The following is a 54,968-nucleotide window of genomic DNA, read 5'->3' on the forward strand; positions in this document are numbered from 1 at the left end:
GCGCGGCGCCGGGCGCTCAACGAGCGCACCTTGGCGGAAGACCGCGCCCGCGTTCGCCATCCCGCCGACCAGCGCCTCGCCCTCAGCCCTCATGACGATCACACTATCGCCGGATCGACCCCCTGCGGGCCGATCCGCGAACCCGGTGCGACGCGGTCCCTCTTCTCGCTGCCCAAGTGGTCCCTCAGACCGTATCGGAAACAGGCCGAGGCACTGGTGTGGAACGCACGACGCGAAATCCCACGTCGTCGATCCGGAAGGTCGGGTGGCTGCGCCGCCGTACCGACGCCCGGCAGCTCCAGTGCTCGTCGGCCCATCCACCGCCACGGAGCACCCGGTAGGCCCCGTACACCTCGGCGTCGTAGACGTCCCAGCACCAGTCCCACACATTGCCCAGCATGTCGTACAGGCCCCATGCGTTGGGCTGCTTGCCGCCGACGGAGTGGATCCGCCCAGCGGAATTCCCCTGGTACCAGGCGACGTCGTCGAGCCGGCCGTACCGCGGGCCCGTGGTGCCCGCACGGCAGGCGTGCTCCCATTCGGCCTCGGTCGGCAAGCGGTACCCGTCCGCGGAGGTGTCCCACTCGGCCGTCTCGGCGTCGACGCACAGGTGATAGGCGGGCGTCAGCCCCTCATGCCGGGACAAGGCGTTACAGAACTGGACCGCGTCCCACCACGAAACGCCCTCGACCGGCAGCCGCTCACCCTGGGCGGTACTCGGCCGCCGGCCCGTGACGCGCGCGTACCAGGACTGCGTGACCGGGAACGCCGACATGTGAAACGGCGCGACCTCGACCGGCCAACTGCTCTGCGTCCGCCGGTCCGACAGCGTCACCCGTCCCGACGGGACCGCAACCATCTCGTTTCCTGCCCCCGTGTCCACAGCAGGCCACCCTACCGGCACCTGCCCACCGGCGACGCTGGGCATCAGGATCGAGGGCGGCGATAGCGGCTCAGGTGTGGAGGAGTACGGCCGGCAGCCGCCGCGTTGTCGCCTCGGTGTCCGCGGCCTGTCCCGGGCTACGGGTCAGCAAGTGGTGAGTCGTACCGACGAGCGCTAGTGCTCTGGCCGGGAACGTTCGCCGGGTTGTGGCAGGCAGCGCAGGGTTCACGGAAATCCGTTTCGAGCGTTGCCCTGGCGCCTCTACGGTGGCGTGGTGATGACTCAGGTGATCGTTGTCAACGGTGGTTCCAGCTCGGGGAAATCCGGAATCGTTCGGTGTCTGCAGGCAGTCCTGCCGGATCCGTGGCTGGCCCTCGGGACAGACACGCTGGTCGGGGCAATGCCGGCGTCCATGCAGGCCTCGGATGGCGGGATCGCGTTCGCTCCGGACGGAGAGGTGATCGTCGGTCCTGAGTTCCGGACGCTGGAAGCCGCATGGATCGCAGGAGTCGCCGCGATGGCCCGTGCAGGCGCCCGGGTCATCGTCGACGAGGTCTTCCTCGGCGGGGCGTACTCACAGCAGCGATGGCAGAAAGCCTTGGGCGAACTGCACGTGCTGTGGGTCGGCGTCAGGTGTGACGCGGAGGTGGCCGCAGGCCGTGAAGTCGCACGAGGCGATCGGACCATCGGGATGGCTGCATCCCAGGCGGAAGTGGTCCACCAGGGCGTGGCCTATGACCTGGAGGTGGACACCACACACGCAGAGGCGATGGAGTGCGCACGGACCATCGCCGGGCATGTCAAGTGATCGAGGGGCGATCACCGGCACGCGGTTTCCGCCGGCGGACGCCAGCAGCATCGTCGCCCGCCGGTAGCGCACCGAGCTGGTACGGCCCCGACGCACGATCGGCCCTTCCTGGTCGGTCAGTCGGCGCACCCGCACAGGCCCGGCCACCACACCCCCAGCGATCGGTACGAACATCACCGCCCATCCAACCGCTCCAACCACCAGCCCGGCGAACCTATGCGGTCAGAGCACGAGCGCGATGGCCGCGGGACGGGTCATCGCCAGGCCCACCACTGCGGGAGGCAGGAAGTCCAGCAGGCCCATGACGACCTCTTGAAGATTCTCCGCGACCGGCACGATCAAGACCGGCAAGAACGTCGTGAGTCGTCGTTCAGCACCGTGCGCGCATCAGGTGACGGATGCTCAGCGACGGCTGGGCCGCCGGTCATCCGACGCCTTCGACGATGCGGAAGTCGCGCTCGACGCCGTCGGGGAGGGCCACCAGCGCCTTCTGGTACGCCTCGCTGTCGTATGCCGCGACGGCCTGTTCAAGGCTGTCGAACTCGATCAGAACGGCGCGTTGCGTGATCCCGGCCTCGCGGGCGACGACCCGACCGCCACGGGACAGTAGACGCCCACCCCCAGCCTGGACAGCCAGACGAGCCAGCTTGTCGTAGGCAGTCAGACTCTCCGGGTCGGAAATGGCGGGGTAGACACTGACCCAGTAACCCTTAGCCATGGAAACCTCCTGTGTTCGGCCGTTCACGTCCGACTTCGAAGTGGCACTCGGATCGATCGATCCCGGCGACGGGTACTGCGCTCAGTGGAGTCGCCATATGCGCAGGTTAGGGCTTGATGTGCGCTCGAGGGAAAGACCGGTACGGGATAGGCTCAGAGCGGATCGTTATCAATCGGCAGGGAGGGTGCGTGGCGCCGGATACGGTGAGCTTGCGGTACTTCCTGGTGCTGGCGCAGGAGTTGAACTTCACCCGCGCGGCCGCACGGATCGGTATCGCACAGCCCGCCCTCAGCGCCCGGATACGCCGATTGGAGGCGGAACTCGGTACGGCCCTGCTGATCCGCAACACGCGCAGCGTCGTACTGACCACGGCCGGTGCGGCTTTGGCGGAGTCCGCGCCGCCCGCACTGGCGGCGCTGGACCGGGCATGGGACACCGCCCGGAGCGCGGCGGCCGGCGAACTGGGCACGCTGCGCATCGGATACAGCCTCAGCACCGGGGCCGAGACGACACCGGCCCTGGTGGACAGACTGCTGCGCGGCAACAGCGGACTCGAGGTCGGCGCGGTCCCGATGGCGACACCGGAGATCTCCCCCGCGGTCGCCGACGGCCGCATCGATGTCGGGATCACCCGCGGTGAACAGCCGGGCCGTGGCGTGCGCCGGTTCCTGCTGCGGCGTGCGCGCATCGGGGTCCAGATGGCCCAGGACCATCCGCTCGCCGAACACCCGGAGATCGAAATTGCCGACGCGGCCGCGTATCCGCTGCGCCTCCCGGACCGTACGGCCAACCCCGTGATTCACGATCAGCTGTCCGCACTGTTCCGAGACACCCGACCACACCCCCGATTCCACACGCCCGCAGTCTCTTTCGACATGTCCCAGCGCGACCTGCGCGACGGGGTCACCCTCGCCCCGGCCGGAGAAGCCGCAGCCACGGCACAACCGGCCGGGCTCACCTGGCGTCCGCTGCGGGGCGCGCCCAGCCTGACGATCCACCTGGTCCTCCCCCGCGAGCAGTCGCCGCTGCACCGCCGTATCCGTGCCGTCGCCAAAACCCTGGCGCACGAGCTGCACTGGCTGCCGGACTGACGTGCAAGAAGTCAAGCGAGACGGACGGCTGCGGTGGCGAGGCCGAAGACCCTGCACCGGCGGACTTCACGGTGATGACGACGACGGCGGTCTCGTTGCATGTCCGACACGACCTGGCTACGCCGCCCGATCACCATCCGATGATGGCCTCCTCAACCGCGCAGAACGGGAGCTATCTTGTCGTGCCAGCGATGATGAGTGAATTGGAAACGGCCATGGCCAAGGCATCGTCTCCGGCATGGACGCAACGTGTCCGTGCCGGGCGTGACCTTGCTTCCTACGTTGATGTTCCTGAGGCTGCGAAAGCTCTGGTGGAGCTGCTGCTGGACGTCGAGGACACGGCAGTGACCCGACGTACGGCAGAGGCCCTCGCACGGGTGGGGACGGTGGCCGCGGTAAGACTCATCGCTCTCGCCGTTGCCGAAGCTGACGACAACCACGCCGACTGGCTCCAGACCGGGGTGCATGATGCGCTCGTGGGACCGGAGGATGTGCCGGACGTCGCAGCGGCCTGCGGGAAGCTCGCCCAAGACCCGGAAGAGGCTGTCCGTCGGGGTGTCGCAGCCATCTCGGTGTGGACAGAGGGCACAAGGTGTTGACCTCGATCGGTGACCAGCAGCACGGCGGCGGCCCTGACCGCGTCCTCCGCCATCGAACGCCATCGAAGTCAGGAGTCGGGGAAGAAAGTACTCCTCCGGCAGGGCTTCGCTCCGGGCCTCCAGAACTCGGCAATCCTGTTCTCCGGAGACAGAAGTACAGCCACGGTCCTTGCAATCGCCCAGCTCGGCTTGATGTCTTCTCCTGGTGACCACCACCTCGCCGAGCCCGGAACCGCCGCCCTGGCCGCACTGCGCCATCGGGGTGAGCCCGGACGATCCCGTGGGTTGTCGTGGCCTCATCGTCGGCCCCTACGACGCCTGCCTGGCCCACCTGCCGGAAGCCTCCCGCGCAACGTACCTGGCCGGCCTGGCCCCCGACACTGAGATCAATCACTCCGGCACCACCTTCACCGGTGATCTGCTGCGTCGGCTGCTCCACGCGCTCCGGGACCCGGACAGCGGGCACCTACTGGTCCGCCACGCCCGTTTCGAAGCCGCTACGTTCTCCGAAGCAGCCGACTTCGGCGGAGTGGACTTCGTAGACGTCTGCTTCGACGGAGCGGTGTTCTGCGGCGATGCTGTCTTCCGCGGGGCTACGTTCGCGGGGATCGCCGAATTCAGGAGGGCGACGTTCACGGGGAGCGCCGGGTTCAGCAGGACGGCGTTCTCCCTTGCGGCGGACTTCGGCGGGGCGGAGTTCGCCCTTGACGCCCGCTTCGACAACGCGAGGTTTGCCGACGCCGCGTTCGTCGGAGCAGCCTTCCGCGGTGACGCCTGGTTCGGTACGGCGGCGTTCCTTCATGACGCCCATTTCGACCGTGCCACATTCGCCGAAGCCGACTTCCGCGGTGCGGTGTTCTCCGGAAACGCGGGATTCAGCAGGGTGGCGTTCTCCGGCAGGGCTCTCTTCGAGGGGGCGGTGTTCTCCGGCGGTACGAGTATGCGCGGGGCGGTGTTCTCCGGTGATGCCGGTTTCGGTGGAGCCCGGTTCGTCGGTGACGCCCGATTCGGCGCGGCGCAGTTCTCCCGAAGTGCCGACTTCCATGATGTGGCATTCGCCCGCGACGCCTGGTTCGGTGCGGTCGAGTTCGCCGGCGGCGCCCGCTTCAGCTCGGCGACATTCGCCGGAAGCGCCCGCTTCGACGCTACGACGTTCTCCGGTGAGGCCACCTTCCAGAAGACGGCGTTCTCCGGTGGCGCCCGCTTCATCCGGGCGGTGTTCTCCGACAACGCCGACTTCAGCGAGGCAGTGTTCTCCGGGGAGGCGGTCTTCCGCAGGGCGGCCTTCGCCGGCAGTGCCGCCTTCGGCGGGGCGACGTTCTCCACCGGCGCCTTCTTCAGCGGCGCGATCTTCGAGACCGTGTCCCAACTGGGCCCGATGGCCTGCGAGGGAGAGCTGGATCTCTCTGGCGCACGCTTCGGCAGCCCGGTGACCATCGAGGCGGCAGCGGCCTTCTTCGCATGCGTAAGGACCCGCTGGGACTCCACGGCCACGCTCCGTCTGCGCTACGCGGCAGTGGATCTCACGAACGCCGTCATCGAGTACCCGCTGAGCGTGAGCACCTGCCCGTCTGCCTTCGGTTACGACCGGCGAGCCGTGGACGAGTCCGCTCTGGCCGGCCTGGACCCGGTTGCCCGGATCACTTCGTTGAGCGGGGTGGACGCGGCGCACGTGGCGCTGACCGACGTGGACTTGTCCGGCTGCCGGCTCACTGGCACCTTCCACCTGGACCAGCTCCGCCTCGAAGGCCGCTGCACCTTCGCGGCGGCGCCCACCGGCCTGCACCGGAACGGCGCCCTCCCGACCCGCTGGACACAGCGTCGTACGCTCGCCGAAGAACACCACTGGCGCGCCGGCACCGGCTCGACCGGCTGGACACCCGCGCCGCGTGGGACGTCCCCCCAGCCGCCTGCCGCCCTCGCTCCCGTATACCGCCAGCTGCGCAAGTCCTTCGAGGACGCCAAGAACGAACCGGACGCAGCAGACTTCTACTACGGCGAGATGGAGATGCGCCGGCACGACGGCGACCGGCCTCCCTCCGAGCGTGCGCTGCTCACTCTGTACTGGGCCCTGTCCGGCTATGGTCTACGCGCTTCCCGGGCCCTTGTCTGGCTCCTGGGAGCCATGGCCGCGACCGTCCTGATCATGGTCCTGTGGGGCATCCCCAAGGATGGCCCGCAGGCCGTGACAACCGGGCACCTGGCCGGACAGCACATCTCACTCACCACGGACGACGCCACTCCCGTGAACCCTTCCGGTCCGCTGCGATCCCGACTGACGTCCGAGCGCTGGGAGAAGTCGCTGAGGGTCGTCGTGAACTCGGTCGTCTTCCGGTCCTCCGGCCAGAACCTCACGACGACCGGCACCTATACCGAGATGGCTTCTCGCCTGACGGAGCCCGCGTTGTTGGGTCTTGCGGTGCTTGCCGTTCGCGGACGAGTCAAGCGGTAGCGAGGGTCGGCGGAGGCTCGAGGCGGTGTCCGGGGCAGGTGCGCTGGCCGGGCGGCAGGGGGACCATGGCTCACGCCAGGGTGACGCGCATGCCACCCTCGGCCAGGAGATCGAGGACCACGCCGAACAGGTCGTAGGGCCGGCCATCCGGTGACAGGGCCTGGGACAACTACGCGCGTGCGATCGAGGCGTCCCGCCAGAGCAGAGTTGCCGGGGCGGTGTAGCCGAAGGTGCCACGCAGGCAGTCGTCGAGGGCGGCGAGGCAGCCGCCGAAGTAGCCGCCCGGCCCGTTCACCGCCTCGCCGAGCGCGCGAGGTAGAGGCCCGGTTCGTCGGTGACATGCCGACCATCGAGTTCGTAGGCATGACCGGCCGGCCGGTCACGGTGACTGCGCGGGCCGGGCCGTTCTCGGACGAGATCGTGCCAGGCCCAGCGGCGCCGGGTGTCAAGGGCCGCCCAGGCAGCGACCGTGTCCGGCGGCCCGGCGAGCCACCGCTCCCAAATGGACCGTGCGTGCTCGGGAACGGGCGTGACGAGCTCTCCATCAAGCTCCAGGTCGATCAGATCCTTCCTCGCGCCCAGCAGCACGTTCCGCCCCACCGGCCAGGCATGATGCGCCCTGCGGACGCGGGAAAGGAACGCCACGGCCGACCCGCCGAAGCTCGCTTCGAGTTGAGGAGCCCTCGCGTGCGGCACGATGACCGCGAACGCGTCGACGGAAAGTCGGCCGCAGATGTCGAGAACAGGGTGGCGCCTCCGTCCCAGGAACAGGGCGGCCACGAGCGGCCGTACGACAGTAGAGGACGACGATCATGGACCCCAAGCAGATCGCACAGGAACTTGCCGACGCTCACGAGCTGTTGAACCAAGCCTCGATGGCGCGGCTGGCATACAACGGACTCGACGGGCGGCCCCGTGTCATTCCGATCGGGATCTTCTGGACCGGTGACGAAATCGTCATGTCCACAGCGGCCACGGCGCCCAAGGTAAAAGCGCTGACCGCCCGCCCGGAGGTGGCCCTGACCATCGACGCCGGCGACAGCCCCGGCTCGGCCAGGACACTGTCGGTGCGCGGCATCGTGCACCTGACCATCGTCGACGGGGTGGTTCCGGAGTACCTCGCCGCCGCACGGAAGAACTTCGACGCCGAGTACGCGGCCGAGTTCGAGCGGAACTGCCGGGCCATGTACGACAAGATGGCTCGCATCGCGGTCGAGCCTCAGTGGGCGCGGTACTACGACTTCGGCGCCGGCCGGGTACCGCAGTTCCTCGCGGAACTCGCCAAGAAGCTGGGCTGACCACGACGCCCGGTGATCGTGCGGAGGCGCGGCTCAACGCCTCCGCCGCGTCCACTCCCCCACCCGGCTGGGGTCCGGGCTCCCCGGTCTCCCGGGGAATGCGCGTCGGGTGGGGGGTCCTGGGAACTCTCGGCCGTCGGCCGGAACCCTCGATGCCGCGGCCTTCGACGCGAGTCACGCACGGGTCACCGCCCCTCGCGCCGCTCTGCCCTGACGGGGCATCACGGAGGCGGGCACCTCGCACCCCTTCATCTTCTGAACGCAATCTGTGCCCTACGAGGCCCCGTTGAGCGCGCTCTGTTCAAAGTCTTGACGCGTACGCGTCGACGCCGCACCATCGGTCCGTCCGGAGAGCGCTCTCTCATTCGGCGACCAACCCGCAGGAGACGCCGTGAGTAGCAGACCCCCGCACCGCTCGCAACGCCGCTCAACGCGAAGGACGCCCCGCGCCCCTCTGTTCGCCCTCGTCACCGCACTGCTGACGACGTGCCTGCTGGCCCTGGTCCAGCCACCCGCCCAGGCCACGGGCACACTGCTGTCACAGGGAAAGCCCGCGACCGCGTCGTCCACCGAGAACGACAGCACACCCGCGTCCGCCGCTGTCGACGGCGACACCTCGACCCGCTGGTCCAGCGCCGCGTCCGACCCGCAATGGCTCCAGGTCGACCTCGGCTCCCACGTCACCGTCAGCCAGGTGGTCCTCAACTGGGAAGCCGCCTACGCCAGGGCGTACAAGATCCAGACCTCGGCCGATGGCACCACGTGGACGGACATCTACTCCACGACCACGGCCACCGGCGGCAGCCAGACGCTGACCGTCAACGGCACCGGCCGCTATGTGCGCCTCTACGGCACCACCCGCGCCACCCAGTACGGCTACTCGCTGTGGGAGTTCCAGGTCTACGGCACCGCGGGCAGCGGCGGCACCGGCTGCTCGACCACGAACGCCGCACTGAACAAGCCGACCACCGCCTCCTCCACCGAGAACGCCGGCACCCCGGCATCGGCCGCAGTGGACGGGAACAACGGGACCCGCTGGTCCAGCGCCGCGTCCGACCCGCAGTGGCTCCAGATCGACCTCGGCACGCAGCAGAGCATCTGCGGTGTTCAGCTCAGCTGGGAGGCGGCGTACGGGAAGGCGTACCAGATCCAGGTCTCGGACGACGGCACCACCTGGACCACCGTCTACCAGACGTCAACCGGCGCGGGCGCGACCGAACTCCTCACCCTGACCGGCTCCGGCCGCTACGTGCGCATGTACGGGACCACTCGCGCCACGCAGTACGGCTACTCGCTGTGGGAGTTCCAGGTCTTCACCACCGGGACGACTCCGCCGGACGGCGGCAACGCGGTGCTGCTCTCCTACAAGAAGCCCGCCACCGCTTCCAGCCAGCAGGACGACGCCCAGTGCGGCGGCTGCACCCCGGACAAGGCCGTCGACCACGACCCGGCGACCCGCTGGGCCACCGCGGCGGGCAGCGGCTGGAGCGACCCCCAGTGGATCACCGTCGACCTCGGCGCGACCGCCCACGTCACCCAGGTCGTCCTCCAGTGGGACCCGGCCTACGCCAGCGCGTTCGAGATCCAGGTGTCGCCCGACAACGCCAACTGGACCGACATCTACTCGACCACCACCGGCAAGGGTTTCAAGCAGACCCTGGACGTGAACGGCACCGGACGGTACGTGCGGATGTACGGCACGGCGCGCGGCACCGCATACGGATACTCCCTGTGGACCTTCGACGTCTTCGGCACCGGAGGCGCCCCGACCGCCCCGCCGGCCGACCCTCCGAACCCTGGCAACCCTGAACACATCGTGTTCCAGGACGAGTTCAACACCGCGGCAGGCACCACCCCGGACACCGCCAAGTGGACGCAGGACACCGGCCCCGGCGTCAACGGCGAGCTTGAGTACTACACGAACGGCAGGAACACCACGATGGACGGCGCGGGCAACCTCGTCATCGAGGCCCGCAAGGAGGCGACGCCGGGCTCCAGTTGCCCCACGGACCCGCTGACCGGCTCCACCACCTGCCAGTACGCCTCCGGCCGCATCAACACCTCCGACCACTTCAACTTCACGTACGGACACGTCGAGTCCCGGATCAAGGTGACCGGCACCCAGGGCCTGTGGCCCGCGTTCTGGCTTCTCGGCTCCAACTTCAAGACCGGCACTCCGTGGCCCGCCTGCGGCGAGATCGACATCATGGAGCACATCGGCAAGGTCCCCGACACCGTCTACTCGACGATCCATGCCCCCGCGTACAACGGTGCGGGCGGCTACGGCGCGCCGTACCAGGTCGCGGGCAGCGACTTCTCGTCCGGGTTCCACACCTACGCCCTGGACTGGGACTCCAGCCATATGACCTTCACGGTCGACGGCAACGCCTTCTTCACCGTCGCCCGCTCCACCCTGGAGACCACGAAGGGGCCGTGGGTCTACGACCACCCCTTCTACATCATCCTCAACAACGCGGTGGGCGGCGACTGGCCGGGCGCGCCCGACGCCTCGACCGTCTTCCCGCAGAAGATGCTGGTCGACTACGTGCGCGTCTGGCAGTAGCCACCTGCACCTCGGTTCGGCGGGACCCCTCGGATGTCCCGCCGAACTACGTTGCGTCCGTGGACGGCTCGCACATCCGGGTGAGAGCGTACCTATTCCACGGCACGGTCACCCTCACCGCTATCCGGCTATGGGTGCGCCGGTGGCCCGCCGGACAGTCCCTAGCCGGGCAATACGGACTTCACCGACCGGAAGGTGACACCATCCGGCTCCGGGAGGCTGTTACGGCAGGGTCGCGCTTACTGTGCCCCCGGTTGCGGTGTTGATGTACTTGTAGTTGAGCCCGATTTCGTCCTGTGCGTGTGCGGCGGTGGCGGATGGGAGGGCCAGGGCGCAGGCGCTCGGGATGGCGAGCAGCGCAGAGCACGGACGCATGGTGGGTCCCCTTCGGCGGACAGGTGTGGGTGGGTTGCCCCCATGATGCTGGCATCCGAACGGTGAATACGCCGATGGGGCTGTCCCTGGGAGCAATCCACTCGCGGGTGTGAATCAACGGGCGTCTAGCGGTCGTTGCCATGGCAGAGGGAATCTGATCTGACAAACGAGGCCGGAGAATCAGGCAGGCCCCCTCGTCGCCAACCGTCCAGGCATCGCAGCCTGGCATACGGCACCGGACCCACCGCACATGCCTTGGGTCATGTCCGTAAGGTGCTGTGGCCGTTGGACTGTGGGGCAGGCACACTCGATGAACTCACTGACCCGTCACAGGGACACGCGCGAGGCGTCCTGACGGCCGTAGCGTGCTCTGTGCCATGCCACTTGCTCCGCAGTCAGTGGTGAAGAGATCTTGTGAACGTCACCGATAAGGTCGTTGCCACGCCGCCGAAGCCGTCCCCACTCGCGTTGCCGGAAGGCCATGACGGACGTATGGGAAGCCGGGTTCCAGTGCAGGGTGAAGGCGGGGGCGTTGGCGTCCGGGACGTCCTCCAGACGCACACCTCGGTTCGACAACAGCCGTTGCAGTTTGTCGAAGCGGAGGTGACGGTCAAAGCGGCCGTACCGCTCGCGAATCACCTTGTTGACGATGCTGCTGCCCCCGAGCGAAAGCCGGTGCACCTGCAAGGTGAAGTGGTGCCCCTCCCACGGGTGGTCGGGCGATTCCCGGCTCCAGAAGAACTCGGCCAATCCGTAGTCGCGCCACATGCTGTAGTCGTCAAGGGAGTTCTCGGCGAAGTCGGAACCCAGGATCGCGCTGACCTTGTCGGGACTGTCCGTCGGCTTGGCGCCGAGGACTGTTCCAGATGTGATCACGTCCACGTAGAACGCGAGGGAGTGCGGAGTCAGTTGCTTTCTCCTTGACTGGGGCGAGGCGGCCGGGAGCGGCCGTCTCAGCCTGGGTGGCAGGGGCATCGCGAAGGCCCAGCGGACAGACCCCTGGTCGGGGCCTCGCCCGCACGGGTTCGGGAACAACGGACAGTAGACGACTCCATCACCAAGGGCGCACTTTTAGAGGTGATCTCAGTTGGCGTTGTGCGGCGACCGGGGCCGCCAGGCTGGGGCTACCGGATGAGTCCGGTAGCCCCAGCGGGATGTGGTCAGCGAGGGTCGTTCAGGCGGCTGCTGATGTGTTCGTGGAGTTCGTGCGGCAGGTGAATGGCCCAGCGGTCAGCGGCCTCGGAGGCGAGGTCGCGGCTCCAGCGCCAGCTGTTGCGTGCCGCCGTGCGCACGTCCTGGTCGCGGGCGACAGCTGTGGTGGCGACGTAGCGATGACGGTCGGTGTCGGGCAGGTCCTGTTCGAGCGCGCGGCTGGGGGTGAGCCAGTGGGCTGTGCTGTTGCGCAAGAGGCGGCAGAGCTGCAGTTGCTGGGGTGCGATGACGGTGTGCAGCAGGGCGTGGGCGCGGGCGATCTCGCCGCGGGCCAGTACATGGGCGAGCATGAGGGTCCAGTTGGTCAGCTCGTCGGTGAGCTGCTGGGCGGTGGTCACCGGCTCGGGCGGCTGGAAGGTGGCCAGCTGCCGGGCGGCCTGGGTGAGCCGGCCACGGCGGTCGAGCAGGACGGCGTCGTCGGGGCGGGGCAGGTGCACCATGCCTCGCCAGGTGGGCACCTCGTCGATGCCGGGACCGGCGGGGGTGAGATGGAACTCGCCGCGCATCAGGTCGTCGAAGACGACGGAGAGGATGCCGTACATGTTGGTGTAGGAGAGCTGGAGCGGTGCGAGCTGTGCCAGGAAGGCGGGGCCGTCGAAGTCGGCGAGGCGGTCGTCCTGGATGTAGAGGTATGCCTCGATGTCGGAATGGGCGTCGGCCTCGCCCAGGGTCCACGAGCCGTAGAGCAGCACGCCCTCCAGCCGGGTGTCGGCGTGGGCGAGCTGTCGCAGGCGTGCGATGCGGGCGTCCAGGGCGGAACAGGCAGAGTGAACGGACATGGTGTGGTCGTGTCTCCCGAGGTGAGCGTGCGGGCACGCTGACGGAGCCCGGCACTTGCCGGCGAATGTCTGGGGACCGTCGCGGCCCGCTCAGGAGAAGTTGCCCATGATCGAGATCATAGGGGACGGCTCAGCTGCCAGGCCGGCGGAAGCAGATCAGGATGGCCGCGATACCGGCGAAGGCCAGAAAATGCTCGGCCTTACGCTCGTAGCGGGGGTGCAGTCGACGGCACCCAGACAGCCACGCCACCGAGGTATGCCCAGTGCCAGGGGTTCAAGCCCCTGACCGTCGTGCGTGTTCGCGGCGGAGACACCGATCGAGAGGGGCAGTCCGGTCCGCTCGGAGATCAAATGCCACCGGGTTCTGCGAGAAGGTCGTCCACCACATGACATCGAATGGTGGGGAGGTGCTCAGCGATCGCCTCACTCATCATGGCTTCCCCTTCCGGGTCCACATCTGGGCACCCCTCGCGAGTGGCGGCATCCGGCCACCGCGCGTACGCCACCCAGGTGCCGTCATCGGCCTGATGCAGACGTGATCCGTAGCTGCCGCAGTGCTTGTGCATCGCACGTGTCACGCGGTGCCAACCAGCTGCGAACTGCTGCTCCTTGCCTTCGTGCAACCGCCATCGGTAGATCACCGCAAACATGACGCGACCTCCCCCACACTCCAGACCGGAACTGTACATGTCAGCCTATTGGGTTGGGGGGCAGTCTATGACGATCGCAACAAGGCCACCGCCGCAGCTGGCGGATCCGGCTCTGGACATGATCGGCCGGACAAGTCCTAGCCGCCTACCTGCGGAAAGTACACGGCCGTGCCATCCACATCGGCCGTGAAGCCTTACGGTGCCTGCTCCTGCGCCGCAGCATCACCTTCCAGCGCACCAAGACCTGGAAGGAGTCGCGCGACCCTGATCGCGACCACTCACGGCGTCACCTCATCGTGGACAACCCATCCGCCCACACCGGCGCGGACATGCTCCGCTGGAGCGGACGCCCCCTGAACACCGCAGTGCGACCAGCCGCGAACCGCACCCCCCTAGCGCCGAAGGGGGCCCGTTCAGGTGGACGGTTCGATCTCCCCGGCAAAGACGATGACCTGGTCGATGAGGCTCCGCCGCAGATGGACGACGTCCGTTCCCGCCAGGCGGGGACCTCCGTTCGGCGTGGTGAAGACCCATTGATACCGGGCCCACTCGTCAGGCATGTCCACCGCCGAGCAGCGCACCATCGTGCCGGTCCCCGCCGGGTGGCGCCGGATGTCCAGCACGAACCGCTCGACCGCCGCGATTCCTTCGCTGCGGCCCAACGGCCCCCAGAAGACCACGTCCGAGGTCAGAGCCTGGGAGAGCAGAGCAGTCACGTAGCTGTCGTCCGAGGCGTTGAACGCGGAGATGAATGTGTCGATCGCGGAGCGTGCAATCTCTTCCTGCATGCCCCAGTAATACCAGCCGTTTCGCCTGCACTCGTCCCGCGAGCCGGTTTCCGATCACGGTGGACCATCCCGGTCACGGCACTAGCGGTGCAGGACGGTCCTGCCGTCGATGCCCCAGAGGCTGGGTGGAACCGCGCCGCACCTGACGACTTCGGTGTGTGTCCGGGCGTTGGTCCGGTTCCAGCCGACCCGGCGCTGGTGCTGCTTGTGGGCCGCGTAGAAGGTGAGGCCGGCCTCCGGGCGCTGGCCCTCGTCGAAGAGGTACGGCTCACCGTCGACGGGAGTGATCACGATCTGCGAGATGGGCCCGGTCACGGTGATGGCACCGTGACCGTCGACGGCCAGGCAGTCGACGTCGAACTCCGCCCGGACGGTGCCGCTTCTACTGGCGTCTGCTGGACGCCTTGGCCTCGGTCACTGCACGTCGCCGTCCCTGTCCGCCAAGGCGGGGGGCTCCTGCCAGGTCAGCGTCTCAAGCGGGGACCGCAGGCAGTTCGCCGGACCGGACAGCGGCCGCATCACGGCAGACGCCTCGTCGCTGAAAAGGGCCAAGGGCTTGTCCGGGCTTCGGACGGTCACGGATGCTGCCGTACTCGATGACTTCCTCGTGCTGGTCATCTCTTCCCCCTGTGTCGTTGCAGGTCATGCTCGGTCGAAGGCCGGCACACGGACCGGCTGCGAAAGGGTATCCGGATCGGGATGCGAGGCTCGACGCGATTTCCCCGGGCCCCTCCCAGGGGCTTCCTCCACTCCCGGCCGGCGACCAGAGGGAGTTCAGAGGGCGTCGAAGCGGACTCGGCCGGGCCACGGTCAGCTCGCTCCTCTCGCTGGGGTGACCAGGACGAGAGGAAGCTCGCGGGTCGTCGCGGTGCGGTGGGTCGCATACGAGGGCACGGCGGCCGCCACCGCCGGCCGGCCTGCGCGTGGACGCGGGAGCACTGGGACGAGCTCATCGACGCCGGTAGGCAAGCCTTTCGGGGGGTGATCAATGATCTGTCTCCCCAGCAGCGGCCCCTGCCCCGAGGGTACGGAGGCCTGGGCAGCGCGTCCTGCCGGACGAACGCTCACCGTCCCTACCTCGCACGGTTGATGCGGGATGAACCCTGAGGTGGATGTGACCAGCGCGGGTGAGGGGCAGCCTTGGGGCCTCGGCAATCCGGAGATCTGGGGGTCACAGTGGCTGTTCCTGCACACTCGGAGGTAAGCGAGGTGTCCAGGCCGCCGGCCGCAGGCTGGGAACCGAAGTTATGGTGGCGGCGGTGGCCCAAGTGGGTACCGACGGCCGCTGCTGTGTGGGGCGTGTCGTACGCCGCTGTCGAGGTCACCTGGGCGGCGGGGGACATCACCGTTCCATGGAAGGCACACGCCTCCTATGCGCCGGCGGTCCAGCTTTTCCTGGCGGTCCTTGCACTCCTGGCCGGCGGCGCCTGCCTGGCCAGCACCCGAAATCTCGCCAGGCCTGGCCGGGTTGTGGTGGCGACGGCGCTGATCACGGCGCTCACCGTGTTCGTGGTGGGGACGAATGGACTGCCGATCTACTTCGTCTCCATTGCGACGCTCTCGGGGATCGAGAGCGCCACCGGTTTGGCTCAGGTGCTGTTGAACACGGTCGGAGCCGCGCTTCTGCTCCTCGTCGGCTTGTCATACCGCCGACGGCTGCGTGGGGACTGCCCGCGATGCGGGCGGCCGCACGCCGGCGCCAGCGACGGCCCGCTTGCCCACCCAGTTGCATCCCGAGCCCCGAGGCGGACCCGCCTCGCGGTGTACCTGCTCATGTGCGGTCTTCTGCCGTGGGCGGGAGCCAAGAGCATCTGGACCCTGGGCGGCAACGCACTCGGCGTCTCGGGCGATGACTGGCAGAAGACGACGAGCGCCAGCGCGTCGGGGCCGTCAAAGGCGGCCGCTTCGGTGGGGATCGACGTGACCGTGCTGGCCGCGACGGTCGGGATCTTCCTGTTGCTGGGGCTGCTGTACACGTGGGGGCAGGTGTTCCCCCGCTGGACGCTGTTGCTGTCCGGACGACGGGTCCCCCGCTTGCTGCCCTTGATTCCGGCATGGCTGACAGGTGTCCCGCTGGCAATGTACGGGGCGGTCCTGATCATCATGGCCCCGCTCATCGCCGTCGGCGTGCTGCCCGGGATCAAACCGTCTCCCCCGTTCACCAGCAGCTCGGGGATCACCTGGATGGTCGAGTTCGGCGGCCTGGCGTTCGCCGGTCTGGGGATGGGCCTCATCGTGGCCGCTCGATCCTACGCTGCCCGCACCCGCCCTCTCTGTGCCAGCGCCGTGGCCACGCAACGGCCCGAACAGGCGGGGACCGAGAACACCCACATGATGTGACGCCGTGGCCCGGATGGCTGTTCGGGAACCACCCCGCACCAGCGGGGATGGGCCCCGGACGGATCCGGAGCCACCGCGTGATGCGGCTTGAAGCAGCGGTCGGTCGTCCACAACGCTGTCACCATGCGTTCCCCGAGCTTCACCGCGCCGACGACCGATTCCGAACCTCCCGCCGTCGACGCCTTCCTCTCGGCCGTCGACCATGCGATGAACAGCAACACCTTGCTCCTCACGGCGGAGAGCGACGTACCTCTCTCAGCCGGGAATCGCCAGGACGTCCTGCACGCGTTCCTGCGCAGCGCGCTCTTCACGCAGCTGATGCGTGCCGCAGACGTGCGCCGCACCTGGTACAACCTGTCGGACGAGTACGACACCGATGCCTTCGCGCTCCCGCTCCTGCGCGAGGGCTTCCGCGCCACGGTCAGCCCACTGGACCATGCAGGCTTCCTGGCACGGCTGCGCTGGATGCTCTGCGAGGCGTTCAGCCCGTACGGCCACCACTACCCGGCGGCGGATGCCGAGCGGCTGGTGCGGGGCTTCCTCCGCGAACTGCTCGGCGCAGACGGTCCGGCGTGGTCCTTCGCCGCTGTCAGCCCCGATTTCATGCGTTCCACCGGCTACTACAGCGGTGAGGAGCCGCAGCTCCCGGTGTACTTCGATGGCAGCGGTTCCGACACCGCCACGCTCGTCCACCGGGACCACACCTTCCACCTGCTGCTGACGAACGGCTCGCCCTGAGGGGCGCGGCCGGCACGACTGCTTCAGCGAGCCTCACGAGTCGCTGTTGCACATATGTGCCGAAGAGGGTGTTTACTCCGACCTGTGATCCGGAACGGCGACAGTGATCACCCGCCTCACCCCCTGGACGGAGTTCTGACACCGTGAGCAAGGTCGCTCTCATCATCATCGACATGATCAACACGTACGACCACGAGGACGCGGAACTGCTGCTGCCGTCGGCCGAGTCGGTCGTACCGGTCGTAGCCGACCTTGCCGAGCGCGCTCGGCGCCGTGCCGTACCGGTCGTCTACGTCAACGACAACTTCGGTGAATGGCGATCCCACCACGGTGAGCTGCTCAACCGTGCTCTCGCGGGGCCTCATGCCGATCTCGTGGAGCCTCTGCGGCCCGATGAGGAGTCGCTGTTCGTTCTCAAGACCCGGCACTCGATCTTCTTCGACACCCCGCTTCAGTACCTGCTGCAACAGCAGGGCATCGAGCAGTTGGTGCTCTGCGGCCAGGTCACCGAGCAGTGCGTGCTCTATTCGGCTCTGGACGCCCACATCCGTCATTTCCAGGTGACCGTACCCGAGGACGCTGTTGCGCACATCCACGAAGATCTCGCTCGGGCGGCACTGCGGATGATGGAGCGGAACATGGGCGCGCGCGTGTGCACAAGCCACGACCTGTGGAAGTGACAGCCCCTGCGGTGCGGGCCGATACGGAGCCGGTGTGCGGGCTTCCGGTGGGGGTAGTACGGCCCGGCGTCGCCGCTGACGGCTGCGGACTGCTCGTTCCGGGGCATGCGTAGATCACTGATCTTCACTCGCTGCCCAGGAGGAAGCCGGGATGGCCATACCGACACGCCCTGTTCGCCGTGCGGGTCGTGAACGGCGGTTCGATCTGCGCGTCACCGCTCTGTTCTTCATACTGCTGGCGATCATCTTCTGCGTTCTGGTGTTCTTGGTGCGCACCGCGGCGGGCATCGTCGAGCGCCGTCCCCTGTGGGCCGTTGCCCTGGCCCTGCTCGGCGTCGGGGCCGTTCTGACGTCCCGGTCCCGGTGGCGCAAGGCGTCCGTCACCCGCTACGCCGGCCGCGCCGCCCGGGCGCTGGAGGAAGCAGCCGAGTTGGCGTCCGATGACCTGCGCGACACGAGGGTGGTGGAAGCCGGCCGGCCGGCGGCGCCGGCGGAGGAACCGGCAGAGGACGTCGCTGACCCAGTGCCGGCAGCCACTGACGTCTGCTTGGCCGACTACGCCGGACTGGAACCCGAAGCTTTCGAGCGAGCCATAGCCGACCTGTGCGCCGGCAACGGCTGTCACGAGGTGGAAGTGGTCGGGGGCGCGGGCGATTTGGGGGCGGACGTCGTCGCGGTCACGCCGGACGGGCGGCGCGTGGTCATCCAGTGCAAACAGTACGGCGGCACCCACAAAGTCGGCTCACAGGACGTGCAGCGCTTCGGGGGTACCTGTTTCGCCATTCACGAGGCCGATGTCGCAGCGCTCGTCACGACGAGCGAGTTCACGGAGCCCGCCCTGGAGTACGCCCGGCAGTGCGGAATCGTGTGCGTGGACGGCTCCGGCCTGGTGGCCTGGTGCCACGGCACCGGCCCGAGCCCATGGCAACAGACCGGCACCGGGTCCTGAGCCGGCCGCACCCCGCCACGCGGCGGTGACGTCCTGCCGAACAAAGGGCGACGGCGGTCACATGGAAGGCGCCGATGCGGGCACCAGTGATCACACTCCCACTTCCGGAGAGGAGATCGTCGTGCACAAGGCAGCGAGCAAGGGTAAGTGGATCACCGGTGGCGCACGCGAGAAGCTGGCGGAAGTCTTCGCCGGGGAGTACAAGGAGGGCCGGTCGATCAGGGCCATAGCCGAGGCACACGGCCGGTCCTACGGGTTCGTGCATCGCGTGCTCACCGAAGCGGACGTACCGCTCAGGAGCCGCGGGGGCGACGTGCGTTCCGGCACCTCCCGGCAGCCGCGGTGACGAACCGCCCCGGTCCCGCGGGGTCGGCACCCGACGGCGGCAGGAGAGTGCATACGGTGACCGCGCGGGGGCAGACGGAAGTCGCCGGGCCCGGTGAAACGGCCTGTGTTTCGAGAAAGGTTGTCGCTGTGCTGCTGCCTGCCGAGAGGGAACTGCGTGCCGTACTGGCCCACTTCGCCGAGGCCCGTTTCCGCCATGACCTACGGCCCACAGGCCGGTCGAGCCGGGACCTGGAGGACACCTCCCGCAGGCTGTGCGCCATGACCGGCACCGAGTCGGTGGACGAGGCCCTGGCTGCCGCCGACGCCCTCCTGGAACAGCTTCGAGCTGAGCGCCAGGGGTCCGGCAAAGCCAGCCGGGCTCTGGCCGCCTGACGCGCCGACGCGCCACCGGTGGGCGGGACGGCGAGCGGCCCGGCTCCCGTGGCGGCCGGCTGCACGGCCTGCCCGCCCCGCCACGTCCCCCCTCCAGATGCCCCCGCGTAGGCTCGTCCGAGTCGCTTGGCGAAGTCCCGTTTCCCCCACCGATCCACACACCCCGCTCCTAGACTCGGGCTGTCAGGGGGACGGCATCGCACAGCGGGGGGCATTGTGGGCGAGCAGTGGAAAGGCATGCCTGATCCAGGCAAGGCCGTTGATCTGGCCGAGTTCATCGGTTTGCTGGGTGAACTGCGTGCATGGGCGGGGACGCCGTCCTATCGCTCGCTGGCCAAGCGGGTCGGGCCGCTGATGCGTCCCGCTCGGGTCGTCTCGCCGTACACGGTCGTGGATGCCTTCAAGGTCGGGCGGCGGCGGCTGGATCTGGACCTGGTGGTCGCGATCGTCCGGGCGCTCGGGGTGGACGAGGCCGGCACGGGTCACTGGCGGAATGCCTGCATCAGGGTGCATGCGCTGGCCAAGAGCGGCGGCCCTGTGGGGGTGTTCGGTCAGCTGCCCGCGGATCTCGCGACGTTCACCGGGCGCCAGGAGGAGCTGGCGCGTCTGATCGAAGCCGCGACGCACCCGGACGGTGGCGGCGCGAACACGGTCGTCGTCTCCGCGATCGAGGGCATGGCCGGGGTGGGCAAGACCCAGCTGGCCATCCACGCCGCACACGAACTGGTACGCGCAGGCCGCTTCGCGGAGGTCCAGCTGCACGTGAACCTCAGGGGCTTCGACCCCGAGCTGCCGCCCGCAGACCCCTCCGCGGTGCTGGAGGCGTTCCTGCGGCAACTGGGCGTGGCTGCCCAGCAGATCCCCGCGGACCGCGCCGAACGGGCAGCGATGTACCGTGACCGCTTACGTGAGCGCAGCGCGGTGGTCCTGCTGGACAATGCCGCCGACGAGGAACAGGTCCGCGACCTGATCCCCTCCAGTCCCACCTGCCTGGTCCTGATCACCAGCCGGCGCAGCCTGGCCGGCCTCGACGGCGTCGAGCCTCATCTGATCGGTCTCTTCTCCGAGACCGAATCACTGGAGCTGCTGGGGCGCATCGCGGGAGCGGACCGCGTCAAGGCCGAGCCCGAGGCCGCCGCCAGGGTCGTCGAGTACTGCAACCGTCTGCCGTTGGCCCTCGCCCTGGCCGCGGCGCGGCTACGCTCCCGCCCTGCCTGGAGTCTCGCGGAACTCGCCGACCGGTTGCAGGCCGGTCGGCTGGAGGCGATCCGCGCCGGCGGGCGCGCCATACGCCCGGTCTTCGATCTCTCCTACCGCAGCCTGCCCGAACCGCTGAAGGCGTTGTTCCGCTGTCTCGGGCTGCATCCGTGCGCCCATTTCACCGCAGCCTCCGTGGCGGCCCTGCAAGGCGTGGGTCTCGTACAGGCGCAGGAGATGCTGGAAACGCTGGTGGACGAGAACCTGCTCCAGCAAAGGAGCGCCGACCGGTACGCGCTGCACGACCTGCTCCGGGTCTTCGCAGCCGAACTCAGCAGCGAGGACCGGTCCGACGTGCGCCAGGAGGCACGACGACGGCTCGCGGACTGGTACCTCCACACGACATACCGTGCGGCCGTCGCGATCAGGACCGTGGAACTGCCGGAGGCCGGGCCGTGCGAGGCCGATGTGTCCCCGCTCGCGTTCGACTCGTACGACAAGGGCCTGAGCTGGCTCGACGAGGAGGGGGCGAACCTCGGCTCCGTGGTGCGTTGGGCGGCGGACAACGCGCTGCCCGAGCACGTGTGGCGGATCGCGCTCCACCAAAAGGGCCACTTCCTGCTTCGGTGGCGGCTGGAGGAGTACTTTGAAAGTCATGCCCTCGCGCTGGCCGCGGGCGGCGAGCTGGGCGACCGGTACGCCCAAGCCCGAGCCCACCACGGCATGGGTGTCGCCTACAGCCAGCTGAATCAGCTCGATGAAGCCGAAACCCACCTGAAGTCGGCGGTGGCACTCTTCCACTCCATCGGTGAACGCAGACTTGAAGCGAGCGCCCTCGCCGACATCGGCCTGATCCACGAGGCGCGCCAGGACTACCATGCCGCTGCCGCCGCCTACGACGAGGCGCTGACGGTGCTCGAGGATCTGGACGGCAGCCAGCGGCACCGGGGCGTGATCCGCCTGAACGCCGGATGGTTCCGCTACCTGATGGGCGACCACGCCGGGGCGCTGGATCAGTACACCGAAGCGATGGCGGACCTCCGGGCAGCGGGCGAAGCACGCGGTGAGGCCATCTGCCTCGGGAACATAGCGATCCTCCATCGCGGCACCGGGGACCACGAGAAGGCCCTGCACCACTTCCAGGAACAGCACAGGGCCAGCCTGACGATCGGCGACGAGTACTTCCAGGCCCAGAGCCTGATGGGAAGTGCTGTCAGCCTTGATGCACTGGGCAGGCCGGCCGAGGCACTCGAGCACCGCGACGCCTCGCTGGCCCTGGCCCAGACGGTCGGCGTCAGCGAGGAGGCCATCCTGGCGCACATCAACGGCTCACCGTGACCCCTGGACCGGAGGCGGACGTTCCCGGATCCGGCTGCCGACGCCGAATAGCCGTACGACCGGGCTCTGTTCACGCGGAGGCTCGCTGGAGCAGGGCGAGTGGACGTGGTGCTCGGGCATCAGCGGGCGGCCGTCGGCACGCCGTCCCTGCGTCGACGCCGCCAGTACGCCACTGTCAGCACCGCCAGCAGCGGCCCCCACAGCACCAGCGGCGCATAGCAGGAGTAGAACCATGCGCTGGCGAGCCCAGTACCCTGCCCGGGTGCGTCGGGCGGGAGTTCGTCGCCGCGGATGGTCTTCCCCATGACCGTCGTGATGGGGGACAACAGCGAGAACACCGCTGTCAGCACCGTCGCCCCGATGGCCGCGGGCACGGCCGCGAGCCTCACCGGCACCCGGTGCCCACGCAGCCCCGGCAACCAGCCGGGGAACACCTCGCCCCACCGTGCGACCAGCCCGATCGCCGTGAACGCCAGCAGTTCGGACACCACCGACAGCATCGGAACGTACAACCGCTCGCCCAGGCTCAACCCGCTGTCGAACGCCGCCGGCAACCGCCAGATGCTGGACGGGAGGACGACCAGCGGAACGGTGTACGCGAGCCGCCGCGTCCACCGCGAGACCCCGGGCACCGGCTCGTGCGCCGCCTTCCATGCCGTGCGGAGCCGTCTTATGACCATGGGCGCGCCCATGACGCTGCGGGACATGTGTGCCTCCTCGATCCGGCGGGACCAACGTCCCGTTCGGCATCGAAGATCGCAGCTCGCGGGCTGCGGGCGGATCGCTCCACCGGCGTATCTCGTCTCCGTCTCCGGGCGGAGCGCCGCCCACCCGCGTCAGACCTGCGAGTGGGCGCACACGCCACCCGGAGTGTCAGAATTCCTGGATTCGGTCCGCGATCCTTGAGGCATGCGTGCCGCCCGCCTGATCCGCATGGCTCTCCTGCTCCAGTCGAGCCCCGGTCTGACCGCCGAAGCCCTTGCCCGTGAGCTGGACGTCTCCAGACGCACCGTGATACGCGACGCCCAGGCCTTGCAGGAGGCGGGTGTTCCCGTCCGGTCCGAACGCGGCCGCGCCGGCGGATACCACCTCGCGCCGGGCCACCGGACCCGGCTCACCACACTCCGACCCACCGAGGCGGAGACGCTCTACCTCTCCGGTCTGCCCACGGCCCTGCGCGATCTCGGGCTGTCGAACGCGGCGGACACGGCCCGGCTGAAGTTGTCGGCCACCCTGCTCCCGTCGCTGCGTGCGGCCGCCGAGTCGTCGGTGCGCCGCTTCCACCTGGACGCCCCGGCCTGGTTCCGGGAGCCGTCGGCACCGGAGCTGCTGCCCGAGCTGGCCCGCGCGGTGTGGTCCGACCGCACCGTCGAACTGACCTACGCCCGGCCGGGACGCGACGGCACCCCGCCCCGCACGGTGACCCGCCTGCTGGAACCGTACGGGCTCGTCCTGAAAGCAGGGGTCTGGTACGTGGTGGGCCGCGTCCCCGGTGAGCCGACGGAGCCGGCGGGCCGGGACGGCACCTGGCGCACCTACCGCGTCGACCGCGTCACCGCGCTCACCCCTGCTCCCGGCGCCGACGAACCCTTCGTACGCGACCCGTCCTTCGACCTGGCCGGCCACTGGGAGGCGCACGCAGCCGCATTCGCCCGGGCCCTGCTGCGTACGACCGTCACCGTGCGCCTGACCGAGCAAGGTCTGCGGCGCCTGCCCACCGTGGTGGACCCGGCCGGCGTGGACGAGGCGCTGGCGTCCGCGACCGCGCCGGACGCCGCCGGGCGCGTCACGCTCGGCCTGCCGGCGGAGTCGGAGGACGTCGCCTTCGCCCAGCTGGCCGGGCTGGGCGCGGACGTGGAGGTGCTGGCCCCCGAGGGCCTGCGCGCTCGCTTTCGCGAGCATGCGCGGGCCCTCGCCGCCTTGTACGGTGCGGAGCCGGAGGATCGTCGGTAGTCGTCCGCCGTGCCGTATCGGCAGTGGTCGTCCGCCGTGCCGTATCAGCGGTAGTCGTCCGCCGTGTCGTCCTTCCCGCCGTACCTGACGTCCTCGAAGTACGCCCAGGCGTCGGGCTGGCTGCCGTCCACATCGCGCACGCCGTAGGTCCTGGCGAGTTCCGCGCTGGAGGCGGACTTGCCGTTCCAGCGGGCCGCCCGGTCCGGGTCGGCGGCGAGCGCGGCGACCGCGCGGGCGAGGTAGTGCGGCGACTCGGCGATGGCGAAGCCCGGTTCCTGGGCGACGGCGTCCCGCCAGTTCCCCTCCGTCACGCCGAAGTGGGCGAGCATCTGCTCCGAGCGCAGGAAGCCCGGCGTGACGGCGACCGCCGTGCCCCCGTACTCCGCCAGTTCCTCTCCCAGCCCGAAGGCGATCCGGATCGGTGCGTTCTTCGCCAGGTCGTAGTAGAGGTTCTCGCGGTACCGACGGTTGGAGGCCGCCGTGCCGTCGGTGACCTCGACGTGCAGCGGCGCGTCCGAGCGGACCAGGAGCGGCAGGGCGAGTGCCGCGGTGATCACGTGGGAGCGTACCCCCAGCTCCAGGATGCGCAGGCCGTCGGCGAGCGGCGTCTGCCAGCTCTTCTTGCCGAAGACGGAGCCGACGAGCAGGTGCTCGCCGCCCCACAGGTCGTTGACCAGGATGTCGAGCCGCCCGTGATCGCGGTCGATCGTCTCGACGAGAGCCCGTACCTGCTCCTCGTCCAGATGATCGGTGGGTACGGCGATGCCGGTGCCGCCGGCCTGCGTGACCAGCTCCGCGGTCTCCTCGATGGTCTCCGTAGGCCGGCCGACCTCACTGACGTGGGCGCGGGTGGTACGGCCGGTGACATAGACGGTGGCGCCGGCACGGCCGAGTTCGACGGCGAGAGCACGCCCGGCGCCGCGTGTTGCCCCGGCGACGAGCGCGATCCGGCCGGCGAGCGGACCCTGCTGGCTGCCGACCTCGCTGTTGGTGTCCTTGTTCTTCTCCATGCCACCACGGTGCACGCTCAAGGTGACAGTTCCTGTCACCCTTACCGAGCGTCGGGGGCCTGGGCACACAGTGCGTGGTCGATCAGGGCGCTGGCCGCGTTCTCCTGCGCCACTATGTGCTGGGCGGTGTCGCCGCGGGCCTCGGACATGGAGACCACCGCGCTTCGACTGCCGTCGTCGGTGACGCCGTTGAGGGTGATGTAGCCGCCGTCCCCGCCCTCATGGCCCCAGTAGGTTCCTCCGCAGCCGAGGGGGCGTTCGACCAGGCCGAGCCCGTATCGGCCGCCGGGCCACAGCCGTTGGACCTCCGCGCTCACGGGGACGGTCTGCTTCATCTTCGCCAGCTGCCGTGCCGGGAGCAGACGGCCGCCGAGCAGCGCGCGGAAGAAGCGGTTCTCGTCCCGCGTGGTCGTCACCCACGAAAGGTTCTCGTCATCCACCGGGATCTGGTCGGTGACATCCACCCGGGAGCCGGGGCCGAAGAACTGGTAGGCCTGGGCATGGGGCCGGGGCAGGCTGGGCGAGGTCCCCATCCACCGGGTCTGGTCCAGGCCCAGCGGGCGCAGGATGCGGAGGTCGATCTCCTGGTGGGCGGGGCGACCGGTGACCTTCTGGATGATCATGCCGAGCAGGACGTAGTTGGTGTTGGAGTACGCCCATCCCTGGCCGGGCGGGAAGTCCGGCGCGTGGGCCATGGCGAGTTCGATCAGCTGCTCGGGCTCGTGGACGCGGTGGCGCTGCTGGTAGTACTCCTTCGGTGTGGTGTACCCGGGCAGGGCGTCGTGGATACCGCTGGTGTGCTGGAGCAGTCGCCGGATGGTGACCCGGCTGCCCTCGTTGCCGTGGCCCCGCACCACCCCGGGCAGCCAGTGGTCGACCGTGTCGTTCAGGGACAGCCTGCCCTCGGCCTCCAGTTGCAGGACCACCGTGGCAACCAGCGTCTTGGAGGTGCTGGCCATGCGGAAGTAGCCGTCGGACGGGACCGGGCGGCCGGTGTTCACGTCGGCGGTGCCGCTGGTGGCGACGGACTGCCGGCCGTCGGGCGCAACGACGCGGGCCTGTACACCGCTGACACCGAGGTGGTGAATCGTTGCGGTGTCCTTGCGCAGCTGCTCCGCAGCGGAGCGAGGGGCAGGCTGGGCACCGGTGGTACCCGAGCAGGCGGTGAGCAGCGTAGCGACACCGAGGGCAGTGGCGGTGGCGGTGGCGATGCGCTTTCGCAGAATCGAACCCATGGACGAACGCTAATGTCGCCCCGGCGAAGGCCACGATCCGGCGCACCCCAAGATCACAACGGGGGGTATCCCCCGGAGCGGCCTGTTACCGCTCTGACGCTGGCCTGCCACCCGCGGCGCGCCGGTGAGCAGCTCGGAATCGAGCAGCACAGTCGCAGGCCTCCGGCGTGTGTGGGCGGGCGCCGGGGCCCTCGGGGCGCGAAGCTAAGAGGGTGACGATCAAAAGCGAGCATCCGGCGAGTGCTGAGCAGATCCACGCAGCATTGGTCGCTCTCGGGGCCGAACCGGCGACGGATCCCAAGGCACGGCCCGAGGGAGCACAGCAATCGGACCGTCTGCGGCTGCTGGGCAATCTGCTGGCCAAGACAGAGGCGGAGATCACCACCGCCACCCGCCTGACCGAGGAAGGAGAGATCGAGGACGTCCTCGACACCATGCTCGGCTGGACGGACCAGCTCGGCTCCGACCCCAGCCTTGCGGTCAACGTCCTGAGCAACAGACTGCAACGCACCGCCATGCAAGTCTCGGAATCCGACGCAGACGAAACGCCTCCGGGCCAGGAGGCGTCCTTCGCCGCCGCCATGACGGCGCTGTACACCCTCAGCGCCCAAGTCCACGCCGACCAAGGTGACGTGGAGGGAACCCGCCGGGCTCTGAGCGGAGCGGAAGAAGCCCTCATCGACATCATCCAAGGCATGCACGACCTGCGCGTCGCCATCGGCGACGCGCCCGGACCCGAGCACGAGACCGACGTCTGACCTGCGTGACTCCTCTCCCCCACGAACCGGCCTGTCTGCGCTGAGGTGGTCACCGCGGGCCACGTCCTTCGGCAGCCGAGCGCACACGGTCGCTCCGGCGACGAGGCCGGCCGGGCCATCCAGGACCGGGGAGGACGGCGCGGGCGCGGGCGGCCGCGTGCGGCCGGCTGCTGCCGTACGGCGACACGGTCGATGTCGATGCCGTACCACCGCGCGGTCCCGTTCCGTCCCCGGAGCGCCCCAGACCGCCGACAGCGTGCCACGCTTCGGCGGCACCGCCCCACCGCTCAGGGCTACTCGCGCACCTCGGCGTTCACTGCGCGGGGCACGTCACCGCTGTCCGCGTCGAGGCTCGCGAGCAGGCGCAGTCCGTCCTCGGCGGGGCTGCCGGGAGCGGCGGACAGGACCAGTAGCTCCATGCCCGATTCGTCGGGCAGCGCGAAGTTCTCCTGGTGCAGTTCGAGGAGTCCGACCAGGGGGTGCCGGTAGGCCTTGCGTCCATGGGTGCGGGCGCGTACGTCGGCGCGGGCCCACAGCCGGCGGAAGCGCTCGCTGCCCATCGCCAGCTCGCCGACGAGCGAGGTCAGGCGGGGGTCGTCGGGGTATGTGCCGGCGGCCAGGCGCAGGTGCCCGACCACGTCGAGGGTGCATGTCTCCCAGTCGGCGTACAGACCGCGCTCGGCCTCCTCGAGGAAGATGTGCCGGGCGATGTTCAGGCCCGGTATCGGCTTGCCGAACAGGAGCCCGGCGAGGCGGTTGCCCGCGAGCACGTCCAGGCGGTGGTCCATGATCAGCGCGGGTGCGTCGGTGACCAGACCGAGGACGCGCAGCAGCTCCGGCCGGACCCGGCCGCTCGGCGCCTTCGTGCGGCGGCGGCGCTGCCGGGCGAGCCGCTCGAGGTGCCCGCGTTCGGTCTCGTCCAGACCGAGGACGCGGGCGAGCGCGTCGAGGACCTGTTCGGATGGCTGGGTCGCGCGGCCCTGTTCCAGGCGTATGTAGTAGTCGACGCTGACTCCGGACAGGTGTGCGACCTCTTCACGGCGCAGCCCCTGGACCCGGCGGCGGCTGCCGGCTGGGATGCCGGCGGCGGCCGGGTCGACTCGGGCGCGCCGTGTCCGGAGGAAGCCCGCAAGATCGTCCATGCCTCCAGTATGGCCTCGGCGCTGCCCGTGAAGGTGGCCCTGCCAGTACCAGGAAGTCCCGTCCGATGGACGAAGCGTCCCTGAACGGCGGGCGCCACCGCGTCCAGGATCGAAGGCATCCGATCCGAAGGAGCCCGTCATGAAGACGCTGATCGTCCACGCCCACCCGGAGCCGAAGTCGCTCAACAGCTCACTGAAGAATCTCGCGGTGTCCACGCTGGAGAGCGCCGGGCACGAGGTACGGGTGAGCGATCTCTACGCGATGAACTGGAAGGCGATCGTGGACGCCACGGACTACGGCCCCAACGCCTCGACCCCGCTCAGGGTCGCCGTGGACTCCGGTCGGGCCTTCCAGGCCGGGACACTCACCCCGGACGTCGTCGCCGAGCAGGAGAAGCTGCTGTGGGCCGACATGATCATCTTCCAGTTCCCGCTGTGGTGGTACAGCATGCCCGCGATCCTCAAGGGCTGGGTGGACCGGGTCTTCACCTACCGCTTCGCGTACGGCGTCGGCGAGCACAGCGACACCAAGTACGGCGAGCGCTTCGGCGAAGGCACCCTCGCCGGCAGGAAGGCCCTGCTGTCGGTGACCGTCGGCGGCCCCGAATCGCACTACGCCGCCCGCGGGATCAACGGCCCCATCGACGATCTGCTCTTCCCGATCCAGCACGGCATCCTCTACTACCCGGGCATCGAAGTGCTGCCACCGTTCGTGCTGTTCGGCACCGACCGGATAGGCGAGGAGGACTACCCGGACATCGCCAAGGCCTGGGAAGAGCGCCTGCTCACCCTGGAGTCGACCGAGCCGATCGCCTTCCGGCGGCAGAACTTCGGCGACTACGAGATCCCCTCGCTGCACCTGAAGGAGGGGCTGGAGCCCGCGGGCCGCACAGGTTTCGGGCTGCATGTGCGCGGCTGAGCCGCGCATCGGATGTGCCCGTCGGGTGAGTGATCACTGACGCGATGTGGGACCGGATCGAGCCGCCGATGCCGGCCGATCCGGTCCGCGGTCCCTGTGGGCCGATCACCATCGGACTCAGGAGGCCATCGCAAGCGTGCTTTTGCCCGCTGTCGCGGGCGCAGAGTGCCTGACGGCATCGGGCCATCTCTTACGGGCACCCTGCCGCGCGATGCCTCGGACGGCTCCCAGCTGCCGGTCGAATCCTGGAGGTCTGGTCGGGTTTGCAGCGTGGTCGGCCCAGGCCGGTGCGGGGAACTCGGATGCGTTCGAGTAGCGGGCGGGCGCAGATGCTGTCGTGGAGTTGGCCGGGCGTCAGCAGGATCGTGAGCGGGCGTCCTTTGCCGTCGCAGGCACGGTGGATTTCGCTGGTCGGTCCGCCACGGGATCGACCGAGGGCGTGCTCGACCGGTTCGTCCTGGGGGTGGTCACCCCCTCCTGGCGTCAGCTCGGCACGGTGGTCTCGTTCTGCCCCGGACGTACCGGGGGTTGCCCCCACCCCAGCACTCCCGGCAGCCCCATCGTTCGCGGCTCGCCCCGCTGGAAGCGTAGGGGGCACCGGAAAACCCCCTCAGCGCAACCGAACGAAGGGAAGACTTCGATGACCGACCCGCTACCGAAGCAGCAGTCGCGCCGCCGCACCGCCCTGCGGCTGTCCGCAGGCGCCGCCGTCCTCTGCCTGACCGCCGGGGCCGGCAGCGCCACCGCGACGGCGGCCGACCCAGGCGCCGGCCGGGCGCACCGCGGCACCGTGGTCTCGGTCACCCCGCTCGCCTTGCTGGACAGCCGGCAGGCCACCAACAGTGTCCGGGACGCCGGCTTCGTCACCCCGGCCGAACGGGGCGGGGTCGAGCTGGAGCGCGTGGTCTACCGGACCGTCACCCCTGCGGGGCTGCCCACCACCGCGAGCGGGCTCGTGGCACTCCCGCGTGATCCGGGGCCGCGCGCACTGACCACCGTCGAGTACGCGCACGGCACCATGGCCTACCGAGGTGAGGCTCCGTCAGTGGCGGACGGGCCCAACCGCGCGGCGGCTGTGATGTTCGCCGGGGACGGCTTCGCCGCGGTGGCACCGGACTACCTCGGGCTGGGAGTCGGGCCCGGCACCCACCCGTACCTGGACGCGCCCTCGGAGACCACGGCCTCGACCGACCTGCTGGTCGCCGCCCGGGAGGTCGAGGCCCGGCACGGCATGCGCGCCGACGGCAGGGTGCTGGTGACCGGCTTCTCCGAGGGTGGGGCGGCCGCAATGAGCATCGGGCGGGCGTTGCAGCACGGGCAGGTCCCCGGGTACCGGCTGACCGCACTGGCCCCGGTGAGCGGACCGTACGACCTGACGGGCAGCGAGCTGCCGGCCGCCCTCGACGGCCGACTTCTCGGCGCACATGCCACGTTCTACGCCTCGGACATGGTGGTCGCGTGGAACCGGCTGCACCGGCTCTACGGCTCGCCCTCCGAGGCCTTCCAGGCGCCCTACGACCGCACCGTGACCGACCTGTTCGACGGCGAGCACACCGACCCGCAGGTGGCCGCCGCCCTCCCGGACAGCCTGCGGCAGCTGTTCACCCCCGCCTTCCTGCGGCAACTCCGTCATCCGACCGGCAAGTTGGCGCAGATGTTCCGGGTGGCGGACAGCGTCTGCCAGTGGGCCCCGCATGTACCGGTCCGGCTCTACGACGCGGACGGCGACCGGGATGTGACACCCACCAACACCCTCAGCTGCAAAGCCCAGTTGGCGGCTGCCGGGGTCGACGCGCCGGTGATGGACGCGGGCGCCGCCGACCACAACGGCTCGGCGTTGGTCTCCTACCCCCTCATCCGCACCTGGTTCGACACCCTCGCCGGACACTGAGGCCCGGCTGTCGCCAGGCGGACTGAGCTCCAGCAGGTGGCCGCTGTTCATCGAGCACCGGCAACCGGTCATCTCAGCCTGGAAATGCCGTGACGGCGGATCGTCGTCATGCCTGCCGGAGAGGTGCCGGCAGCAGATGAGTGCCCGCCCGGAAGCCGCCCCCTGCCCGGGGCTGTCGTCAGACGGTGGTGACCGTGGTGCCTGCCGCTTCGAGGGCGGTGAGTTGCTCGGCGGAGGCGCCGGTGTCGGTGACGAGGGTGTGCAGGAGTCGTACGGGGCCGACGTGAGCGAAGGCGGTGCGGCCGAGTTTGCCGCTGTCGGCGGCCACGATCGTACGGCGGGCGGCGGCCATGGCGGCCTTCTTGATGGTGGCGTCGTCGAGGTCGTAGGCGGTCAGACCGTCGGTGGCGCCGAGGCCGCAGCAGCCGAGGACGGCGGTGTCGAAGCGCAGGGCGGAGATCGAGGCGAGGGCCAGGGGGCCGGTGAGAGCGCCTTCGGCGGCGCGAGGGCGGCCACCGGGGACGAGGAGGGTGGCCGGTCCGGGGGTGTCCCCGAAGACGTGCACGGCGGGCAGGGACAGCGGCATCACGGTCACGGGGCGTTCGCGCAGCAGACGGGCCACCTCCAGGCAGGTCGTTCCGCTGTCGAGGAGCACGGTTTCGCCGTCGGTGATCAGCGCGGAGACGGCGGCGGCGATTCGGCGCTTGGCGTCGACGGCCTCGCGGGCGCGCAGCGCGAACGGCGGCTCCTCGCCACGCAGGAGCAGGGTGCGGGCACCGCCGCGGAAGCGTTCCAGGATGCCCTGGGCTGCCAGGGTGTCGAGGTCCCGCCGGATGGTCATCTCGGAGGCGGCGGTGAGTTCGGCGAGTTCGAGGACGGTCGCGCTGCCGGCGTCCCGGACGGTCTCGGCGATCAGGGTGTGACGCTCCGCGGTGTTCATACCGAGATTGAACCCCATCCAGTAAACGCACAACAACGATGTTCGTTAGCCGAGTTTCGAACATTGAATATGTTCGTTATGGTCGAGGGTATGAAGCCCTCCCTCCGGGCCGCCCGCGTGGCGACCTACGTCTACTTCGTCCTGTGCGGCACCCTCATGGGCGCATGGGTCGTCCACATCCCCGCCATCGAGGCCCGCGTAGGCATCAGTCACGCCACCCTCGGCGCCCTGCTCGTGCTGCTCGGCCTCGGTGCCTTCGCCGGCATGCAGGCTGCCGGCCGCATCACCGACCGCCTCGGCGCCCGCGTCGTCGTCCCCGCGTCCGGGGCCCTGTGCGCCGGGTCGCTGGTGCTGCCCGGTCTCGCGCCGAACCCGTGGACGCTGGCCGTCGCGCTGGTGGTCTTCGGGTTCACCAACGGCTGCCTGGACGTGAGCATGAACGCCCACGCCGTCCACGTGGAGAAGGCCTACGGGCGGCCGGTCATGTCCGGCTTCCACGCCACCTTCTCCGTCGGCGGAGTGATCGCCGCCCTGGCCGCCGCCGCGGCCACCGCTGCCGGCCTCGGCCCGGCCGCCACCCTCGCTCTCCTCGGCACCGCGGGCCTCGCCACCGCCCTGCTGTCCGCCCGCAGCCTGCTGCCCGCCACCACACCGCCCGCCGAAACGGACAACGCCGGAAGCGGCACCGCCAAAGCCCCTGCGGCCGGCGGCACCGGCAACGTCCGCCGCCGGATCCGGATCTTCGCCGTCCTCGCGCTGATGGTCATGCTGTGCGAAGGCGCGGCCAACGACTGGAGCGCCCTGCACCTCAAGGACGTCCTCGGCACGCCCGCGAGCACCGCGGCATGCGCGTACGGCACCTACGCCGCCGCGATGACCAGCGGCCGCCTGCTCGCCGACCGGATCGTGACCCGCTACGGCTCGATGGCGGTCCTGCGCTACGGTGCGCTCACCGCGGCCGTCGGCATCAGCGTCGCCGCCCTGGCCCCCTGGGTGTGGGCGGCCTTTGCAGGATGGGCGCTGTTCGGCCTCGGCCTGTCCGGCTGCGTTCCCCAGCTGCTCAGCGCCGCCGGCCACGCCGGCCCCGCCGCCGCAGGAGCCAACGTCTCCCGCGTCGCCGCACTCGGCTACCTCGGCATGCTCGCCGGCCCCGCCGTCATCGGCTGGCTCACCCACGTCACCGCCCTCAACCACGCCTTCCTGCTGCTCACCTTGATGTGCGCCGCCACTGCCGCGACCGCCGGAGTCCTGCGCCCGACCACCCCCGGCACGCCCGCCGCCGACCTGACCCCCGCCCCGGCGAACAGCGCCCGCTGACGGGGAGGTTGCTACCGAGCGCATCGCCGCGTGCCGGGACGCTGCGCTGCGCGAGCCGGACCGCCCCCACGAGGAGTGGTACGGGCTATGGGTCGCCGCAAGGAGGCCCCCCGCCCTGACACCGCCGTCGGCCGCGCGGACTGCGGACTACTGGACACGTGATCCCTGGCCGGGTCCACGCACGGCCAGAGCGCTGCTCAGTCTCCCCGGAGGTCCTCCAGCACCTCCCGCGCCGCTCGCGAGCCGCTGGCGAGGGCGCCCTGGACGGAGCCCGTGCCGCGGTGATCGCCGCAGACGTAGTGCCCCGGCCCGGTGCGGCAGGACCGGGTCAGCGGCCACGGCGGCGGCATGGCGGGCAGCGCGTCCTCGACGGTACGCGCGGTCAGCAGCTCCCAGGCGGTGGCGTCCGTGCGGTACATCTCGGACAGGGCGGCGACCACGGCCGTCCGTACCGGCCCGGTGTCGCCGCCCAGCACCGAGGTGGCGACGAGGGCGCTGCCGCGCGGCGCGTACTCGGGCGCGACATCGCTGAGGACACAGGTGTTGAGCACCCGGCGGCGGGTGTCGACCAGCAGGACGGGCAGCCCCGACGGGGAGGCCGGGGCGACGTGGTAGTAGGTGGTCACCGTGCGGTGGGCCGGAACGTCCAGGCCGGGTAGCAGCCGTGCGGCTGCTCCGGCACCGGTCGCCACGACGACGGCGCGCGCCGGCAGCTCCGTGCCGTCCGCTGTCAGCACGCCCCGGCCGACCAGCTGTGACGCGGGAGTCCCGAGCCGTACAGTCCCCTCGGGCAGGGCCGCGGCCAGGGCGCGCGGGACGGACTGCACTCCGAAGGCCGGCAGGAACAGCGCGCCCCGCAGCATGCTGCGCCATACGAGGTGGAACATCCGGCTGGAGGTCTCCAGAGCGTCCTCCAGGAACACCCCGGAGAGGAACGGCCGGAAGAAGCCCTCCACGAACGGCTCGGAGAAGCCCGCGTCGGCCAGGGCCGCCCGGGTCGTGCGCTCGGGCGCGTGTCTGAGCGCGCGGGCCGGGCCCAGACCGTCGCGGGCGCCGAGCACGGCCAGCGCCGCCAGGTCGCGTGGCCGGGCGAGCCGCCCACTCAGCAGCGCGGCCACCGTGTCGGGGCGGCGGCGCGGGTCGGCGAGCAGCACGCGCCGGTCGCCGATGTGCACCAGGACGCCCGGCAGGAAGGGGCGCGGGTCGACGAACCGGGCGGGCACCCGGCGGCGCAGTTGCGGGTAGGCCGGGTTGACGACCTGGAAGCCGCGGTCCACCGTGAACCCGTCCACCCGGTCGGTGCGCATCCGTCCGCCGACCGCGTCGTCCGCCTCCAGCACCGTGACGTCCAGCCCGGCGACGGCCAGGTCGTGGGCACACGCGAGCCCGGCGACCCCGGCACCCACCACGACGACGTCCGCGGCCACCGATCCACCCGGCACGGCCACCACCTCTCCTCGTTCCTCAAGCGGCGTTTCCCCCACGGAACCGGCAACCCGGCGTCTTCCCGGACACTTCCCCGCGGGCCGCCCCCGCGGATGCGCACGCACCCGAACGGGGCCGTCGGCGGCCCGCCGCATCCGCCACCGGCCGACGAGGCGAAACCATCCGAGAGTCACCTCATCGGAAGCGGAAGTGAGCCCCCATGCAGACCTCGGTCGTCGTGTTCACCTGTGATCTGCGCCTGTCCGACCACCCGCCGCTGCACGCCGCAGTGCAGGGAGGAGGCCGGGTGGTACCGCTGTTCGTGCGGGACCCGGCCGTCGACGCAGCGGAGTTCGCCGCGCCGAACCGGCTCGCGTTCCTCGCCGACTGCCTGCGGGACCTCGACGCCCGGCTGCGGGAGCGGGGCGGCCGGCTGGTGCTGCGCGAGGGCGACACCGTCGCGCAGGTGTGCCGGGTGGCCGCTGAGACGGACGCCGACGAGGTGCACATGGCCGCCGACGTGAGCGCCTTCGCGCAGGCCCGCGAACGGCGGCTGCGCCGGGCGCTGGAGGCCGACGGGCGGCGCCTGTACGTACACGACACGGTGAGCACCGCCGTGGCCCCGGGGGCGGTGACGCCGGCCTCCTCCGGCCACTTCGCGGTGTTCACGCCGTACTACCGGCGCTGGACCGAACACGGCCTGCGGGACGTGCTGGACGCGCCGCGCAGGATCAGCGTGCCGGAGGAGGTGGGTTCGGCCGCGCTGCCGGAGCGCGGCGAGGTGAGCGGCGTGTCCCCCGGACTGTGCGCGGGCGGCGAGACGGTGGGGCGGCGCAGCCTCACCGCGTGGCTGCGCTCCGGCGTGGCCGGCTACGAGGAACGGCACGACGACCTGGCGGGCGACGCCACCTCCCGGCTCTCCCCCCATCTGCACTTCGGCACCCTGTCCCCGGTCGAGGTGGTGCACCGGGCGCGCAGGGCCGGCGGGGCGGGGGCGGAGGCGTTCGTACGGCAGATCGCCTGGCGCGACTTCAACCGCCAGGTGCTCGCCGCACGCCCCGACGCCGCCGCGCACGACTACCGCACGCGCCGCGACCGGTGGCGCGCCGGCAGGACGGCGGAGGCGGATGCCGAGGCGTGGCGGGAGGGCCGTACCGGCTACCCGATGGTGGACGCGGCGATGCGACAGCTGCGCCAGGAGGGCTGGATGCACAACCGGGGCCGGCTGCTGACGGCGAGTTTCCTCACCAAGACGCTGTACGTCGACTGGCGGGTCGGGGCCCGGCACTTCCTCGGCCTGCTCGTCGACGGCGACGTGGCGAACAACCAGCTGAACTGGCAGTGGGTGGCGGGCACCGGCACCGACACCCGGCCCAACCGGGTGCTGAACCCCGTCGTCCAGGGCAAGCGGTACGACCCGGGCGGAGCGTATGTACGGCGCTGGGTGGAGGAACTCGCGGACGTACCGGGGGCCACCGTGCACGAGCCGTGGAAACTCCCCCCGCGGGAGCGATCCAGGACCGGTTACCCCGAGCCGGTGGTGTCCCTGGCCGAGGGTCTGGAACGCTTCAAGCGGGCCCGAGGGCGATCCTGAACCTCCCGTGTCGGTCCGCTCGCGGTGGCCGTCCGCTCACCCCCTGCTGGACAGGGCGCGCAGCGCCTCCACCGCCTGCGCCAGCCCGGCCGGCCTGAGAACGCCGGCGGGCCGGGAGGGGCTCCAGCCGGGTCCGCCCAGCAGCACCGCCGGACCCCGCCGGGTCCCCTTCATGCCCCAGCGGAGCGCGGCGACATGGCGGGCCAGGGCCGGGTCTGCACTCGCGCTCGCCTGGGCCCACAGCACGACCGCGGCCGGGCCGAGCCGGCGTACCGCCGCGTCCAGCGCCTCGGCGGGCACCGCGGCGCCCAGCATCCGCACCGGCAGGCCCTCCCGGGCGAGCGCCGCGTGCAGCGCTTCCAGGGGCAGGGTGTGCTGTTCGCCGGGGGCGCAGGCCAGCAGGAGGCAGCCGGCCGCGGCGGAGGCCGCGGGGACGGCGGGCGGCGCGCTGCGGCGCAGCGCGGTGGAGACATGCCAGGACAGCAGGTGCTCCACCTCCACGTACCGGTCACCGGAGGAGGCCCAGCGGCGTCCTACTGCGTGCAGGGTGGGCACCATCACCTCCTGCCAGGCGACGACGAGGCCGTGGCGCTCGACGGCGGCGGTGAGCTGCTCGTCGAGCGCGGGGGCGTCCAGCCGTACGGCGGCGCGGGCCAGGCCGCGGCACTCCTGACGGACGTCACCGAGCGGCAGCGCGCCGGCGGCCCGTGATCGCCCCGCAGGTGGTGGGGGCGCGGGAGCGGCGGCTTCGGCCGGGACGGACGGGGCGGCGGTGGCCGTACGGGCGGCGCGGGCCGCGTCGGCGGGCGGGATGCCGGTCGCCGTCAGCCGGCACATCTCCTCGACCGTCAGCACGTCCGCCGCCGTCCAGCGGCGGTGGCCGCCCTCGGTGCGTACGGTCGGTCCGATGCCGTAGCGTCGGTCCCAGGAGCGCAGGGTCATGGGCGACACGCCGAGGCGGCGGGCCAGTACTCCGGTGCTCAGACCGGCATCGCCCGGCACGGCGGGCTGCTGGGCGGAAGGCTGCTGGGCGGAGTTCACGGCGGTCAAGTGTTCCCCTCTTCACGGTCGCCGGCGAGTTCACGGTCTGCGGCGAGCCGGAGGGGAGCCGCACCCGCGAGCCATTCGGTCAGTGTGCCCGCTCCCCCGGCTCGACCGTCAGGCTCCGGCCGAGGCGCAGGAGACCGCGCCGGGCGTGGCTCTTGACCGTACCCAGCGGCCATCCGGTGACGTCGGCGATCTGGGTCTGCGTCAGGTCGCCGTAGAAGGCCAGGCAGAGCACCCGCCGCTGGGCCTCGGGCAGGCGCCGCAGCTCGCGGGTGACGTCCACACGGTTCAGGACCGCGTCCTGCGCGTACGACGGGTCCGGGACACAGGCCGATGCACGCGCCGCCGCCGTGGCGACGTCGGCACGCCGGGTGCGGGCGGACAACGCGTCGGCGATCTTGCGCCGTGCGATGCCCACGAGCCAGGCGGGCAGCGGCCCACGGCCCGGAAGGTAGCCGTGGCGGCCCCGCCAGGCGGCGAGGAACACCGTCTGGGTGACGTCCTCGGCTTCCGCACCGTCCCCCAGCGACTGCCGCGCCAGCGACAGGACCAGGGGACCCCAGCGGCGGTAGACCGCCTCCATGACGTCCTCGTCCCCCGCCGCGAAACGCGAGGCCAGCTCGGTCTCCGGGTCCGCCATGGGCGCGGGTGCGGCTTCGGTGACAGCCAGTGCGGTCATGTGGCCTGCTCCTTGTCCGGTGGCTCCCTGCCTCACGGCCACGCTCCGCCCGCCCCGCCGGATCGGCAACTCGCATCGAATCTGCATCGGATCCCCGGAGGACTTCATTCCCCGTTGAACGGTCGGATGCGGGTCGCCGCCCATGGTGCGGGCGGCGCATCATCGACCCCGGGCGAGCGGGCCGGACACGTCCTAGACGGTGCGCCTCAGCTTCTCGGCGAATGCGCGTGCCGCCGCGAGATCCGTGTGGTCAGGTCGCCCCTTGCGGATGCCTCCGACCAGTTTGAACGGGGCCCAGGTGTCGAAGCCGCGGCAGGAGAAGGTGTCTTCCACCGCCAAGCCCTTGTCTTCCAGCAGTCGCACCATCGGGCCGAAGCGAGGCGAGGGCAGACCGCTTGTCGCGAACACGAACGCCCGTCCCCGCCCCTGGGGAAGCGCGGCGGCGAACTCGCGCAGACGCGGGTGGAACTTCTGGAGGAAGATTCCCGAGCCGAAGCCGACGAGGTCGTACTCCTCCAGGCTGTGGGCCTCTTCCGGCTCCACCACGGGTGCTCCCAGTACCTCGCCCATGGCCTCGGCGATCCTGCGCGTGTTTCCGTGCGACACCGACGTGCAGATGATCAGGGTTTTGCCCATCGTTTTCTCCCTCTGCCGTTGTTGCGCCTGCCTCATCCGAGCACACGGGGGCCGTCGGGTTGCGAGCGGGGTCACAGGGTGCGGTACCGCCGTCTGCGGGAGGGACGGGCAGGCGTGAGAGGATGCGGGGAATGTGCCTGGGCCAGGCCATGGAGAGGTCGACGGGCTGCCATGGCATGGGCAGCAGGGGGCGGTGGGAGGGCTGATGCGGCTTCGCGAGCTGTTTCCCTCCGTGGCCGCGCATGTGCCGGCTGGGGCAGAGCTGTCCGGGCACCTCGGCGATCCGCCCACCGTCCTGGCCGTTGCGCAGATACTGCGCGAGCAGCAGCACCGGCTGTCGGATTCCCCTCGCCTGCTGGAGCAGTTCACTCTCGGCGTGTTGAGTGATGTCCAGCGGCTGCGGGCTGCCGGCCCTGCCGTGCCCGAGCCGGCCTGTGTCGCGCTGGCCATGCTGACGTGCTGGGTTCCGGCGCGGCGCGCGTTCGAGCACGCGCAGCCGCTGGAGATGTGGCGGTGGCTGCACAGCGCGTTCGGCGCGCCCGTCACCCGGGAAGCCGGCACCGCCGACATCGACCTGGCGCCGTTGGACCGTGCCCTTCGAAGCGACACATGGACTGCGCTGGTCCAGTCTGCCTTGATCATGCTGGCCCCGATCCTGTTCCACCTGAACACCACCGCTCAGACGGCCGAGGAACTGGCCCGGCAGCTGTGCCAACCCGTCCTCGGCCTGTGCCGGGCCCTGCTCGCGAGGGGCGACGTGTTCGTGGTGGAGGCGGCCGTGCATCTGGTGAAGTACCTGGTCCGGCAGGAGCAGCGCGACGACGCCCGTGAACTGGGGCACGCCTTGGAGGAGCTGCTGTATGCGCGTCCCGGCCATCCCCTGGCGGGTGCCATCGCCGTACTGCTGTCCGGTGAGCAGCCGTCGATCACCTACCTGCGGCCGGACCGGATCGCCCAATGGGCTCTCGGCCGCCTTACCCTGAACCCGTACACCGTGCTGGCATTGAGCACGAACACGGCGGTGCGGATGGGCGCTGCCGAACTGACCGCGTTCTTTCCCACGGTCCTGTCCCGGCTGGAGACGGTGGTCGGCCTCGTCGAGCAGGAGGAGGACGCGGCGCAGCGATCGCGGGACCGGGGCACGGTGTGGTCCATGTCCGGGCCGCTGGTGCACTCGCTGCTCCAGGCAGGCGACGTCGAGCGTCTGATGCAGTGGTTGTCGGTCTGGTACGGCGTCGGGCCGGGAGAGCGGCGCAGCGGACGGTGCATCGTGCTCGCTGCCGGAGGCGGTCGTGCCTGGTACCGGCCGCAGACGGCTCCCAGCTCCGGGGACAACGCCGCGCTGGTGCGACTGACCGCGGCGATGAACGCAGCCCTCGGTCAGAGCCTGGTCACGACAGGTCTGGCTGACACGGCGCTGACGACTCCCGCGACCGGCCGCAAGTCCTTCGCCTTTGCAGGCGAGTTGGAGGACGCACTGCTCGCCTACCTCGACGTGGCCGACCTGGCGGAATACGCGGGCAGCGAGAAGGCCGAGGCGTTCGTGTCGACGCTGCCCGCGTTGACACCGGTCCAGGCGCTGCTGGCACGCCGGAGCGGTCCGGTGCTTCCGCTGGCGGTCAGTCTGCGCCAACCGCTGCCGGACCGCTCCGTCGCGGCGGTGCAACTGTGGTGCGGGGACGCTCCCTTCGCCCGCGCGGAGGCGGAGGTACTGAAGACGGTCTTCTCCTACGCGGGGATCCGCTGCGATGTCGTGGACGGCGACGAGGTGACCTGCGCCCACTTCCTGGCCTCGTACCAGCGCGACGACTACGACGTGCTGTGGGTGGCCGCGCACGGACGGCACCCGCTGCTGGATCCCGACCACTCCGCGATCGTGCTGACCGCCACCGAGCAGGTGCCGCTGGAGGACCTGGCAGCCGCTCCCCTGCCGTCCACGGCGGGGCGACGCCTGCTCGTTCTCAACACCTGCGACAGCGCCGCAGCCAATGCCCAGGGACCTTACGACGACCACGGGCTGGCCCGTTCCGTCGCCGGCCCCCGGCAGGCCGTCATCGGGCACCTGTGGCCGGTCCCCGGAGGAGCTGCCGTCGTCTTCGGCGCCCTCCTGGCCTGCGAACTGGCCGACGGATCGGAGTTCGCGCAGGCCTTTGCGGAGGCCCTGCGGGGGCTCCAGGACCCCTGGCCCGAGCTCGCGCGCCGGCTCGGCGACCGGGGCCTCGGCGCCCAGATCGCCGAGGCCCTGGACGACTTCCGCGATCCCACCCTGCTCGACTGGGGCAGTCCGGCCTTCCTCGAGTAGGTGGTCGACACAGCTGCCGGTCTCCGCGTCGCGTGCCCTGCCCGACGGTGACCTCCGCGACGCTGCCGCCCCCTGCGGGTTCCAGTGCCACCGGCCGATCGCCCGGAGCCGCGATGCCCACGACGGCCGTACCCGATCGGCCGATGAGTGAGATCGCCGGCTGAGCACGCCCGCCCTCTAGGATCCATGTCTGTGGCAGAGGTCCCCGATGAGCTGATCAGGCTGGAACGACTCGCAGAGGAAGAGCGCGCGAAACTCGCGGGCCTGACCGGCGACGATTACGACGCCCAGTTGCGCCGCTGGCGCGAGGCGTCCGACAGGGTGCAGGAAGCCATCACCTCCTACGCCGAAGCCACCGAAGTCGGCCGCGGCCAGCTGGAGCAGGCCGTGCGGAAGGCCCTACAGCGTACCCAGGAGGACCCGGCCGTCGAGTAACCGCCCGCCTCCGCCCGTCTCCGGGGGCCGGTCAGACGGCCGAGGTGATCGCCCGGGTGACGGCCGTGATCGCGGGGGTGGGGCGGCCGGGGAGGCGCGCCACGAGAACGCGGCGGATCTCGGACGGCGCGCCTTCGACGTGCACCAGGCTCACCCCCGGCGGCAGCACGGGCGAGAGCCGGGACGGCACCGTCGTCACCCCGAAGCCGCCCGCGACCAGCTGGAGTTTGGTCAGCCAGTCGCGTGCGCGGTGGACGATCCGCGGCCGGCCTGGCAGGCCGGGCCAGACGCCGAGCAGTGGCTCGGAGTGCGACGACGGGGTGGCGATCCAGGCGGCGTCGACCAGTTCGTCGACGTGCACCGTGGTGCGGCCTGCGAACTTCCCGGTCGATGGCGTCGCCAGCACCAGTTCGGTGTCCAGGACGGTCTCGACGTGCAGGCGTGGCGACTCGCCGTCCAAGGGCCGGTGGGGTGGGCGGGATGTCAGCACGGCGAGGTCGATCGAGCCCGCCCGCAGCGCGCGGACCAGGGTGGGCGTGGTGCCCTCGGTCGTCGTGACCGTGATGTGCGGGCCGGTGGCCGCGAGGTGGGTGAGCGCTGCGGGCAGGATGACGGCGCCCGCGCTCAGGAACAGTCCGAGCCGCACCGGGTCGGTCCGTGGGCCGGTGCCGGTGAGGTCGGACTCGGCCGCCGCGAGGCACTCCAGGATCGTGCGGGCGTGGCGCAGCAGGGTCAGGCCCGCGGGGGTGAGCCGGACCCCGTCGGGGCGGCGGTCGAACAAGGTGGTGCCCGCGCTCCGTTCGAGGGAGACGGCCTGTCGTGAGACCGCGGACTGCGTGTAGCCGAGCCTGGTGGCTGCCGCGGTGAAGCTGCCGGATTCCGCGATCTGCTGGAGGACCCGCAGATGCGTACTGGAGATGTCCATGCGTCATACGCATACCACCCATGCTTGATCGTCGCTTTCCGCATGTCCGGCGGGCTCCTAGTGTCGAGGTCGACGAGCCCGGAGAACATGGAGGTCATCGCGTGCGAGCAGCAGTACTGACGCGGTTCGGCGCACCGCTCACGGTGCGGGAGATGCCCGACCCGGAGGCCGGCGGGGGTGAGGCGGTGGTCGAGGTACTGGCTGCCTGCGTCCCCCCGTACGCGGCCGAGGTCTTCGCCGGCGAGCGGAACTACCCCCTGGTCCCTCCTGTCGTACCCGGGGTCGGCGCCGTGGGACGGATCGTCCACGTCGGTCCGGACGCCACCCGGCTGCGCCCCGGGGACCTGGTGTGGTGCGACTGCACGGTGCGCTCGCGGGACGACGCCCTCACCCCCGACATCACGCTTCAGGGCTGGAGTTCCCGCGGCGATGGTGGCGCGCGGCTGGCCCGGCACCTGCACGACGGGGCGTTCGCCGACCTCATGCGGGTCCCCACGGAGAACGTCTTCCCGCTGCCGCCCGCCGCCGGGGACGACCCGGCCCGCTGGGCCGCACTCACCGTGCACACCATCTCCTACGGCGGGCTGCTGGCAGGCGGGCTCGCGGCGGGTGAGACGCTGCTCGTCAGCGGGGCCACCGGCAACCTGGGCAGCAGTGCGGTCGCGGTGGCGCTCGCGATGGGCGCCGGCCGCGTCATCGCGCCGGGCCGCAACCAGGCGGCGCTCGACCTGCTCGCCGACCGGTTCGGCCCGCGGGTGCGCCCGGTGCCGCTGACCGGGGACGAGGCCGTCGACCGAGCGGCGATGTCCGCGGCGGGCGGCGGCCCGATCGACATGGTGATCGATCTGCTCCCGCCGAGCGCCCCCACCTCCGCGGTGCGTACGGCGGCCATGACCGTGCGCGAGTACGGTCGTGTCGTCCTCATGGGCGGCGTCGGCATGCTCGGCGGCGACGCCCTCGCCCTCCCGTATCCATGGCTCATGCGCAACTCGGCCACCGTGCGCGGCCAGTGGATGTACCCGCGGGCGGCGAACGTCGGCATCATCCGGATCCTCGCCTCCGGCGCGCTGGATCTCGCTCCCGAACACGTCCGGTCGTTCGGCCTCGATGCCGTCAACGACGCCGTCGCGTACGCCGCCTCACACGGCGGCCCCTTCGACCGCACCGCCCTCGTCCCCGGCGCGTCTGTCAGGCCCGGGAGCAGATGATCACGGCCGCCGACTTGGGGTCGGCGGCCGGTGGTGGGTGTGGTGGGGGCGGATCTACAGAGCCCGTTCCAAGCGGGTCGTCATCAGCTTCACGAAACGGGCCGGGTCCTTCGGCTGGCCGCCCTCCGCGAGCACCGCCAGGCCGTAGAGGAGCTCGGCCATCTCGCCGAGGTCGGTACGGTCCTCGCGCTCGCTGTGTGCCTGGTTGAGGGCCTTCACCAGCTGGTGGCCGGGGTTGAGTTCCAGGATCCGCTTGGCGCGGGGAACCTCGCGGCCCATCGCCCGGTACATGTTCTCCAGGGCCGGGGTGAGGTCCTGGGTGTCGGACACCAGACACGCCGGGGAGACGGTCAGCCGGGAGGTCAGACGGACCTCCTTGACGTCCTCCTCGAGCTGCTCCTTCATCCAGGCGAGCAGGTCGGCGTACTCGGCGGTCTGCTTCTCCCGCTCCTCCTCGGGAGTGTCCTCGCCCGCGGCATCGAGGTCGATGTGGCCCTTGGCGATGGACCGCAGCTTCTTGCCCTCGTACTCGCCGACGGCGTCGGTCCACACCTCGTCGACGGGGTCGGTCAGCAGCAGCACCTCGATGCCCCGGTCCCGGAACGCCTCCATGTGCGGGGAGTTCTCGATGCTCTGCCGGGACTCGCCGGCCAGGTAGTAGATGTCCTCCTGTCCGTCCTTCATCCGGGCCACGTACTGTTCGAGCGTGGTCGGCTCGGTGTCGTGGTGGGTGCTGGCGAAGGAGGCGACGGCGAGGACCGCGTCGCGGTTCTCCGGGTCGGTGACCAGGCCCTCCTTCAGGACGGCGCCGAACTCCCGCCAGAGGGTGGTGTAGCGGTCCTGGTCCTTGGTCCTGATCTCCTTGACCGTGGAGAGGACCTTCTTGGTCAGCCGCCGGCGCATCATCTCGATCCGGCGGTCCTGCTGGAGGATCTCGCGGGACACGTTGAGCGAGAGGTCGGCCGCGTCTACGACGCCCTTGACGAAGCGGAGGTACGGCGGCAGCAGCGCCTCGCAGTCGTCCATGATCAGGACGCGCTTGACGTAGAGTTGCAGGCCGCGCTTGACGTCCCCGGTGAACAGGTCGTGGGGGGCGTGGGCGGGCAGGAAGAGCAGAGCCTGGTACTCGAAGGTGCCCTCCGCCTGGAGCCGGACCGTCTCCAGGGGGTCGCGCCAGTCGTGGGCGAGGTGCTTGTACAGCTCGTGGTACTCCTCGTCGGACACCTGGTCACGCGGCCGCGCCCACAGTGCCTTCATGGAGTTGAGCGTCTCGGGCTCCGGCGCCTCGTCGCTCTCGCCGGTGCCGGCGGCCCCGGCGGGGAGCATGCGGATGGGCCAGGTGATGAAGTCCGAGTAGCGTTTGACGATCTCCCGGATCTTCCACGGGGAGGTGTAGTCGTGGAGCTGGTTCTCCGGGTCGGCCGGCTTGAGGTGCAGCGTCACCGAGGTGCCCTGGGGGGCGTCGTCGACCGCCTCGAGGGTGTAGGTGCCCTCGCCCCGCGACGTCCAGCGGGTGCCGTGCGTCTCGCCGGCGCGCCGGGTCACCAGCGTCATCTCGTCCGCGACCATGAAGCCGGAGTAGAAGCCAACGCCGAACTGGCCGATGAGCCCCTCGGCTCCGGCCGGGTCCTTGGCCTCCCGCAGCTCCTGGAGGAACTTGGCGGTGCCCGAGTTGGCGATCGTACCGATGAGCTGCCCGACCTCGTCGTACGACATCCCGATGCCGTTGTCCCGCACCGTGAGGGTACGGGCGTCGCTGTCGGCGTCGATCTCGATGTGCAGGTCGGACACGTCGGCGTCGAGGGTGTCGTCCCGCAGTTTCTCGAGGCGCAGCTTGTCCAGTGCGTCGGAGGCGTTGGAGACGAGTTCTCGGAGGAAGACGTCCTTGTCGGAGTAGACCGAGTGGATCATCAGCTGGAGCAGCTGACGGGCCTCCACCTGAAACTCATGCGTTTCAGTGGGCATGATCGCGAATACCTCACAGGTCCTGTTGCCGGAACTGATGGCTGCCACTGTAAAACACCACGTCAGGGTAGTGGCCGGAATGGGGGGGTGGTGGCTCGATCCATGCGGTCTCGGCCGGGCTCAGCGGCTGTTCTTGATCTTCTTCATCGTGAGGTGGAATTTCAGGCGCAGGACGGCGGGCAGGCCGCTGAGCTTCTCGGTGAGGAAGGGTCTCGACTCCGGGGATCGTTTCGAGTTCCCGCTGATCATCCCCCGCCGCCTCTCCAGGGCGTACGGCACTTTGGCCCTGCGCGACGAGGCGTACGCGCTGGCCACGGGGGAACGGGCCCCTTCATGGCCGGGCCGGCGCGTCATGTGGGTGCAGGTCCACCTGCACGTGTACTGGGCGGGCAGTGGGATCACCGGAGCCCTGCTCGGCTCCGTGATCCCGGACGCCGCCACCGGTCCGGACTTCGCTCTCTTCGGCGCGGTAACCGCCCGGCTGCTCTTCCCCGATCAGCGGCTCCTGGCCGCCTTCGCCCTGTTCACCGCCGCTCTGCTCGCCCGGCGACTGCCTGCGTGACCTGCCCCTGGCCCAGGTGCGCGGCCTCGCCCCGCTGGGCGCCTGGCGGTCACGGTCGGGCTGCACCTGTGGCGCCGGAACGCGACTCCTGTGCGGGCGTGCAGCCGGACCATGTCCTGTCGGTCCTTGTCCGACGGCTCGTAGCCGAGGTGGCACCTGCGTTGCCGCCTCGGGGCGCGCTGGTCGACACAGACGATCTGGACGTCACACCCGCTGGTACAGGACACGGCGGGAATACCGGGTACGGCTGACGAGCCCGGCTCGGTGCAGGATCTGTAGGTGGTAGGAAACGGTCGCCGGGCTGAGGTACAGGCGTTGAGCGATTTCCGTGCTCGAACGGGGCTGGCTCAGCTGGGCCAGGATGGTGGTGCGCGTCGCGCCGATGAGTTGGTGCGCTCCCGCCGGTGCGAGGCGGTCGGCCTGGGCGGCCGGGTAGATGATCAGCGGATTCCGTGGTGCGGGGGCGCCTGGGGGTTCCGCAGCGCAGAACACGGCCCGGTCGGTGAACGCACTGGGGACCAGGACCGCGGTCTCCGCGTCCAGGGCGAGGCGGTGGCGGCTGCCGGGTCGCAGGTGAACGACCAGTGCGCCATCGCGCCATTCCAGGTTGGGGGCCAGATGGTTGAGCGTCTCCGCGAGTCCGTGCAGCGCGATCGCGGAGGCCCGCGCGGCGACGTCGGCCTCCAATCGGGCCCGGACGGCGGGCCAGGAAGGCGCGAGCGCCGAGCGCCAGAAGCGCGCCATCTCCTCGGTCAACCGCTGGGCGAGGAGGTCCTCGCCCTGTTCGAGAGCCCGCAGGAGGAGCCGGGGTGGCCGACATGCCGGTCCGGAGCCCCAGGAGTGGCCGCCGATGGCCGCGGACAGTTCGTAACGGATTCGTTCAGCAGGGGTGCGGGCCACCTGGTGCAGGGCGGCGTCGAGAGTCATGTCGAGACCCTCCGGCTCGGGTCTGAGGAAGTCGGGGGCGTAACCGAGCGGGCCGCCCCCGCCCACGATCGCCAGAAGCCCCAGTCGCTGCTGGACCAACGCCTCCCTGGCCCTGGACACCCAGCGCGCGCCGAGCCTCTCGGGTGCGTTGCGGAGGCCGAAGAGCAGGTCCTTGGCCGGGTCCAACGGTGACGCGGCGAACCTGACGCCGCCCAAGCCGTGGACGCCGAGGTTGATACGTATCACGAACACCCCCCAACGCCAGTGCATTCGAAAACCATCGAATCATTCGCTCGGTACGGACGACAGGGCTTTCCTGGAAGCACCTCGAAGCCTTCGAGCCGTCAGGCGGCCCATCCCCGGAGCGAGCTGATGCTCCGCCGCCATCGCCGTCGTGACATCCCACCGTTCTGCTGAGGAGACCCCCCATGCGGAAGATCCGACGCGCCCTCGCCATGACAGCCGCGGCCCTCGCCCTGTCGCTGGGCGGCAGCGTCACCGCTGCTCACGCCGACGGCAGCACCGCCTACGGGTGGCAGATCGGACACGACTACGTCCTCGGCTCACACTGGTCGGGCGGCTGTCTCGACGACTCCGACGACTTCGGTCTGCGCACCTATGAGTGCAACCAGAACAGTGTGGACGGTGGCTGGCAGCGTTGGCGCGTCATCAACTGGTCGTCCGGCTACGGTCAGCTCAAGAACGTCAACACCGGCCGCTGTCTCGACTGGTCCTCCGATTTCGGCCTGCGCACCTATGACTGCAACGCCCCCAGCTTCACCAACGGCTACCAGAAGTGGGCGCTGGAACTGTTCACCACCAGCTACGGTGTGAACATCCAGGTGGTCCGCAACGGTATCAACGCCCCCTGGAACTGCCTCGACGAATCCGAGTACGGCGTCCGCGGATACCCGTGCAACGACCCTTCGAAGAACGACGGCTACCAGTCCTGGTGGGTGGACAACGCCTACTGACCGGTCGTTCCGGGACGAACGGGGTACAGCGAGGTGACGGCTTGCCGGCGCCTTCGGGGCTGGGCCAGGACGGGGGTCTGGCCCAGCCTTCCACCTTCCATCCCTCCAGCTCGCCCACCGGCATCATCTGCTTGAGACGACTCGGAACCTCACTCCGAAACGACCGGTTGGGCAGGGTCCTGGTGGCTCATCGTGGTGACGAGGGTGGAGGATATGTGGGCCAGGGCAGGGTCGGCAGCGATGAAGAACGTCTCCACTCCCGCCAGTTCGTGGTTCATGCGGGCCATCGGCATCTCGTAGTCCAGGTCGCGCACGCCACGGACGCCGCGGATGACCACGTCGATTCCGGCTCGGCGGCAGTAGTCGACCAGCAGGCCGCCGGTGTGGGAGTCGACCGTGACATTGCTCAGGTCGGCTGCTGCCGCGCGGAGCCGGTCCAGTCGTTCCGCGATGGGGAAGCGGCCGGTCTTGTTCGCGTTGAACATCACGCACACGACGACTTCGTCGAACAGGCCGGCAGCGCGCCGCAGTACGTCCTGGTGCCCTTGAGTGACCGGGTCGAAGGATCCTGGGAAGAGGGCTCGCATGATGGGGAAGAGTATCAAGCGGCCGGCAGCCGTACGCTGAGTTGGAAACCCAGTTCCTGGAAGCCCAGCGCACGCGCCACACGCTTCGAGGAATGCACCCGTGCTCTCCACTGCGGAAGCAACCCGGCGTCAAGGGCGTGCGCCACCGCCGTGGACGCCACGGCCCGCGCCAGTCCTCGTCCTCGGTGCCCCGGCGCGACGAGCACGCTCAGATGGGCCACCGACTGCGGCCAGACCCGATAGCCGGCCGCGGCGACCACCTCGTCACCTTCACAGAAGACGAAGGCGGGAGAGGTGATGTCCTCCAAACCGCTCTCGTCGGCGTCCTCTTCGCCGGCGCGGGCCAGGAGCCCAGCCGGCTCACCGCCGTCGGCCACCGCCTTCACGGCCGAGGCATCGCCTCGCAACGGCAGAAAGTCGGCGCTGTCGAGATAGAAGAGGGACGCGGGACCGAGGACGTCGAGAACGTCGAGAACGGTCAACACCTCGCGCAGTCGGTCCGCGTCGACGAGCTCCGCCCCTGACAGCTTCTCTGAGACGCCCGCCATCAGCTGGGCGGCCCGCTCGCTCGGCGCGGTGATGATGCCGCCTCCGCCGAGGACCACGATCCCGGTCCACAGCGGCGGACACAGCCGCGAGGCAGGAGAGACCACGACGTTGGCCGTGTGCGGCGAGGAGGGGAACTCGACGGGCTCCGCAGCGAGTTCGGTCCATAGGCGCCGGGCACGGTGCAGCAGGGGATCGGCGGTCATGGCCGTATCGTCGTTCAGTCGCGCGCTCCTGGGCGACTGGTTTACGGAGCTCCGGACGCCCCGGAAGCCCAGGACGCGCCGTCACGCGTTCCGGCGCCCCTCCCCCGCTCCCGCCGTGCAGTAACGGTTCAGCGGGAGCGGGGTCGTGCGCGGGTCAGTTCAGGCCTACGGCCTCGAGCGCCGTCGTCCAGTCGGTGGCGATCGCCTTCTGCGCGGGAGCCAGCTGGATCGTTCCTGCACAGACCGCCTTGTAGAGCTTGTACTCCACGGTGTCCTTGTCGGTGGCGCTGGAGCTTCCCGTGTCGTAGCGGGGTTCGGGCCACAGGTTCTGCGGGCTGGTCGGGTTGCCGCCCAGCGACAGGGGGATGAGGTGGTCCTCCTCGTAGTCCGCGGTGTTGGTGTCGCTGTAGCCGTACTCGGCGATCTGCTTCACCTTCAGGGCGTTGGTGTAGCTGGTGGACGGACGGATCGAGGTGCTGTAGCCGGAGACGCAGATCGTGGAGTGGATCGTGGACTGCGTGACGGCCGAGTTGAGGGCGCCGGGCTGACAGGTGGGGTCCTGGAGCGGCAGGTAGGACTGCGAGCAGCTGGCCGCGTGGGCGCTGCCACTGGTGAGCACGAGACCGCCGGCGGCCAGCGCCAAGGACGAAGCGGCCACGGCGAGTTGACGTATGCGGGACATGGGGACTCCCGGTGGAGTGGACGCACTCCGACGGACGACCGGAGTGTCACTGACATGACAACACCGGGGCATCTATGCGGGTAGACCCTTGAAGTGAACAACTTGTGACGGAAAAGTGACCCTCGTCGGGGGCCGGAAGAAGGCGGGTGCCGCCCGCGGCCGGGCGGCACCCCTGTCTCAGCGGTCCCGGGAGAGTTCCAGGAGACGGGCGAAGGTGCCGTTGGCGGCCGCCAGGTCGTCGTAGCGGCCCTGTTCGGTGATCCGGCCCTCCTCCATCACGATGATGTGGTCGGCGATCTTCGTGTTCTCCAGTCGGTGCGTCACGACGATCGTGATGCGGTCCGCGGCCATCGACTTGAGCGTCTCGAACATGCGGTGTTCGCCCTGCGGGTCCACCTGGGAGGTGGGCTCGTCCAGGATCAGCAGCTCCGGCAGCCGGTACAGGCCCCGGGCGCAGGCCACCCGCTGCCACTGCCCGCCGGACAGCTCCACCCCGCTGAAGATCTCCCGGGCCAGCAGCGTGTCGAGTCCGTCGGGCAGGTCCTCGACCGCCTTGCGCAGGCCGACGGCGTCGACCGCCTGCCAGACCGGATCGTCGTCCTCCGTGCGGGGCTGGCCGAGGGTGATGTTCTCTCGGAGCCGCAGCGGCCACTGCGCGAAGTACTGCGGCACCAGGCCGGTCAACTGCCACACGGAGTCCGGGTCGACACCGGAGAGATCCGTTCCGTTCCAGGTCACCCGGCCCTTGTCGGGCAGGAGGATGCCGGCGAGCAGACGGGTGAGGGTGGTCTTGCCGGAGCCGTTGGTGCCGACCAGGGCCAGGATCTGGCCGCGCCGCAGGGACAGCGACAGCCCGTCGACGGCTGCTCTGTCCTTGCCGGGATAGCGGTAGCTCACCTGTTCCAGGCGGACCTCCTCGACGGGCGCCCGCATCACCGACTCGCCCCGGTTGGGCGCCTGTCGGGCGGCCTCCTCGAAGAAGTCGGCCATGTCTCCGAGATAGAGACTGGTGTGGAAGACATAGGCGGCGCTCCGCACCAGCTGGGTGAGCGCACCGAGGGTGGTCTGTACGGCGACGACCGCGGTCGCGGCGATCGCCAGGGGGATGCGGCCGCCGGCGGCCAGCCAGTACAGCGCCGCCCACGTGCTCACCAGGAACACCCCTCCGCAGGCCGCGGAGGCCAGGGAGATCCGCAGGATCCGCGGGGCCGCGCCGAGGGTACGGGCGTCGGCGCGCTGCGCCAGCGCCCGGTACCAGTACAGCAGGTAGCCGGTCATCGAGTTGGCGCGGACCTCGTCGGCGAACTTGGCGCTGGTGGCCCACCAGCGCATCATGCCGCGGACGTTGCGGTCGGAGATGTTCGCGTAGTGGATCTCGTGGTCCACCCGGGCCGTGAGGACGGCGCCGATCCCGGTGGGGAGCACGGCCAGCAGCAGGAACGGCAGCAGCAGCGGGTCGAGCACCGACAGCACTCCGCACGCCGTGACCATCTTGATCAGGGAGGACAGCAGCTGCTGTGCGTCGCCGACCATCACCAGGGTGCGCATCACCCCCATCTCCGCGGCCTCCTGGCGGTCGTGGAAGCCGTCCTGGCTGTAGGTGGCGGCCTCCACCCGGCAGACCGCCTCGACCAGTGTGGTGTCCGCCTCGGTGGTGAGTCTCGGGGTGAGCCGCCGTTCCCCGTAGACCGACAGGGCTCCCGCGGCACGCACCAGGGCGGCCATGCAGGCGACGACGATCACCGCGGGCAGTGCCGCGTGCAGCCGCGCCGGTACGCTGCCGCCGCTCAGCAGGGGCCCCATCGCGCGGGAGGTGGCGGCGAGCTGGCCGGCCGCGGCCAGGCCGACGGTGACCAGGCAGACCAGCAGCAGGACGACGGCCGCCCGGTCGACGGCCCAGGACATCCGGGCGATCCGCCAGAGCACCGAGGGGATACGGCCGCACAGCCGGCGCAGCGACGCTCCGGCCATCGGGTTCACCGAGTACTGCCCGGTGTACGTGATCTCCGCGGGCGGAGGCGGCGGTACCTGGGCCCGGCCGGGGGCGGCGGTGTGCTGGGCCCGCTTCTGCGGGGGTACGGTCGGTCCGCTCATGCGCCACCTCCGGTCGCGGGTGCGGTGATGTTGGCGTAGAGGCGCCCGGCCGTGAAGTCGGCCAGGATCTGCCGGGTGACGGGGTGGCAGTCCGAGGGCGGCCGGCCGGGGTCGATCCACAGGATGCCGTCGTGTTGGTGCGGTGCGGCGTTGCGGGGTTCGCCCAGCCACCGCTGCGCGGTGAACACCACGGCGATCACCGGCCTGCCATCGGCGCCCAGGTAGTGCACCGTCTGGCAGAACTCCAGGTCCCTGCGGGCGACGCGGACACCGGCCTCCTCAGCCGCTTCGCGCAGCGCTCCCTCGTCCAGGAACTCGCCCGTCGCCGGCTTGCCGCCGATCACCGTGACCTGGTGGGGGCAGGTCGTGGAGCCCGCGTTGTGCCGTACGGCGAGGACGCGTCCGTCGTCGCGCTGGAGCAACACCATGACGTGGTTCAGATGCGTCGTGCTCATGCGGTGCGCGCCTCCAGCCGGGCCGCTGTGGCCCGTCCGCGTACGGCCACCTCGCGGTCCCCGTTCGGCACGCCCCGGGCGACGACGCCTACGGCGTCGAGGGCGGAGAGGCAGCGCAGCGCCGGCTCCTCGGCGGCCGTGGGGGTACGGCCGTAGCCCTCGAAGAACGCGTTGCGCAGGTCGGGGCGGTCGGCCCAGGGGTCACGGGCGAGGGGGGCGAAGTCGGCGACGGCGGCGTGCGGGCGGCCGCGGGCGAAGTCCACCGCTACGAACACAGTGCCCGCGGGATGGCGGGCCAGCAGCCGGTTGCGTTCCTGGTAGTCGCCGTGGACGTATCCGGCGGGCAGCGGTCCGAGGCGGGTGAGTTCGGCGGCGTGCTCCCGTACGGTCCGTTGCCGCCCGGGAACGAGCAGGTCCCCGGCCCGGTCGAGGTGGTCCGCGCCGCTGTCGGCGATGCGGCGGACCTCGCCGGTGGCGTCCATGTGGTCCATGCCGGGGGCGACTTCCCGCAGGGCGCGGGTCTCCCGGGCGAAGGCTCCGGGGCTCGGCGTGAGCTTCAGGTAGGCGCGCCCGGTCGCGCCGGTCAGCTGCCACACCCGGGAGGTGGGGCGGTCATGGGGGACATCGTGCGCGTCCTGCACCGGGCCGAGGGTGCGCTGCGTCCACATCAGTACGGGGGCCGGGATCGGTTGTACGAGAGTCATGCACCCCACCTCTGGTCCGGGCATGAGAGGTCCACGGTGATGGCACGGGCGGCGTCAACGCCGTGCACCGGGTGGGGCCGCAGGGGCGCAGGGGTCTGGACCCGGTGTTCGAAGGCGGGGAGCACGGGGGTGAGGGCGGGCACGGGATTCATGGGTTCCTCCTGCGGTGGTCGTCCGGTCGGGCGACTCAACAACTCCCCTGCTGGGCACGGCGTTACGGCCCGCGCGGGGCGAAGTGTCGAGCGAAGGTTCGATGGGTGGGCGCAGCCCTTGGGGCGCCTGGCGGATGCGGCCGGGACGCGGTGTTCGATCACTCGCACAGGGGGGCGTCACCCGATCGCGGGATTGCTCCGGGCCCGGAGGCTCCCCGAAGGCGGGGCAGTGGCGGGCGTCTCGGTCGGGGTGAGCGTGGCGAGTTGGCCGCTCTTCTTGCCGGGTGTCACGGGGGTGGCCGTGGAGCGTGGGCCGGTTCCGTCGGGCGGGGCAGCGCAGGGGGCACCGACCCCGTCGGGCTCCGTTGCGGGTGCGGGAGGGGCGCCGGGTTGGCCCTCGGCCGCCCGGGTACCCGAGACCTCCGGGACGCGAGAAGAAGAGGAACGTGACGATGGCTCCCGCGAGGAGTAGGCTGATGGGTTCCGCACAGGCCGGTGGCCGGCCCCGGGCCGGGAGGCGGCTCAGCACCGCGCCCGAGCCCGACGGGGAGCCGGACCTGCTGGGGCAGTACCTGAGGCAGATAGCGGGCACGCCGCTGCTCGACGCCGCCGGCGAGGTCCGGCTGGCTCAACGCATCGAGGCCGGGGTGCACGCCCTGGAGGAGCTGGCGGAGGCGGAGGCCGGCACCCTGACGCTGACGCCGGTGAGACGGCAGGAGCTGGAGGACGCCGTACGGGACGGGCAGGCGGCGAAGGACCATATGGTGCGCGCCAATCTGCGTCTCGTGGTGTCGATGGCGAAGCGCCACGCCCATCGCGGGCTGCCCCTGCTCGACGTCATCCAGGAGGGCAACCTGGGCCTGATCAGGGCCGTGGAGAAGTTCGACCACACCAAGGGCTTCAAGTTCTCCACCTATGCGACCTGGTGGATCCGGCAGGCCATCGAACGCGGCGTCGCGACGCACGCCCGCACGGTACGGCTGCCGGTCCATGTCGTGGAGCAGTTGCAGAAGCTCGGCAAGATCGAACGCGCACTCCAGCTACGGCTCGGCCGGGAGCCGAGCGTGGAGGAGGTGGCCCGCGAGAGCGGCTTCGCCGCGGACAAGGTCGGCTGGCTGCGCCGGGTCGGACGGGAGGCCGTCAGCCTGGACACGCCGGTGGACGACAGCGGGGACACGGTCGTCGGAGATCTCATCCCCGACCGTGACGTCCTCCAGGCTCCCGAGGTCGCCGAGTTCCAGGCGCTCGCCGAGGAGCTCAGGGGGGCCATCGACACGCTGGCGGCGCGCGAGGCGCTGATCCTCAGCCTGCGGTACGGCCTGCACGACGGCCGGCAGCGCACCCTGCAAGAGGTCGCCGACCAGGTGGGGCTGCCCCGGGAACGCGTCCGCCAGCTGGAGAAACTCTCCCTGAAGCAGCTGCGGCAGCAGAGCGAGCGGCTCGTGGCGTGGGCGAGCTGAACCGGGTAGGTCCCGGCGGATCCGCGCTCCGCGGTATGCCGGGGCGCACCCGGGTACCCA

Annotated in this window: 52 protein-coding genes and 5 pseudogenes (1 of these 57 only partly in view); 27 read left to right on the forward strand and 30 right to left on the reverse strand. The window is 70.4% G+C overall.

What is annotated here, in order from left to right; translation table 11 throughout:
* Positions 1-93, reverse strand: the 5' end (the start) of a protein-coding gene (locus ACWCV9_RS29905) for a phosphotransferase (RefSeq protein ID WP_450791191.1). 708 nt of this gene lie to the left of the window's left edge; only the first 93 of its 801 coding nucleotides appear in the window; it begins with the start codon at positions 91-93; the stop codon falls past the left edge of the window.
* A gap of 91 nt (positions 94-184) precedes the next feature.
* Positions 185-859: a formylglycine-generating enzyme family protein gene (locus ACWCV9_RS29910; protein ID WP_450791193.1), complete on the reverse strand. Its 675-nt coding sequence runs from the start codon at positions 857-859 to the stop codon at positions 185-187.
* Between the two features lie 301 nt (positions 860-1,160).
* Here ACWCV9_RS29910 and cpt point away from each other — a divergent pair, with 301 nt between their 5' ends.
* On the forward strand, positions 1,161-1,691 hold the full coding sequence (gene cpt, locus ACWCV9_RS29915; RefSeq protein WP_450791195.1) for a chloramphenicol phosphotransferase CPT: 531 nt from the start codon (positions 1,161-1,163) through the stop codon (positions 1,689-1,691).
* A 6-nt stretch (positions 1,692-1,697) separates the two neighbouring features.
* Here cpt and ACWCV9_RS29920 read toward each other — a convergent pair.
* From ACWCV9_RS29920 to ACWCV9_RS29930, 3 genes and pseudogenes are all read right to left on the reverse strand, one after another.
* A pseudogene (locus tag ACWCV9_RS29920) lies at positions 1,698-1,838 on the reverse strand (IS630 family transposase); the annotation flags it as partial.
* Between the two features lie 75 nt (positions 1,839-1,913).
* Positions 1,914-2,042 carry a hypothetical protein gene (locus tag ACWCV9_RS29925; RefSeq protein WP_450791197.1) on the reverse strand — a complete coding sequence of 43 codons (129 nt, stop codon included), beginning with the start codon at positions 2,040-2,042 and terminating at the stop codon, positions 1,914-1,916.
* 73 nt (positions 2,043-2,115) lie between these two features.
* Positions 2,116-2,409, reverse strand: a complete 294-nt coding sequence (locus ACWCV9_RS29930) for a DUF1330 domain-containing protein (RefSeq protein WP_450791199.1) — start codon at positions 2,407-2,409, stop codon at positions 2,116-2,118.
* A gap of 188 nt (positions 2,410-2,597) precedes the next feature.
* On the opposite strand from ACWCV9_RS29930, the gene ACWCV9_RS29935 reads away from it, so the two are divergent.
* The 3 genes from ACWCV9_RS29935 (at position 2,598) to ACWCV9_RS29945 (ending at position 6,551) form a co-directional block, all read left to right on the forward strand.
* A complete protein-coding gene (locus tag ACWCV9_RS29935; RefSeq protein WP_450791200.1) occupies positions 2,598-3,500 on the forward strand; it encodes a LysR family transcriptional regulator in 903 nt (300 codons plus the stop codon).
* A 74-nt stretch (positions 3,501-3,574) separates the two neighbouring features.
* Positions 3,575-4,099, forward strand: a complete 525-nt coding sequence (locus tag ACWCV9_RS29940) for a HEAT repeat domain-containing protein (RefSeq protein WP_450791201.1) — start codon at positions 3,575-3,577, stop codon at positions 4,097-4,099.
* Between the two features lie 205 nt (positions 4,100-4,304).
* A complete protein-coding gene (locus tag ACWCV9_RS29945; protein WP_450791203.1) occupies positions 4,305-6,551 on the forward strand; it encodes a pentapeptide repeat-containing protein in 2,247 nt (748 codons plus the stop codon).
* 70 nt (positions 6,552-6,621) lie between these two features.
* On the opposite strand, the pseudogene ACWCV9_RS29950 reads toward ACWCV9_RS29945, so the two are convergent.
* Positions 6,622-7,118: pseudogene (locus ACWCV9_RS29950) on the reverse strand (barstar family protein); the annotation flags it as partial.
* A gap of 245 nt (positions 7,119-7,363) precedes the next feature.
* Between ACWCV9_RS29950 and ACWCV9_RS29955 the strand changes: the two are divergent.
* Together ACWCV9_RS29955 and ACWCV9_RS29960 are read left to right on the forward strand one after the other, a co-directional pair.
* Complete coding sequence (locus ACWCV9_RS29955) at positions 7,364-7,849, forward strand: pyridoxamine 5'-phosphate oxidase family protein (protein ID WP_450791205.1); 486 nt, start codon at positions 7,364-7,366, stop codon at positions 7,847-7,849.
* Positions 7,850-8,324: 475 nt separating this feature from the next.
* The gene (locus ACWCV9_RS29960) at positions 8,325-10,412 is read left to right on the forward strand and encodes a discoidin domain-containing protein (protein WP_450791393.1); all 2,088 of its coding nucleotides are present in this window, start codon (positions 8,325-8,327) and stop codon (positions 10,410-10,412) included.
* 702 nt (positions 10,413-11,114) lie between these two features.
* Here ACWCV9_RS29960 and ACWCV9_RS29965 read toward each other — a convergent pair.
* The 4 genes and pseudogenes from ACWCV9_RS29965 to ACWCV9_RS29980 form a co-directional block, all read right to left on the reverse strand.
* Positions 11,115-11,669, reverse strand: a complete 555-nt coding sequence (locus ACWCV9_RS29965) for a hypothetical protein (RefSeq protein WP_450791207.1) — start codon at positions 11,667-11,669, stop codon at positions 11,115-11,117.
* Positions 11,670-11,947: 278 nt separating this feature from the next.
* The gene (locus tag ACWCV9_RS29970; RefSeq protein ID WP_450791209.1) at positions 11,948-12,778 is read right to left on the reverse strand and encodes a nucleotidyltransferase domain-containing protein; all 831 of its coding nucleotides are present in this window, start codon (positions 12,776-12,778) and stop codon (positions 11,948-11,950) included.
* 130 nt (positions 12,779-12,908) lie between these two features.
* Positions 12,909-13,156: pseudogene (locus tag ACWCV9_RS29975) on the reverse strand (hypothetical protein); the annotation flags it as partial.
* The gene (locus ACWCV9_RS29980; protein WP_450791211.1) at positions 13,126-13,428 is read right to left on the reverse strand and encodes an antibiotic biosynthesis monooxygenase; all 303 of its coding nucleotides are present in this window, start codon (positions 13,426-13,428) and stop codon (positions 13,126-13,128) included. The pseudogene ACWCV9_RS29975 and the gene ACWCV9_RS29980, both read right to left, overlap by 31 nt.
* A 137-nt stretch (positions 13,429-13,565) precedes the next feature.
* On the opposite strand from ACWCV9_RS29980, the pseudogene ACWCV9_RS29985 reads away from it, so the two are divergent.
* Positions 13,566-13,703, forward strand: a pseudogene (locus ACWCV9_RS29985) (IS630 family transposase); the annotation flags it as partial.
* A gap of 138 nt (positions 13,704-13,841) precedes the next feature.
* Here the strand turns inward: ACWCV9_RS29985 and ACWCV9_RS29990 are convergent.
* Both ACWCV9_RS29990 and ACWCV9_RS29995 read right to left on the reverse strand, forming a co-directional pair.
* Positions 13,842-14,216: a nuclear transport factor 2 family protein gene (locus ACWCV9_RS29990; RefSeq protein ID WP_450791212.1), complete on the reverse strand. Its 375-nt coding sequence runs from the start codon at positions 14,214-14,216 to the stop codon at positions 13,842-13,844.
* Between the two features lie 81 nt (positions 14,217-14,297).
* On the reverse strand, positions 14,298-14,531 hold the full coding sequence (locus ACWCV9_RS29995; protein WP_450791214.1) for a hypothetical protein: 234 nt from the start codon (positions 14,529-14,531) through the stop codon (positions 14,298-14,300).
* A gap of 984 nt (positions 14,532-15,515) precedes the next feature.
* Between ACWCV9_RS29995 and ACWCV9_RS30000 the strand changes: the two genes are divergently transcribed.
* From ACWCV9_RS30000 to ACWCV9_RS30030, 7 genes are all read left to right on the forward strand, one after another.
* Positions 15,516-16,556, forward strand: a complete 1,041-nt coding sequence (locus ACWCV9_RS30000) for a hypothetical protein (RefSeq protein ID WP_450791216.1) — start codon at positions 15,516-15,518, stop codon at positions 16,554-16,556.
* A 123-nt stretch (positions 16,557-16,679) separates the two neighbouring features.
* Positions 16,680-17,294 carry a hypothetical protein gene (locus tag ACWCV9_RS30005; protein WP_450791217.1) on the forward strand — a complete coding sequence of 205 codons (615 nt, stop codon included), beginning with the start codon at positions 16,680-16,682 and terminating at the stop codon, positions 17,292-17,294.
* A 143-nt stretch (positions 17,295-17,437) separates the two neighbouring features.
* Complete coding sequence (locus tag ACWCV9_RS30010) at positions 17,438-17,974, forward strand: cysteine hydrolase family protein (protein WP_385846468.1); 537 nt, start codon at positions 17,438-17,440, stop codon at positions 17,972-17,974.
* Between the two features lie 151 nt (positions 17,975-18,125).
* The gene (locus tag ACWCV9_RS30015) at positions 18,126-18,923 is read left to right on the forward strand and encodes a restriction endonuclease (protein WP_450791220.1); all 798 of its coding nucleotides are present in this window, start codon (positions 18,126-18,128) and stop codon (positions 18,921-18,923) included.
* Between the two features lie 121 nt (positions 18,924-19,044).
* On the forward strand, positions 19,045-19,269 hold the full coding sequence (locus ACWCV9_RS30020; RefSeq protein WP_450791222.1) for a helix-turn-helix domain-containing protein: 225 nt from the start codon (positions 19,045-19,047) through the stop codon (positions 19,267-19,269).
* A gap of 128 nt (positions 19,270-19,397) precedes the next feature.
* The gene (locus tag ACWCV9_RS30025; RefSeq protein ID WP_450791224.1) at positions 19,398-19,643 is read left to right on the forward strand and encodes a DUF5133 domain-containing protein; all 246 of its coding nucleotides are present in this window, start codon (positions 19,398-19,400) and stop codon (positions 19,641-19,643) included.
* Between the two features lie 216 nt (positions 19,644-19,859).
* Positions 19,860-22,178: a tetratricopeptide repeat protein gene (locus ACWCV9_RS30030; RefSeq protein ID WP_450791226.1), complete on the forward strand. Its 2,319-nt coding sequence runs from the start codon at positions 19,860-19,862 to the stop codon at positions 22,176-22,178.
* 119 nt (positions 22,179-22,297) lie between these two features.
* On the opposite strand, the gene ACWCV9_RS30035 is transcribed toward ACWCV9_RS30030, so the two are convergent.
* Complete coding sequence (locus ACWCV9_RS30035; RefSeq protein WP_450791227.1) at positions 22,298-22,885, reverse strand: hypothetical protein; 588 nt, start codon at positions 22,883-22,885, stop codon at positions 22,298-22,300.
* A 202-nt stretch (positions 22,886-23,087) separates the two neighbouring features.
* Here ACWCV9_RS30035 and ACWCV9_RS30040 point away from each other — a divergent pair, with 202 nt between their 5' ends.
* Positions 23,088-24,131: a helix-turn-helix transcriptional regulator gene (locus ACWCV9_RS30040; protein ID WP_450791229.1), complete on the forward strand. Its 1,044-nt coding sequence runs from the start codon at positions 23,088-23,090 to the stop codon at positions 24,129-24,131.
* A 44-nt stretch (positions 24,132-24,175) separates the two neighbouring features.
* On the opposite strand, the gene ACWCV9_RS30045 is transcribed toward ACWCV9_RS30040, so the two are convergent.
* Complete coding sequence (locus ACWCV9_RS30045) at positions 24,176-25,141, reverse strand: SDR family oxidoreductase (RefSeq protein ID WP_450791231.1); 966 nt, start codon at positions 25,139-25,141, stop codon at positions 24,176-24,178.
* A gap of 41 nt (positions 25,142-25,182) precedes the next feature.
* On the reverse strand, positions 25,183-26,376 hold the full coding sequence (locus ACWCV9_RS30050; protein ID WP_450791233.1) for a serine hydrolase domain-containing protein: 1,194 nt from the start codon (positions 26,374-26,376) through the stop codon (positions 25,183-25,185).
* A gap of 212 nt (positions 26,377-26,588) precedes the next feature.
* On the opposite strand from ACWCV9_RS30050, the gene ACWCV9_RS30055 reads away from it, so the two are divergent.
* Complete coding sequence (locus ACWCV9_RS30055) at positions 26,589-27,134, forward strand: hypothetical protein (RefSeq protein WP_450791235.1); 546 nt, start codon at positions 26,589-26,591, stop codon at positions 27,132-27,134.
* A gap of 293 nt (positions 27,135-27,427) precedes the next feature.
* On the opposite strand, the gene ACWCV9_RS30060 is transcribed toward ACWCV9_RS30055, so the two are convergent.
* The gene (locus ACWCV9_RS30060; protein ID WP_385846457.1) at positions 27,428-28,276 is read right to left on the reverse strand and encodes a helix-turn-helix transcriptional regulator; all 849 of its coding nucleotides are present in this window, start codon (positions 28,274-28,276) and stop codon (positions 27,428-27,430) included.
* 139 nt (positions 28,277-28,415) lie between these two features.
* Between ACWCV9_RS30060 and ACWCV9_RS30065 the strand changes: the two genes are divergently transcribed.
* The 3 genes and pseudogenes from ACWCV9_RS30065 (at position 28,416) to ACWCV9_RS30075 (ending at position 31,086) form a co-directional block, all read left to right on the forward strand.
* Complete coding sequence (locus ACWCV9_RS30065) at positions 28,416-29,195, forward strand: NAD(P)H-dependent oxidoreductase (RefSeq protein WP_450791237.1); 780 nt, start codon at positions 28,416-28,418, stop codon at positions 29,193-29,195.
* Positions 29,196-29,239: 44 nt separating this feature from the next.
* Positions 29,240-29,328: pseudogene (locus tag ACWCV9_RS30070) on the forward strand (IS5/IS1182 family transposase); the annotation flags it as partial.
* Between the two features lie 507 nt (positions 29,329-29,835).
* A complete protein-coding gene (locus tag ACWCV9_RS30075) occupies positions 29,836-31,086 on the forward strand; it encodes an alpha/beta hydrolase family protein (protein ID WP_450791239.1) in 1,251 nt (416 codons plus the stop codon).
* Between the two features lie 178 nt (positions 31,087-31,264).
* Here the strand turns inward: ACWCV9_RS30075 and ACWCV9_RS30080 are convergent, their stop codons facing one another.
* Positions 31,265-32,026, reverse strand: a complete 762-nt coding sequence (locus ACWCV9_RS30080) for a DeoR/GlpR family DNA-binding transcription regulator (RefSeq protein WP_450791240.1) — start codon at positions 32,024-32,026, stop codon at positions 31,265-31,267.
* Positions 32,027-32,116: 90 nt separating this feature from the next.
* On the opposite strand from ACWCV9_RS30080, the gene ACWCV9_RS30085 reads away from it, so the two are divergent.
* Positions 32,117-33,343, forward strand: coding sequence for an MFS transporter (locus ACWCV9_RS30085; RefSeq protein ID WP_450791242.1), 1,227 nt, complete (start codon positions 32,117-32,119; stop codon positions 33,341-33,343).
* 197 nt (positions 33,344-33,540) lie between these two features.
* Here ACWCV9_RS30085 and ACWCV9_RS30090 read toward each other — a convergent pair whose 3' ends face one another.
* The gene (locus ACWCV9_RS30090) at positions 33,541-34,791 is read right to left on the reverse strand and encodes an NAD(P)/FAD-dependent oxidoreductase (protein WP_450791244.1); all 1,251 of its coding nucleotides are present in this window, start codon (positions 34,789-34,791) and stop codon (positions 33,541-33,543) included.
* 197 nt (positions 34,792-34,988) lie between these two features.
* Here ACWCV9_RS30090 and ACWCV9_RS30095 point away from each other — a divergent pair, with 197 nt between their 5' ends.
* Entirely contained in the window at positions 34,989-36,362 is a 1,374-nt protein-coding gene (locus tag ACWCV9_RS30095; RefSeq protein ID WP_450791246.1) for a cryptochrome/photolyase family protein, read from the forward strand.
* A gap of 36 nt (positions 36,363-36,398) precedes the next feature.
* On the opposite strand, the gene ACWCV9_RS30100 is transcribed toward ACWCV9_RS30095, so the two are convergent.
* From ACWCV9_RS30100 to ACWCV9_RS30110, 3 genes are all read right to left on the reverse strand, one after another.
* On the reverse strand, positions 36,399-37,304 hold the full coding sequence (locus ACWCV9_RS30100) for a MerR family transcriptional regulator (protein WP_450791395.1): 906 nt from the start codon (positions 37,302-37,304) through the stop codon (positions 36,399-36,401).
* A gap of 187 nt (positions 37,305-37,491) precedes the next feature.
* Positions 37,492-38,088: an RNA polymerase sigma factor gene (locus ACWCV9_RS30105; RefSeq protein ID WP_450791247.1), complete on the reverse strand. Its 597-nt coding sequence runs from the start codon at positions 38,086-38,088 to the stop codon at positions 37,492-37,494.
* Between the two features lie 192 nt (positions 38,089-38,280).
* Positions 38,281-38,724, reverse strand: coding sequence for a flavodoxin family protein (locus tag ACWCV9_RS30110; protein WP_450791248.1), 444 nt, complete (start codon positions 38,722-38,724; stop codon positions 38,281-38,283).
* Between the two features lie 205 nt (positions 38,725-38,929).
* Here ACWCV9_RS30110 and ACWCV9_RS30115 point away from each other — a divergent pair, with 205 nt between their 5' ends.
* Entirely contained in the window at positions 38,930-41,026 is a 2,097-nt protein-coding gene (locus ACWCV9_RS30115; RefSeq protein ID WP_450791250.1) for a CHAT domain-containing protein, read from the forward strand.
* 186 nt (positions 41,027-41,212) lie between these two features.
* Positions 41,213-41,461, forward strand: a complete 249-nt coding sequence (locus ACWCV9_RS30120; protein WP_450791252.1) for a hypothetical protein — start codon at positions 41,213-41,215, stop codon at positions 41,459-41,461.
* 31 nt (positions 41,462-41,492) lie between these two features.
* Here ACWCV9_RS30120 and ACWCV9_RS30125 read toward each other — a convergent pair whose 3' ends face one another.
* On the reverse strand, positions 41,493-42,386 hold the full coding sequence (locus tag ACWCV9_RS30125) for a LysR family transcriptional regulator (RefSeq protein WP_450791253.1): 894 nt from the start codon (positions 42,384-42,386) through the stop codon (positions 41,493-41,495).
* 101 nt (positions 42,387-42,487) lie between these two features.
* Here ACWCV9_RS30125 and ACWCV9_RS30130 point away from each other — a divergent pair, with 101 nt between their 5' ends.
* Positions 42,488-43,594, forward strand: coding sequence for an alcohol dehydrogenase catalytic domain-containing protein (locus ACWCV9_RS30130; protein WP_450791255.1), 1,107 nt, complete (start codon positions 42,488-42,490; stop codon positions 43,592-43,594).
* 54 nt (positions 43,595-43,648) lie between these two features.
* On the opposite strand, the gene htpG is transcribed toward ACWCV9_RS30130, so the two are convergent.
* On the reverse strand, positions 43,649-45,559 hold the full coding sequence (gene htpG, locus ACWCV9_RS30135; RefSeq protein ID WP_450791256.1) for a molecular chaperone HtpG: 1,911 nt from the start codon (positions 45,557-45,559) through the stop codon (positions 43,649-43,651).
* A 199-nt stretch (positions 45,560-45,758) separates the two neighbouring features.
* Here htpG and ACWCV9_RS30140 point away from each other — a divergent pair, with 199 nt between their 5' ends.
* A complete protein-coding gene (locus ACWCV9_RS30140; RefSeq protein ID WP_450791258.1) occupies positions 45,759-46,121 on the forward strand; it encodes a hypothetical protein in 363 nt (120 codons plus the stop codon).
* Between the two features lie 204 nt (positions 46,122-46,325).
* Here ACWCV9_RS30140 and ACWCV9_RS30145 read toward each other — a convergent pair whose 3' ends face one another.
* Complete coding sequence (locus tag ACWCV9_RS30145; protein ID WP_450791260.1) at positions 46,326-47,318, reverse strand: ArsR family transcriptional regulator; 993 nt, start codon at positions 47,316-47,318, stop codon at positions 46,326-46,328.
* A gap of 158 nt (positions 47,319-47,476) precedes the next feature.
* Between ACWCV9_RS30145 and ACWCV9_RS30150 the strand changes: the two genes are divergently transcribed.
* Positions 47,477-48,022 (forward strand): RICIN domain-containing protein, encoded by a 546-nt coding sequence (locus tag ACWCV9_RS30150; protein ID WP_385846436.1) that lies wholly within the window; start codon positions 47,477-47,479, stop codon positions 48,020-48,022.
* 149 nt (positions 48,023-48,171) lie between these two features.
* On the opposite strand, the gene coaD is transcribed toward ACWCV9_RS30150, so the two are convergent.
* The 6 genes from coaD to ACWCV9_RS30180 form a co-directional block, all read right to left on the reverse strand.
* Positions 48,172-48,609, reverse strand: coding sequence for a pantetheine-phosphate adenylyltransferase (gene coaD, locus ACWCV9_RS30155; RefSeq protein ID WP_450791262.1), 438 nt, complete (start codon positions 48,607-48,609; stop codon positions 48,172-48,174).
* A gap of 14 nt (positions 48,610-48,623) precedes the next feature.
* Positions 48,624-49,361, reverse strand: a complete 738-nt coding sequence (locus ACWCV9_RS30160; protein WP_450791264.1) for a GNAT family N-acetyltransferase — start codon at positions 49,359-49,361, stop codon at positions 48,624-48,626.
* 154 nt (positions 49,362-49,515) lie between these two features.
* On the reverse strand, positions 49,516-50,043 hold the full coding sequence (locus ACWCV9_RS30165) for a hypothetical protein (protein ID WP_450791266.1): 528 nt from the start codon (positions 50,041-50,043) through the stop codon (positions 49,516-49,518).
* A gap of 177 nt (positions 50,044-50,220) precedes the next feature.
* Positions 50,221-52,014 (reverse strand): ATP-binding cassette domain-containing protein, encoded by a 1,794-nt coding sequence (locus ACWCV9_RS30170; RefSeq protein ID WP_450791397.1) that lies wholly within the window; start codon positions 52,012-52,014, stop codon positions 50,221-50,223.
* Between the two features lie 119 nt (positions 52,015-52,133).
* Complete coding sequence (locus tag ACWCV9_RS30175) at positions 52,134-52,592, reverse strand: NUDIX domain-containing protein (protein WP_450791268.1); 459 nt, start codon at positions 52,590-52,592, stop codon at positions 52,134-52,136.
* Positions 52,589-53,296, reverse strand: coding sequence for a hypothetical protein (locus ACWCV9_RS30180; RefSeq protein ID WP_450791269.1), 708 nt, complete (start codon positions 53,294-53,296; stop codon positions 52,589-52,591). Before ACWCV9_RS30180 ends, ACWCV9_RS30175 begins: the two co-directional genes overlap by 4 nt.
* Before the next feature lie 628 nt (positions 53,297-53,924).
* On the opposite strand from ACWCV9_RS30180, the gene ACWCV9_RS30185 reads away from it, so the two are divergent.
* Positions 53,925-54,908, forward strand: coding sequence for a sigma-70 family RNA polymerase sigma factor (locus ACWCV9_RS30185; RefSeq protein WP_450791271.1), 984 nt, complete (start codon positions 53,925-53,927; stop codon positions 54,906-54,908).
* The last annotated feature ends 60 nt before the right edge of the window (positions 54,909-54,968 follow it).

The sequence above is a fragment of the Streptomyces sp. NPDC001606 genome (genome assembly GCF_053596835.1).

What these genes read in the sequence shown, in the direction of transcription:
- ACWCV9_RS29910 (WP_450791193.1), bottom strand. Translation starts at nt 859, where the DNA reads ATGGTTGCGGTCCCGTCGGGACGGGTGACGCTGTCGGACCGGCGGACG.
- cpt (WP_450791195.1), top strand. Translation starts at nt 1,161, where the DNA reads ATGACTCAGGTGATCGTTGTCAACGGTGGTTCCAGCTCGGGGAAATCC.
- ACWCV9_RS29930 (WP_450791199.1), bottom strand. Translation starts at nt 2,409, where the DNA reads ATGGCTAAGGGTTACTGGGTCAGTGTCTACCCCGCCATTTCCGACCCG.
- ACWCV9_RS29940 (WP_450791201.1), top strand. Translation starts at nt 3,575, where the DNA reads ATGACGACGACGGCGGTCTCGTTGCATGTCCGACACGACCTGGCTACG.
- ACWCV9_RS29955 (WP_450791205.1), top strand. Translation starts at nt 7,364, where the DNA reads ATGGACCCCAAGCAGATCGCACAGGAACTTGCCGACGCTCACGAGCTG.
- ACWCV9_RS29970 (WP_450791209.1), bottom strand. Translation starts at nt 12,778, where the DNA reads ATGTCCGTTCACTCTGCCTGTTCCGCCCTGGACGCCCGCATCGCACGC.
- ACWCV9_RS29980 (WP_450791211.1), bottom strand. Translation starts at nt 13,428, where the DNA reads ATGTTTGCGGTGATCTACCGATGGCGGTTGCACGAAGGCAAGGAGCAG.
- ACWCV9_RS29990 (WP_450791212.1), bottom strand. Translation starts at nt 14,216, where the DNA reads ATGCAGGAAGAGATTGCACGCTCCGCGATCGACACATTCATCTCCGCG.
- ACWCV9_RS30005 (WP_450791217.1), top strand. Translation starts at nt 16,680, where the DNA reads ATGCGTTCCCCGAGCTTCACCGCGCCGACGACCGATTCCGAACCTCCC.
- ACWCV9_RS30015 (WP_450791220.1), top strand. Translation starts at nt 18,126, where the DNA reads ATGGCCATACCGACACGCCCTGTTCGCCGTGCGGGTCGTGAACGGCGG.
- ACWCV9_RS30035 (WP_450791227.1), bottom strand. Translation starts at nt 22,885, where the DNA reads ATGTCCCGCAGCGTCATGGGCGCGCCCATGGTCATAAGACGGCTCCGC.
- ACWCV9_RS30040 (WP_450791229.1), top strand. Translation starts at nt 23,088, where the DNA reads ATGCGTGCCGCCCGCCTGATCCGCATGGCTCTCCTGCTCCAGTCGAGC.
- ACWCV9_RS30045 (WP_450791231.1), bottom strand. Translation starts at nt 25,141, where the DNA reads ATGGAGAAGAACAAGGACACCAACAGCGAGGTCGGCAGCCAGCAGGGT.
- ACWCV9_RS30050 (WP_450791233.1), bottom strand. Translation starts at nt 26,376, where the DNA reads ATGGGTTCGATTCTGCGAAAGCGCATCGCCACCGCCACCGCCACTGCC.
- ACWCV9_RS30060 (WP_385846457.1), bottom strand. Translation starts at nt 28,276, where the DNA reads ATGGACGATCTTGCGGGCTTCCTCCGGACACGGCGCGCCCGAGTCGAC.
- ACWCV9_RS30065 (WP_450791237.1), top strand. Translation starts at nt 28,416, where the DNA reads ATGAAGACGCTGATCGTCCACGCCCACCCGGAGCCGAAGTCGCTCAAC.
- ACWCV9_RS30075 (WP_450791239.1), top strand. Translation starts at nt 29,836, where the DNA reads ATGACCGACCCGCTACCGAAGCAGCAGTCGCGCCGCCGCACCGCCCTG.
- ACWCV9_RS30080 (WP_450791240.1), bottom strand. Translation starts at nt 32,026, where the DNA reads ATGAACACCGCGGAGCGTCACACCCTGATCGCCGAGACCGTCCGGGAC.
- ACWCV9_RS30085 (WP_450791242.1), top strand. Translation starts at nt 32,117, where the DNA reads ATGAAGCCCTCCCTCCGGGCCGCCCGCGTGGCGACCTACGTCTACTTC.
- ACWCV9_RS30095 (WP_450791246.1), top strand. Translation starts at nt 34,989, where the DNA reads ATGCAGACCTCGGTCGTCGTGTTCACCTGTGATCTGCGCCTGTCCGAC.
- ACWCV9_RS30100 (WP_450791395.1), bottom strand. Translation starts at nt 37,304, where the DNA reads ATGACCCTGCGCTCCTGGGACCGACGCTACGGCATCGGACCGACCGTA.
- ACWCV9_RS30105 (WP_450791247.1), bottom strand. Translation starts at nt 38,088, where the DNA reads ATGACCGCACTGGCTGTCACCGAAGCCGCACCCGCGCCCATGGCGGAC.
- ACWCV9_RS30110 (WP_450791248.1), bottom strand. Translation starts at nt 38,724, where the DNA reads ATGGGCAAAACCCTGATCATCTGCACGTCGGTGTCGCACGGAAACACG.
- ACWCV9_RS30115 (WP_450791250.1), top strand. Translation starts at nt 38,930, where the DNA reads ATGCGGCTTCGCGAGCTGTTTCCCTCCGTGGCCGCGCATGTGCCGGCT.
- ACWCV9_RS30120 (WP_450791252.1), top strand. Translation starts at nt 41,213, where the DNA reads ATGTCTGTGGCAGAGGTCCCCGATGAGCTGATCAGGCTGGAACGACTC.
- ACWCV9_RS30125 (WP_450791253.1), bottom strand. Translation starts at nt 42,386, where the DNA reads ATGGACATCTCCAGTACGCATCTGCGGGTCCTCCAGCAGATCGCGGAA.
- htpG (WP_450791256.1), bottom strand. Translation starts at nt 45,559, where the DNA reads ATGCCCACTGAAACGCATGAGTTTCAGGTGGAGGCCCGTCAGCTGCTC.
- ACWCV9_RS30145 (WP_450791260.1), bottom strand. Translation starts at nt 47,318, where the DNA reads ATGCACTGGCGTTGGGGGGTGTTCGTGATACGTATCAACCTCGGCGTC.
- ACWCV9_RS30150 (WP_385846436.1), top strand. Translation starts at nt 47,477, where the DNA reads ATGCGGAAGATCCGACGCGCCCTCGCCATGACAGCCGCGGCCCTCGCC.
- coaD (WP_450791262.1), bottom strand. Translation starts at nt 48,609, where the DNA reads ATGCGAGCCCTCTTCCCAGGATCCTTCGACCCGGTCACTCAAGGGCAC.
- ACWCV9_RS30160 (WP_450791264.1), bottom strand. Translation starts at nt 49,361, where the DNA reads ATGACCGCCGATCCCCTGCTGCACCGTGCCCGGCGCCTATGGACCGAA.
- ACWCV9_RS30165 (WP_450791266.1), bottom strand. Translation starts at nt 50,043, where the DNA reads ATGTCCCGCATACGTCAACTCGCCGTGGCCGCTTCGTCCTTGGCGCTG.
- ACWCV9_RS30170 (WP_450791397.1), bottom strand. Translation starts at nt 52,014, where the DNA reads ATGGCCGGAGCGTCGCTGCGCCGGCTGTGCGGCCGTATCCCCTCGGTG.
- ACWCV9_RS30175 (WP_450791268.1), bottom strand. Translation starts at nt 52,592, where the DNA reads ATGAGCACGACGCATCTGAACCACGTCATGGTGTTGCTCCAGCGCGAC.
- ACWCV9_RS30180 (WP_450791269.1), bottom strand. Translation starts at nt 53,296, where the DNA reads ATGACTCTCGTACAACCGATCCCGGCCCCCGTACTGATGTGGACGCAG.
- ACWCV9_RS30185 (WP_450791271.1), top strand. Translation starts at nt 53,925, where the DNA reads ATGGGTTCCGCACAGGCCGGTGGCCGGCCCCGGGCCGGGAGGCGGCTC.